The sequence below is a fragment of the Streptomyces sp. NPDC006711 genome (assembly GCF_042869775.1).
GTDB lineage: Bacteria > Actinomycetota > Actinomycetes > Streptomycetales > Streptomycetaceae > Streptomyces.
In genome coordinates this window covers 168,911-226,581 of record NZ_JBIAGO010000007.1, presented here as the reverse complement: position 1 = coordinate 226,581, position 57,671 = coordinate 168,911, and the positions used below count along the sequence as shown (strand labels likewise).

46 protein-coding genes and 1 tRNA gene (1 of these 47 cut by a window edge) are annotated in these 57,671 nt (G+C 70.6%); 26 read left to right on the top strand and 21 right to left on the bottom strand.

Features of this window, described 5'->3' with window-relative positions:
• Window positions 1-63: 63 nt before the first annotated feature.
• The 4 genes from ACFYM2_RS17285 (at window position 64) to ACFYM2_RS17270 (ending at window position 6,459) form a co-directional block, all read left to right on the top strand.
• On the top strand, window positions 64-375 hold the full coding sequence (locus ACFYM2_RS17285; RefSeq protein ID WP_359004662.1) for a type II toxin-antitoxin system prevent-host-death family antitoxin: 312 nt from the start codon (window positions 64-66) through the stop codon (window positions 373-375).
• A 494-nt stretch (window positions 376-869) separates the two neighbouring features.
• A complete protein-coding gene (pepN, locus tag ACFYM2_RS17280; protein WP_388837011.1) occupies window positions 870-3,359 on the top strand; it encodes an aminopeptidase N in 2,490 nt (829 codons plus the stop codon).
• 197 nt (window positions 3,360-3,556) lie between these two features.
• Window positions 3,557-4,999, top strand: a complete 1,443-nt coding sequence (locus ACFYM2_RS17275) for a pyridoxal phosphate-dependent decarboxylase family protein (RefSeq protein WP_388837008.1) — start codon at window positions 3,557-3,559, stop codon at window positions 4,997-4,999.
• Window positions 4,996-6,459: a lysine N(6)-hydroxylase/L-ornithine N(5)-oxygenase family protein gene (locus ACFYM2_RS17270; protein WP_388837005.1), complete on the top strand. Its 1,464-nt coding sequence runs from the start codon at window positions 4,996-4,998 to the stop codon at window positions 6,457-6,459. The genes ACFYM2_RS17275 and ACFYM2_RS17270 overlap by 4 nt, the downstream gene beginning before the upstream one ends.
• Window positions 6,460-6,479: 20 nt before the next feature.
• Here ACFYM2_RS17270 and ACFYM2_RS17265 read toward each other — a convergent pair whose 3' ends face one another.
• Complete coding sequence (locus tag ACFYM2_RS17265; RefSeq protein ID WP_388837002.1) at window positions 6,480-8,300, bottom strand: bifunctional metallophosphatase/5'-nucleotidase; 1,821 nt, start codon at window positions 8,298-8,300, stop codon at window positions 6,480-6,482.
• A gap of 179 nt (window positions 8,301-8,479) precedes the next feature.
• Between ACFYM2_RS17265 and ACFYM2_RS17260 the strand changes: the two genes are divergently transcribed.
• Together ACFYM2_RS17260 and pyk are read left to right on the top strand one after the other, a co-directional pair.
• Window positions 8,480-9,175, top strand: coding sequence for an SIMPL domain-containing protein (locus ACFYM2_RS17260; RefSeq protein ID WP_388836999.1), 696 nt, complete (start codon window positions 8,480-8,482; stop codon window positions 9,173-9,175).
• Window positions 9,176-9,364: 189 nt separating this feature from the next.
• Window positions 9,365-10,801 (top strand): pyruvate kinase, encoded by a 1,437-nt coding sequence (gene pyk / locus ACFYM2_RS17255; protein ID WP_388836996.1) that lies wholly within the window; start codon window positions 9,365-9,367, stop codon window positions 10,799-10,801.
• 54 nt (window positions 10,802-10,855) lie between these two features.
• Here the strand turns inward: pyk and ACFYM2_RS17250 are convergent, their stop codons facing one another.
• Both ACFYM2_RS17250 and ACFYM2_RS17245 read right to left on the bottom strand, forming a co-directional pair.
• Window positions 10,856-11,647 carry a helix-turn-helix domain-containing protein gene (locus tag ACFYM2_RS17250; protein ID WP_388836992.1) on the bottom strand — a complete coding sequence of 264 codons (792 nt, stop codon included), beginning with the start codon at window positions 11,645-11,647 and terminating at the stop codon, window positions 10,856-10,858.
• A gap of 107 nt (window positions 11,648-11,754) precedes the next feature.
• A tRNA-Leu gene (locus ACFYM2_RS17245) sits at window positions 11,755-11,829 on the bottom strand.
• 100 nt (window positions 11,830-11,929) lie between these two features.
• On the opposite strand from ACFYM2_RS17245, the gene ACFYM2_RS17240 reads away from it, so the two are divergent.
• Window positions 11,930-12,583, top strand: coding sequence for a response regulator (locus tag ACFYM2_RS17240; RefSeq protein WP_350229736.1), 654 nt, complete (start codon window positions 11,930-11,932; stop codon window positions 12,581-12,583).
• Between the two features lie 78 nt (window positions 12,584-12,661).
• Here ACFYM2_RS17240 and ACFYM2_RS17235 read toward each other — a convergent pair whose 3' ends face one another.
• From ACFYM2_RS17235 to ACFYM2_RS17200, 8 genes are all read right to left on the bottom strand, one after another.
• Window positions 12,662-13,378, bottom strand: coding sequence for an ABC transporter ATP-binding protein (locus ACFYM2_RS17235; RefSeq protein ID WP_359004639.1), 717 nt, complete (start codon window positions 13,376-13,378; stop codon window positions 12,662-12,664).
• Window positions 13,375-14,238, bottom strand: coding sequence for an ABC transporter ATP-binding protein (locus tag ACFYM2_RS17230; RefSeq protein ID WP_388457480.1), 864 nt, complete (start codon window positions 14,236-14,238; stop codon window positions 13,375-13,377). The genes ACFYM2_RS17235 and ACFYM2_RS17230 overlap by 4 nt, the downstream gene beginning before the upstream one ends.
• A gap of 5 nt (window positions 14,239-14,243) precedes the next feature.
• A complete protein-coding gene (locus ACFYM2_RS17225) occupies window positions 14,244-16,040 on the bottom strand; it encodes a branched-chain amino acid ABC transporter permease (RefSeq protein ID WP_388836989.1) in 1,797 nt (598 codons plus the stop codon).
• Window positions 16,041-16,045: 5 nt separating this feature from the next.
• On the bottom strand, window positions 16,046-16,975 hold the full coding sequence (locus tag ACFYM2_RS17220) for a branched-chain amino acid ABC transporter permease (protein WP_350229733.1): 930 nt from the start codon (window positions 16,973-16,975) through the stop codon (window positions 16,046-16,048).
• 109 nt (window positions 16,976-17,084) lie between these two features.
• A complete protein-coding gene (locus ACFYM2_RS17215) occupies window positions 17,085-18,299 on the bottom strand; it encodes a branched-chain amino acid ABC transporter substrate-binding protein (protein ID WP_359004677.1) in 1,215 nt (404 codons plus the stop codon).
• 412 nt (window positions 18,300-18,711) lie between these two features.
• The gene (locus tag ACFYM2_RS17210) at window positions 18,712-19,164 is read right to left on the bottom strand and encodes a hypothetical protein (protein WP_388457278.1); all 453 of its coding nucleotides are present in this window, start codon (window positions 19,162-19,164) and stop codon (window positions 18,712-18,714) included.
• 214 nt (window positions 19,165-19,378) lie between these two features.
• Window positions 19,379-19,846: a hotdog fold thioesterase gene (locus ACFYM2_RS17205; RefSeq protein ID WP_350229731.1), complete on the bottom strand. Its 468-nt coding sequence runs from the start codon at window positions 19,844-19,846 to the stop codon at window positions 19,379-19,381.
• Window positions 19,847-19,930: 84 nt separating this feature from the next.
• Window positions 19,931-22,225: an FdhF/YdeP family oxidoreductase gene (locus tag ACFYM2_RS17200; RefSeq protein WP_388457280.1), complete on the bottom strand. Its 2,295-nt coding sequence runs from the start codon at window positions 22,223-22,225 to the stop codon at window positions 19,931-19,933.
• A gap of 132 nt (window positions 22,226-22,357) precedes the next feature.
• On the opposite strand from ACFYM2_RS17200, the gene polA reads away from it, so the two are divergent.
• From polA to ACFYM2_RS17180, 4 genes are all read left to right on the top strand, one after another.
• Entirely contained in the window at window positions 22,358-25,069 is a 2,712-nt protein-coding gene (polA, locus tag ACFYM2_RS17195) for a DNA polymerase I (protein WP_388836986.1), read from the top strand.
• Window positions 25,070-25,353: 284 nt separating this feature from the next.
• Entirely contained in the window at window positions 25,354-27,060 is a 1,707-nt protein-coding gene (locus ACFYM2_RS17190; RefSeq protein ID WP_388836983.1) for a lytic transglycosylase domain-containing protein, read from the top strand.
• 150 nt (window positions 27,061-27,210) lie between these two features.
• Entirely contained in the window at window positions 27,211-27,366 is a 156-nt protein-coding gene (locus tag ACFYM2_RS17185; RefSeq protein WP_107090671.1) for an SPW_0924 family protein, read from the top strand.
• Window positions 27,367-27,381: 15 nt separating this feature from the next.
• Complete coding sequence (locus ACFYM2_RS17180) at window positions 27,382-28,377, top strand: DUF3068 domain-containing protein (protein WP_359004620.1); 996 nt, start codon at window positions 27,382-27,384, stop codon at window positions 28,375-28,377.
• Here the strand turns inward: ACFYM2_RS17180 and hrpB are convergent.
• Together hrpB and ACFYM2_RS17170 are read right to left on the bottom strand one after the other, a co-directional pair.
• Window positions 28,367-30,859, bottom strand: a complete 2,493-nt coding sequence (hrpB, locus tag ACFYM2_RS17175; RefSeq protein WP_388836980.1) for an ATP-dependent helicase HrpB — start codon at window positions 30,857-30,859, stop codon at window positions 28,367-28,369. The genes ACFYM2_RS17180 and hrpB overlap by 11 nt on opposite strands.
• A gap of 150 nt (window positions 30,860-31,009) precedes the next feature.
• Window positions 31,010-31,855, bottom strand: coding sequence for a class I SAM-dependent methyltransferase (locus ACFYM2_RS17170; RefSeq protein WP_388836977.1), 846 nt, complete (start codon window positions 31,853-31,855; stop codon window positions 31,010-31,012).
• Window positions 31,856-32,230: 375 nt separating this feature from the next.
• Here ACFYM2_RS17170 and rpsA point away from each other — a divergent pair, with 375 nt between their 5' ends.
• The 5 genes from rpsA (at window position 32,231) to ACFYM2_RS17145 (ending at window position 36,461) form a co-directional block, all read left to right on the top strand.
• A complete protein-coding gene (gene rpsA, locus ACFYM2_RS17165; protein ID WP_053729297.1) occupies window positions 32,231-33,730 on the top strand; it encodes a 30S ribosomal protein S1 in 1,500 nt (499 codons plus the stop codon).
• Window positions 33,731-33,966: 236 nt separating this feature from the next.
• Entirely contained in the window at window positions 33,967-34,848 is an 882-nt protein-coding gene (locus ACFYM2_RS17160; protein WP_388457482.1) for a PAC2 family protein, read from the top strand.
• Between the two features lie 22 nt (window positions 34,849-34,870).
• A complete protein-coding gene (gene coaE / locus ACFYM2_RS17155; protein ID WP_388457289.1) occupies window positions 34,871-35,470 on the top strand; it encodes a dephospho-CoA kinase in 600 nt (199 codons plus the stop codon).
• 138 nt (window positions 35,471-35,608) lie between these two features.
• Entirely contained in the window at window positions 35,609-35,995 is a 387-nt protein-coding gene (locus ACFYM2_RS17150; protein WP_359004608.1) for a DUF3592 domain-containing protein, read from the top strand.
• 94 nt (window positions 35,996-36,089) lie between these two features.
• Window positions 36,090-36,461: a tetratricopeptide repeat protein gene (locus ACFYM2_RS17145; protein ID WP_388836973.1), complete on the top strand. Its 372-nt coding sequence runs from the start codon at window positions 36,090-36,092 to the stop codon at window positions 36,459-36,461.
• 82 nt (window positions 36,462-36,543) lie between these two features.
• Here ACFYM2_RS17145 and ACFYM2_RS17140 read toward each other — a convergent pair whose 3' ends face one another.
• Window positions 36,544-36,807: a DUF6343 family protein gene (locus ACFYM2_RS17140; RefSeq protein WP_388836970.1), complete on the bottom strand. Its 264-nt coding sequence runs from the start codon at window positions 36,805-36,807 to the stop codon at window positions 36,544-36,546.
• A gap of 169 nt (window positions 36,808-36,976) precedes the next feature.
• Between ACFYM2_RS17140 and ACFYM2_RS17135 the strand changes: the two genes are divergently transcribed.
• Window positions 36,977-37,873, top strand: coding sequence for an acyltransferase domain-containing protein (locus tag ACFYM2_RS17135; protein WP_388836967.1), 897 nt, complete (start codon window positions 36,977-36,979; stop codon window positions 37,871-37,873).
• A 60-nt stretch (window positions 37,874-37,933) separates the two neighbouring features.
• Here the strand turns inward: ACFYM2_RS17135 and ACFYM2_RS17130 are convergent, their stop codons facing one another.
• A complete protein-coding gene (locus tag ACFYM2_RS17130) occupies window positions 37,934-38,302 on the bottom strand; it encodes a hypothetical protein (protein WP_359004597.1) in 369 nt (122 codons plus the stop codon).
• Window positions 38,303-38,688: 386 nt separating this feature from the next.
• Here ACFYM2_RS17130 and ACFYM2_RS17125 point away from each other — a divergent pair, with 386 nt between their 5' ends.
• From ACFYM2_RS17125 to ACFYM2_RS17115, 3 genes are all read left to right on the top strand, one after another.
• The gene (locus tag ACFYM2_RS17125) at window positions 38,689-40,143 is read left to right on the top strand and encodes a carboxylesterase/lipase family protein (protein ID WP_388836964.1); all 1,455 of its coding nucleotides are present in this window, start codon (window positions 38,689-38,691) and stop codon (window positions 40,141-40,143) included.
• Between the two features lie 100 nt (window positions 40,144-40,243).
• Window positions 40,244-43,357 carry a DEAD/DEAH box helicase gene (locus ACFYM2_RS17120; RefSeq protein ID WP_388836961.1) on the top strand — a complete coding sequence of 1,038 codons (3,114 nt, stop codon included), beginning with the start codon at window positions 40,244-40,246 and terminating at the stop codon, window positions 43,355-43,357.
• Entirely contained in the window at window positions 43,354-44,598 is a 1,245-nt protein-coding gene (locus ACFYM2_RS17115; RefSeq protein ID WP_388836958.1) for an SWIM zinc finger family protein, read from the top strand. Before ACFYM2_RS17120 ends, ACFYM2_RS17115 begins: the two co-directional genes overlap by 4 nt.
• Window positions 44,599-44,649: 51 nt before the next feature.
• On the opposite strand, the gene ACFYM2_RS17110 is transcribed toward ACFYM2_RS17115, so the two are convergent.
• The 3 genes from ACFYM2_RS17110 to ACFYM2_RS17100 form a co-directional block, all read right to left on the bottom strand.
• Window positions 44,650-46,842, bottom strand: a complete 2,193-nt coding sequence (locus ACFYM2_RS17110) for a TerD family protein (RefSeq protein WP_388836955.1) — start codon at window positions 46,840-46,842, stop codon at window positions 44,650-44,652.
• A gap of 234 nt (window positions 46,843-47,076) precedes the next feature.
• A complete protein-coding gene (locus tag ACFYM2_RS17105; protein WP_388836952.1) occupies window positions 47,077-47,823 on the bottom strand; it encodes a DUF2293 domain-containing protein in 747 nt (248 codons plus the stop codon).
• Between the two features lie 163 nt (window positions 47,824-47,986).
• Window positions 47,987-49,153 carry an IMP dehydrogenase gene (locus tag ACFYM2_RS17100; protein ID WP_388836949.1) on the bottom strand — a complete coding sequence of 389 codons (1,167 nt, stop codon included), beginning with the start codon at window positions 49,151-49,153 and terminating at the stop codon, window positions 47,987-47,989.
• A gap of 312 nt (window positions 49,154-49,465) precedes the next feature.
• Here ACFYM2_RS17100 and ACFYM2_RS17095 point away from each other — a divergent pair, with 312 nt between their 5' ends.
• Window positions 49,466-50,128: a uridine kinase gene (locus ACFYM2_RS17095; RefSeq protein WP_388836947.1), complete on the top strand. Its 663-nt coding sequence runs from the start codon at window positions 49,466-49,468 to the stop codon at window positions 50,126-50,128.
• Window positions 50,129-50,221: 93 nt separating this feature from the next.
• On the opposite strand, the gene ACFYM2_RS17090 is transcribed toward ACFYM2_RS17095, so the two are convergent.
• Both ACFYM2_RS17090 and ACFYM2_RS17085 read right to left on the bottom strand, forming a co-directional pair.
• Window positions 50,222-51,166, bottom strand: coding sequence for a carbohydrate kinase family protein (locus tag ACFYM2_RS17090; RefSeq protein WP_388836944.1), 945 nt, complete (start codon window positions 51,164-51,166; stop codon window positions 50,222-50,224).
• Window positions 51,163-52,077: a pseudouridine-5'-phosphate glycosidase gene (locus ACFYM2_RS17085; RefSeq protein ID WP_359004578.1), complete on the bottom strand. Its 915-nt coding sequence runs from the start codon at window positions 52,075-52,077 to the stop codon at window positions 51,163-51,165. Before ACFYM2_RS17085 ends, ACFYM2_RS17090 begins: the two co-directional genes overlap by 4 nt.
• 162 nt (window positions 52,078-52,239) lie before the next feature.
• On the opposite strand from ACFYM2_RS17085, the gene ACFYM2_RS17080 reads away from it, so the two are divergent.
• Window positions 52,240-52,680 carry a cupin domain-containing protein gene (locus tag ACFYM2_RS17080; RefSeq protein WP_388836941.1) on the top strand — a complete coding sequence of 147 codons (441 nt, stop codon included), beginning with the start codon at window positions 52,240-52,242 and terminating at the stop codon, window positions 52,678-52,680.
• A 72-nt stretch (window positions 52,681-52,752) separates the two neighbouring features.
• Here the strand turns inward: ACFYM2_RS17080 and ACFYM2_RS17075 are convergent, their stop codons facing one another.
• Complete coding sequence (locus ACFYM2_RS17075) at window positions 52,753-53,304, bottom strand: methylated-DNA--[protein]-cysteine S-methyltransferase (protein ID WP_388836938.1); 552 nt, start codon at window positions 53,302-53,304, stop codon at window positions 52,753-52,755.
• 214 nt (window positions 53,305-53,518) lie between these two features.
• On the opposite strand from ACFYM2_RS17075, the gene ACFYM2_RS17070 reads away from it, so the two are divergent.
• From ACFYM2_RS17070 to ACFYM2_RS17055, 4 genes are all read left to right on the top strand, one after another.
• Window positions 53,519-54,388, top strand: coding sequence for an MHYT domain-containing protein (locus ACFYM2_RS17070; RefSeq protein WP_388836935.1), 870 nt, complete (start codon window positions 53,519-53,521; stop codon window positions 54,386-54,388).
• A 51-nt stretch (window positions 54,389-54,439) separates the two neighbouring features.
• Entirely contained in the window at window positions 54,440-56,572 is a 2,133-nt protein-coding gene (gene uvrB, locus ACFYM2_RS17065; RefSeq protein ID WP_388836932.1) for an excinuclease ABC subunit UvrB, read from the top strand.
• A 166-nt stretch (window positions 56,573-56,738) separates the two neighbouring features.
• Window positions 56,739-57,317, top strand: coding sequence for a TerD family protein (locus ACFYM2_RS17060; RefSeq protein ID WP_350229707.1), 579 nt, complete (start codon window positions 56,739-56,741; stop codon window positions 57,315-57,317).
• Window positions 57,318-57,423: 106 nt separating this feature from the next.
• On the top strand, window positions 57,424-57,671 hold the start of the coding sequence (locus ACFYM2_RS17055) for a TerD family protein (RefSeq protein ID WP_388836929.1). It continues 1,723 nt past the right edge of the window; the window shows 248 of its 1,971 coding nt (coding positions 1-248); it begins with the start codon at window positions 57,424-57,426; its stop codon lies off the right edge, out of view.

Below are 57,671 nucleotides of genomic sequence, written 5' to 3'. Positions count from 1 at the left end.
TCATACGAGCGAACCGAAGCCCACCCAGCGGCCGCGCCGCACCCTCGCCGCTAGCGTGGAAGCATGACCACCAGAGTCCCCATTCGCCGGCTCCAGCAGGACGCGAGCGAACTCATCGAGCGCGTCGCCGCCGGCGAACGAGTCGAGATCACGCGCAACGGCCGGCTCGTCGCGGTCCTCGGCCCGCCGGACCCGGAACAACGGGTCATGGAAGACCTCGAACGCACCGGCACCGTGGACCCCGACAACGCGGCTTCAGCGCGCGGCCTCGCCGACTGGCAACCCCTGCCCGCCCGCCCCGGCCAGCACATCCCACTCTCCGAAGTGCTGCGCTCCCTGTGCGAGGCCGCGCCGAACACCCCGAACAGGCACTGACCGCCTTCGTCACGTACGACAAGCGACTCGCGACGGCCGCCGCCGAACGGGACCTCCCCGTCCGGTCTCCCGGCGCCTGACGGCCGCGACGCCGCGCCCCCGGCCCCACCGGCACGGGCCAGCCGCCCGCACACGGGACCCCGAGCGGGCCGCCCCCGCCCGCACACCGGACCCCAAGCCCCGCCGCGGCCCGGGCACACCTTGCACGCCCCCGGCCCGGGCCCGCACACACCCTGGCCGCCCCCGCCCCGGCCCGCGCACACCCTGTGCGCCCCGCCCGCACACCGGACCCCAAGCCCCGCCGCAGCCCGGCCGCACTATGCACGCCCCCGCCCCCGGCCCGCGCACACCCTGCCGCCCCCGCCGCAGCCCGGGCACACCTTGCACGCCCCCGGCCCGGGCCCGCGCACACCCTGGCCACCCCCGCCCCGGCTGCCCCGCCCCCGCCCGCCCACACCCTGGGCGCCCCCGCCCCCATCGGGCAGCATGGCCCCATGCCCGTACTGACGCGCGACGAAGCGCAGACCCGAGCCCACTTCCTCGACGTACAGCGTTACGCGATCGAACTCGACCTGACCACCGGCGGCGAGGACACCTTCACCTCCCACACCGCCATCCACTTCACCACCCGCCGCGCGGGGGACACCTTCGTCGAGGTCAGGTGCGCCACCTTGCGCTCGGTCACCCTCGACGGCACCCCGCTCGACCCCGAAACCCTCCTCGACAACCGGCTCCCGCTCACCGCCCTCACCGAGGGCCCCCACGAGCTGCGCGTCGACGCCGTCATGCGCTACTCCCGCACCGGCGAGGGACTGCACCGCTTCACCGACCCCGCCGACGGCGAGACCTACGTCTACACCCAGCTCTTCATGGACGACGTCCAGCGCGTCTTCGCCGCCTTCGACCAGCCCGACCTCAAAGCCGCCTTCGACCTCACCGTCACCGCCCCCGACACCTGGACGGTCCTAGCCAACGGCATCACCACGCGCCACGACGACGGTCGCTGGAGGGCCGCCACCACCCCCCTCATCTCCACCTACCTCCTCGCCGTCGCCGCAGGCCCCTGGCACTCGGTGACCACCGAACACGCCGGCCTCCCCTTCGGCCTGCACTGCCGCCGCTCGCTCGCCCCCCACCTCGACGCCGACGCCGACGAACTCTTCGAGATCACCCGGCAGTGCTTCGACCGCTACCACGAGAAGTTCGACGAGCCCTACCCCTTCGACTCCTACGATCAGGCGTTCGTCCCCGAATTCAACGCCGGCGCCATGGAGAACCCGGGCCTGGTCACCTTCCGCGACGCATTCGTCCACCGCTCGGCCGTCACCGACACCCAGCGCCAGACCCGCGCGATGGTCGTCGCCCACGAGATGGCCCACATGTGGTTCGGCGACCTCGTCACCCTCCAGTGGTGGGACGACATCTGGCTGAACGAGTCCTTCGCCGAGTACATGGGCTACCAGACCCTCACCGAAGCCACCCGCTTCACCGACACCTGGGTCGACTTCGCCATCGCCCGCAAGGCCTGGGGCTACGACGCCGACCAGCGCCCCTCCACCCACCCCGTCGCCCCCGCGCCCGAAGCCGTCCCCGACACCGCGTCCGCGCTGCTCAACTTCGACGGCATCTCCTACGCCAAAGGCGCCTCCGCACTGCGCCAACTCGTGGCCTGGCTCGGCGAGAAGGACTTCCTCGCGGGCATCAACACCCACTTCGCCCGCCACAAGTTCGCCAACGCCACCCTCGCCGACTTCATCGACTCCCTCGCCGGCGCCACCGACCGCGACGTCCACACCTGGGCACAGCAGTGGCTCTCCACCACCGGCGCCGACACCCTCACCCCCACCGTCGCCGAACACGACGGACAGTGGCACCTCACCGTCACCCGCCAAGGACAACGCCCCCACCGCCTCACCGTCGGCGCCTACGACCGCGACCCCCTCGACGGCCGTACCCTCGTCCCGCGCGACCGGTTCGACATCGATGTCCCGCACACCGCCCCCCTCACCCGGCCCGGCCCGCGCCCCGCCCTGATCGTCCTCAACGACCAGGACCTCACCTACGCCAAGGTCCGCCTCGACGAAACCTCCACCGAAGCCGCCCTGCGCTCCCTGTCCGGCGTCCCCGACGCCCTCACCCGCGCCGTCCTGTGGAACACCCTGCGCGACATGGTCCGCGACGGCGAACTCGCACCCACCGACTACCTGGAAACCGCCCGCGCCCACCTCTGCGAAGAGAGCGACCTGGCCGTCGTCGAAGGCGTCCTCGCCTTCGCCGCCACCCATATCGGCGACCGCTACCTCACCCCCGCCGAGCGCCCGGCCGCGCTCGGCCTGCTCAGCGACCTCACCCGCGACCTGATCCGCCGCACCGAGGACGCCACCCACCCCGGCCTGCGCCTCATCGCCGTACGCCACTTCATCGACGCCGCCACCCAGCCCGACACCCTGCGCGCCTGGCTCCAGGACGGCCATGTCCCCGGCGGCCCCGAACTCGACCCCGAACTGCGCTGGCGCATCCTCACGCGCCTGGCCGTACTGGGCGCGAGCGACCCGGCGGAGATCGCCGCCCACCTCGCCGGCGACCCCAGCGCCACCGGAGAGGAAGGCGCCGCCCGCTGCCGCGCCGCGCTGCCCACCCCCGCCGCCAAGGAAGCCGCCTGGAACGCCCTGTTCCACAGCGACACCCTGTCCAACTACCTCTTCACCGCCACCGCGCAAGGCTTCTGGCAGCCCGAACAGGCGGACCTCCTCGCTCCCTACGTCGCCCGCTACTACGAGGACGCCGTGCCCTTCGCCGCCCGCCGGGGCCCCGCCATGGCCAAGGCCGCGGGCCGGTACGCCTTCCCCATGTCCGCCGTCGAACAGGAGAACCTGCGCCTGGGCGAGGCCTGCCTGACCCGCGCCGACCTCACACCCGCCCTGCGCCGCGGCCTCACCGACCAGCTCGACGACCTGCGCCGAGCCCTGCGCGTACGCGGCTGACACAAGGACCCACAAGGGGCGGGCCGCGACCACCAAGGGGCGGGCGGCGACCCGCCATACCAGCAACCACCCGCCCCAACTCGCCCCCACCGCAAGGCAGTACCACTTTCGGGTTGAGATCGTTGTGCACAGCGGCTCCACCGGCCCCCACGGGACCACGCTGGTGAAGTCGCTGCCCGCACCCCCGAAGGAACCCGATGCACAGCCCGCCGCTCGCCGGAGGCGCCGCAGGACCCGCCGCGCTGCGCCCCCTCCTCGACGTCGTACTCGACGCCCTGCACCAGGGGGCGAAGACCCGGGGCGGCCCGCTGCCCAAGGGCGGCCCCGACGCCGTCGCCCAGCGCGTCCACGCCGCCACCCACGACGTCCTGCCCGCCCGGGGCACCGGCGCCGAAGAAGCCCTCACCACCCTCGTACGCGCCCTGGCCGAAGGCTCCGCCGACCCCGCCGAACCCCTGTGCGCCGCCCACCTCCACACCCCGCCGCTCGCCCTCGCAGCGGCCGCCGACCTCGCCGCGTCCGCCCTCAACCCCTCCCTGGACTCCTGGGACCAGGCCCCCGCCGCCTCGGCGCTCGAAGCCCGCCTCACCCGGGCCCTCGCCCAGGAGATCTGGCCCCACGGCGACGCCCTCATCACCACCGGCGGCACCGAATCCAACCAGCTCGCCCTGCTCCTCGCCCGCGAACACCACGGCCCCGTCCAGATCGTGTGCGGCGCCCACACCCACCACTCCATCCACCGCGCCGCCTGGCTCCTCGGCCTGCCCCGCCCCGTCACCGTGCCCGCCCCCGCCGGCACCACCGACCTCGCCGCACTCGACGTCGCCCTCACCCGCCTGCGCCACCCCGCGCTCGTCGTCGCCACCGCCGGCACCACCGACACCGGCGCCATCGACCACCTCGGCGCCATCGCCGACCTGTGCGCCCGCCACCACGCCCGCCTCCACGTCGACGCCGCTTACGGCGGGCCCCTCCTGTTCAGCGAACGCCACCGCCCCAAGCTCACCGGCCTCCACCACGCCGACACCGTCACCCTCGACCTGCACAAACTCGGCTGGCAACCCGTGGCCGCAGGCGTCGTCGCCGTCGCCGACCCCGCCCACCTCACCCCCCTCGCCCACACCGCCGACTACCTCAACGCCGACGACGACACCCACCACGGCCTGCCCGACCTCCTCGGCCGCTCCCCGCGCACCACCCGCCGTCCCGACGCCCTCAAAATCGCCGTCACCCTGCGCGCCCTGGGCCGCGACGGCCTCGGGGACCTCATCGACCGCGTCTGCGACCACGCCGTACACCTGGCCCAACTCGTCGAAGAACACTCGGAGTTGGAGCTCTACGAGCACCCCACCATCTCCACCGTCCTGTTCCGCCCCCGCGGCGCCACCGACTCCGCCGTCGCCGGCATCCGCCGCACCCTGCTCACCCGCGGCGCCGCCGTCCTCGGCCGCGCCCACGCCGACGGCCGCCTCTGGCTCAAAGCCACCCTCCTCAACCCCCACCTCACCCCCCACGACCTGGACACCCTGCTCGCCGCCACCCTGAGCGCCCGCACCGCCCCCGTCCCGGCCGCCCCCGGCGAGGCCCCAGCCGCTCCACCCCTCGCCACCACACCCCCCACGGAAGGCACCCCCCGATGACGCCCCAACCGAAACCCGAACCCGAACCCCAGCCCCAACAGCAACCAGAACACCCAGAACAACCCGAACAACCCGGACAACCCCGCGACCTCGTCGGCATCGGCATCGGCCCCTGCAACCTCTCCCTCGCCGCCCTCGCCCACGGCGTACCCGGCGGGCTCCGCGCCGCCTTCTACGAACAGCGCCCCGCCTTCCACTGGCACCCCGGCCTGCTCATCGAAGGCACCACCCTCCAAGTCCCCTTCCTCGCCGACCTCGTCACCCTCGCCGACCCCGCGAGCCCCTGGAGCTTCCTCAACTACCTCAGGCGCCGAGGACGCCTCTTCCCGTTCTACTTCGCCGAGAAGTTCCACATCCAGCGCACCGAATACGACGCCTACTGCCGCTGGGTCAGCGAAAACCTCCCCGAGCTCCACTTCTCCCACCAGGTCGACGCCGTCCGCTGGAACGCCGAACGCGCCCTGTTCGAAATCGACTACACCCACCTCGACGCCAACGGCGAAGCCCAGGCACTCGGCCGCGCCCACGCCCGCCACCTCGCCCTCGGCGTCGGCACCCAGCCCCACGTACCCGAACCCCTCCAACCCCTCGTCGACGCCCCCACCGTCCCCGTCCTGCACTCCGCCGACTACCTCGACCACCGCGAACGCCTGCTCGCCGCGGGCCACGTCACCGTCATCGGCTCCGGCCAGTCGGGCGCCGAAGTCTTCCTCGACCTGCTGCGCCACCGCCCCCAGGGCGCCGAAAAACTCACCTGGCTCACCCGCACCGAAGCGTTCGCCCCCATGGAGTACTCCAAACTGGGCCTGGAACACTTCACCCCCGACTACACCCACTACTTCCACGCCCTGCCCGAAGCCGTACGCGACCAGCTCCTGCCCCGCCAATGGCAGCTCCACAAGGGCATCGACGCCGACACCATGGCCGCCATCCACGACGAGCTCTACCGCCGCACCCAGCACGGCGGCTGGCCCGACCTCACCATGACCCCCGGCGTGACCGTACGCACCGCCGGACGCGTCGCCACCACCAAGGTCGAGCTCCACCTCGAACACACCCAGCAAGCCACCCGCTCCCGCCTCACCACCGACGCCGTCGTCCTCGCCACCGGCTACCGCGAACGCCCCCTCGGCCGCCTGCTCGCCGGACTCGACCCCTACATGCGCTACGACAGCTCCCAACGCCCGCGCGTGGCAGCCGACTTCACCCTCGTCCTCGACCCCTCCGTCGCCGGACGCGTCTACGTCCAGAACGCCGAAGCGCACACCCACGGCGTCGGCGCACCCGACCTCGGCCTCGCCGCCTGGCGCAGCGCCACCATCCTCAACTCCCTCACCGGCGCCGAGCCCTACCCCCTGCCGGCGCGCACCGCCTTCACCACCTTCGGCCTGGAACACACCAACCAGGCCCGCCCGGCGCGCCGGCCGGGGGGCCTGGTCCCCCTCGTCGAACAGAGGTGACGTTTCGCCTGGCCGGCGGCTCAGAACACCGGCACACCGTTCTGCGTCAGCTTCCAGTCCACCGAAGCGAACTCCGCCTGATCGATGACACCCTTCGCCTTCACCCACGCGATCATCGTGTTACGGATCTCGTCGGAGTTCGCCCACAGCTGCTTGGCGGTAGCCACCCCGGGGAAGTTGCCGCCACCATTGGCCCGGTAGTTGTTCACCGCGAGAACGAACTGCGCCGCGTCATCCAGCGGCTTCCCGCCGAACATCACCTTCGACACGCGCGAGCCCGCCGGCTTGGCGATGTCCACCTCGTAGGACACACCGCTCACCACGTCATAGTTGTAATCCGGTGTGCTGTTCGCGTTGGTGATCTTCGCCGGGTCCACCGCGCCCGTCGTCTGCACGTAATAGTTCGCCGAGAACTCCAGGTACGCCTTGACCTGAGCACCCGTCAGAAATCGTGCCTCCAGGGTGTTCTCGTACACATACAGACCCGCGACGTCCTTGATCGTCACCTTGCCCGCAGGGATGACGGCCGTCCGGGAGAAACACGCCGCCTGCGACAGCACCGGCAGCGCGGCGTACGCCGTCGACGCGAGCGCCGCCTTCACCGTCTCCGCCTGGATGTGGTTGATCAGATCGATGATCGGCACATCCTTGAACGGCGCCTGGTCCGAACGCATCTCCGCCGCGTTGGTGCCCACCACCTGGTTCACATACGCCACGACCTTGTCGTGCTCCGCCTTCACCAGACGCCTCACCACCGGGTCCTCGGCCACCGTGTTGGCGTTGCGCACGCCCGCCGTCACCGACGTCACATGCCAGCGGCCCCGCGAGAACTCCAGCGCGAAGTCGAAGACGCTCAGCCGCATGCCCCACATGTACGGCTCGGACAGCACCACGGACTTGCCGGTCTCCTTGTTGACCACCGTCCGCGACGCCACCTCCTTGTGGGTGTGACCCACCAAAATCGCGTCGATCCCCGGCACCTGCTCCGCCACCAGCGAGGAGGCGTTCTCCGGATAGGGCAGCGCGTCCCCGTACGACGTGGAACCGTCAAGGCCCGAGTGATCCGTGCAGATCACCACGTCACAGCCCAGCGCCCGCAGCTTCGGCACATAGATCTTCGCCTGCTCCACCAGACCGGGGAACGTCATCTTCCCCTGCACGTTCGCCTTGTCCCAGATCGCGATCCCGGGGTTGGTGAGCCCGAGGATGCCCACCTTCACATCCGGCCCGTGCGGCACCTTGAGCCGCCGCACCGTGTACGGAGGGAACGCCGGCTTCAGCGTCTTCGCGTCCAGCGCGTTGGCGCCGAGGAGAGGGAAGTCGAGCTGGTCCTGGAAGGCGCGCAGGGTCGGAATGCCGTAGTTGAACTCGTGGTTGCCGAGCGCCGCGGCGTCATAGCCCATCCGGTTCATCGCGAGCGCCATCGGGTGCTTGGGGCCCCGCTTGCCGGGCGAGCCCGTGATCGGCTCGACCCGCGCGTAGTAGTACGACAGCTGCGTGCCCTGGATGATGTCACCCGCGTCGATCAGCAGCGTGTTGTGCCGGCCCTTCTCCTCGCGGACCTGCTCCACCAGCGTCGCTATCTTCGCCAGACCGACGTCGTTGTGCGCCGCGTCGTCGTACTCCTTGTCCGTGAAGTAGTCCCAGTTGAAGACGTGGCCGTGCAGATCCGTCGTGCCCATCACCGAGAACGCGTACCGCTTCGGCTCACGCCCGTGCCCATGGCCCAGCTCCTCGTGGCGGCCCTCGGCCTCGGCGGGCGCGGCGATCCCCCCGGCCACGGCCACCCCGGCGCCGGCGGCGGCCGTGGTGCCAAGGAACGTCCTGCGGTTCAGCGGCATGCTCTCTCCCTGAAGTCGTGTGACGCGCGTAGAAGTTGAGCGGACGCCGACGCGCGTAGACCCACGGATTCTGACGCACAACCACCGCCCGCGACACCCCCGGCAGGTTGCGATCTGATGACCGGCCCCTGACGAGACACCCACCACCAAAAAACCGGGCACGGTGCCACAGTGGACCCATGACCGACACCCAGCCCTACGGAACCCCCGACCAGCCACGGCTCGCCGTCACCGGCGAAGCCCACCTCGAAGTCGACCCCGAACTCGCCGGCATCGCCATCACCATCGTCACCCGAGGAACCGACCGCCGCGCCACCCTCGACGACCTCACCCGACGCAACGCCCACGTCATCGACCTCATCAAGTCCTACGGCCCGGCCGTCGAAGCACTCGAAACCGGCGCCCTCACCCTCACCCCCCAACTCTCCCGGCACGGCCGGGGCGAACGCGTCCGCACCTACCACGCCACCGTCCGCGTCACCACCGAACTCACCGACTTCACCGCGCTCGGCGAACTCACCACCCGCCTCGCCGACCTCGAACTCACCCGGGTCGAGGGCCCCTGGTGGTCCCTGCGCCCCGACTCACCCGCCTACGGCGACGTACGCCGCCGCGCCGTCCAGCAAGCCGTCGCACGTGCCCGCGAATACGCCGACGCCCTCGGCACCACCCTCGCCGCCCTGGTCGAACTCTCCGACCCCGGCGCCGACAGCCCCGCCCCCGGCTACGGCGGCCCCGCCGGCGGCGGCATGGCCTTCCGCGCGGCCGCCCCCGCGGCCGCCGAACCCGCCGCCGCCCTCGACCTCGAACCCCAACGCCAGTGTGTCCGCGCCCGCGTCAACGCCCGCTTCATCATGGCCCCGCCCACCCTGTAGCACCCGTACGCACCCTGCACGCGCCCCCTGCGCACCCCCGCCGCGCGAACCCCACCGGGCGCCCCGACCCGCTCATCGGAGCGCCCCCGCGCACACGTCAACCCTTGTCAACCACCCTTCACACAAAGGTCGTTGAGCAGTAACCCCGGACGAAATACCTACCCATGGGTAAGCCCCTAGGCTCGCACCATGCGCCGAGCCAAAATCGTCTGCACCCTAGGGCCAGCCACCGACACATACGACCAGATCAAAACCCTGGTCGAAGCCGGAATGGACGTGGCCCGCTTCAACCTCAGCCACGGCACCTACGCCGAACACGAAGCGCGCTACCGCCACGTCCGCGACGCCGCCGAGGAAACCGGCCGCAGCGTCGGCGTCCTCGCCGACCTTCAAGGCCCGAAGATCCGCCTCGGACAATTCCGCGAAGGCCCCGTACTCCTTGAACGCGGCGACGAGTTCACCATCACCACCGAACCGCGCACACCCGGCGACCGCCACCTGTGCGCCACCACCTACGCGGGCCTGGCAGGCGACGTCACCACCGGCGAACGCATCCTCGTCGACGACGGCAAAGTCGCCCTCCAGGTCACCGCCGTCGACGGACCCCGCGTCCACACCCTCGTCATCGAGGGCGGCATGGTCTCCGACCACAAGGGCCTCAACCTGCCCGGAGTGGCCGTCTCCGTCCCCGCCCTGTCCGACAAGGACGAGGAAGACCTGCGCTGGGCCCTGCGCACCGGAGCCGACATCATCGCCCTGTCCTTCGTCCGCAGCGGCCACGACATCACCGACGTCCACCGCATCATGGACGAAGAAGGCCGGCGCCTGCCCGTCATCGCCAAAATCGAAAAGCCCCAGGCCGTCGACAACATCGACGACATCGTGGCCGCTTTCGACGGCATCATGATCGCGCGCGGCGACCTCGGCGTCGAAATGCCCCTGGAACTCGTGCCCATCGTGCAAAAGCGCGCCATCAAACTGGCCAAGCGCAACGCCAAACCCGTCATCGTCGCCACCCAGATGCTCGACTCGATGATCGACAACTCCCGCCCCACCCGCGCCGAAGCGAGCGACGTCGCCAACGCGGTCATCGACGGCACCGACGCGGTGATGCTCTCCGGCGAGACCAGCATCGGCAAACACCCCGTCGAAACGGTCAAGACGATGAGCCGCATCGTCGAAGCGGCCGAGGAAGACGTCCTCGCCAAGGGCCTGCCACCCCTCACCGACCGCAACAAGCCCCGCACCCAGGGCGGCGCGGTGGCCCGGGCGGCCGCCGAAATGGGCGACTTCCTCGGCGCCAAATTCCTCGTCGCCTTCACCCAGTCCGGCGACACGGTCAAACGCCTGTCCCGCTACCGCTCCCCGATCCCCCTCCTGGCCTTCACCCCCGTCCCCGCCACCCGCTCCCAGCTCAACCTCACGTGGGGTGTGGAGACGTTCCTCGGCCCGCACGTCGAATCCACCGACGAGATGGTGGCGCAGGTCGACGAGATGCTCCTCAAGGTCGGCCGCTGCCAGAAGGGCGACGTGGTGGTCATCACCGCCGGCTCCCCACCCGGCGTCCCCGGCTCGACCAACCTGGTCCGAGTCCACCACATCGGCGAGGACGACAGCCCCAAGTAGCCCGGGGCCGTGGCCCCTTGCCGTACCCCTCGCGGGGGGCCGCCCCGCCGTGCGTCAGTACTTGGGGCCTATGTGCTGGTCCATGAGGGCGACGGAGTTCCGCTTGGCGACGGATATGTTCTGCACCGCTCGACTCTGGTTGGACGGCCGCCACTCCACGCCGACGCTGTCGAGCGACGCCGTGAAGAGCCCGAGAATGTCGGCGGAGGCGTTGGAAAAGAAGTATCTGGCGTACTCGTATCGTTTTCGCTCGCCGTCGATGGTCTTCTCGGTCCAGTTGATGATGCGACAGCCATCGGAGTGGATCAAGCCCCGTATGAACGGCCAAGGAGACTCATCGACGACTTGCTGCTGCCACTCCGCGAGCACAATTTTTCGCTGGTGCTTCTTGCCCGGTCTGTGTTGAGGGAACAGACACGGCAGGTGTTTGAAGTACACCTTGATGTTGTGAGCGCCCTTTGCGCGTACGCGGCAGGTGGCGTTGTGCGGGAAGACCGCACGCATGGCGTATTCGGCCTCCGTCTGAATGCCCGGCCATGCGTCGTCCAGCGTGACGATGAAGCTGAGAACGCGGTGCCCCGCATAGTGGCTGATGTGTCCGTCGCCAAGGTAGAGCCCCAGCAAGTAGGCGTAGGCGGGCCTGTCCAGTGGCCTTTTGTCGCACAACGGACAGAGCAAGGAGGCCCGAACAGATACCGGTTCGCCCCGCTTCACGCGGTCGACGTGCTTCCAGTAGCTGACCGTGCCGAGCGGGACTGCGAGCCGCCGTGCCACATCTGCGTTCTTGGCTCCGTTGCGAAGCATGGTGAGCGCGGTCTGTCGCATCTGAGTGCCATGAAAGGTCATGTGGCTACCCTGAGTGGCTGGCCATTGCACCGCGTAGCGAAAAGCAGAGGTCCACGCGAACGTGATCCTCCGCTTTCCGAGATCCGGCCTTCGAAACGAAGGAAAAGTGCCCCGGGTGGGACTCGAACCCACACTGTATGCTGTTTGAGAGCATCGCCTGCTGCCGATTGGGCTACCGGGGCCCATTGGATCGAAGGTTTGCCTCGACCCGCTTGGCGACCACCATACCGCAGCTAGGTACGCTCATGGGGAGCAGTATCTGCCCCGCACCGAGGAGCCCCCGTGACCGCCCCCGAGTCGCCCCAGCCCGTCGCAGACGACGACGCGTCGCACGTCCCCCCGCTGACCACCCGCGTGGTGATCGCCGAGGACGAGGCCCTGATCCGGCTCGATCTCAAAGAGATGCTGGAAGAAGAGGGCTACGCGGTCGTCGGTGAGGCCGGGGACGGGCAGAAGGCCGTCGAGCTGGCCCGGGAGCACCGGCCGGATCTGGTGATCCTGGATGTGAAGATGCCGGTCCTGGACGGGATCTCGGCGGCGGAGCTGATCGCGAAGGAGTCGATCGCGCCGGTGCTGATGCTGACCGCGTTCAGTCAGCGGGACCTGGTGGAGCGGGCGCGGGACGCCGGAGCGATGGCGTATCTCGTGAAGCCGTTCTCCAAGAGCGATGTGGTGCCGGCCATCGAGATGGCGGTGTCGCGGTTCACGGAGCTGAAGGCGCTGGAGCGGGAGGTCGCGGACCTTTCGCAGCGTCTGGAGACGCGCAAGCTCGTGGACCGGGCGAAGTCGGTGTTGCAGACGCAGTACGGGTTGTCGGAGCCGGCGGCGTTCCGGTGGATTCAGAAGACGTCGATGGACCGGCGGATGTCGATGCAGCAGGTGGCCGAGGCGGTCATTGAGGACGCCGAGGAGAAGAAGGCGGCGAAGGGGGAATAGTCCCCGCCGTCAGTACGCGTACGGGTGTGGCCCGCGTCCGGAGTGCCGGACGCGGGCCACTGTCTTAGGGGACGGGGCTCAGTCCTCGCCGAGGTAGGCCTTGCGGACGGATTCGTCGTGGAGGAGGTCCTGGCCGGTTCCGGAGAGGACTATGGTGCCGATTTCCATGACGTGGCCGTGGTCGGCGAGGGAGAGCGCGGCTTGGGCGTTCTGTTCGACGAGCAGGATCGTGGTGCCCTGGGCTTTGAGTTCGGTAATGGTGGCCATGATTTTCTGCATCATGATCGGCGAGAGTCCCATGGACGGCTCGTCGAGCATGAGGAGTTTCGGCTGGGACATCAGTGCGCGGCCCATGGCGAGCATTTGCTGTTCGCCGCCGGAGAGGGTGCCGGCTGCTTGTTTGCGGCGTTCTCCGAGGATGGGGAAGAGGTCGTAGGCGCGCTGGATGTCTTTTTCTATGCCGGGTTTGTCGTCGCGGAGGTAGGCGCCGAGGCGCAGGTTGTCCTCGATGGTCATGCGGGGGAAGATGTGGCGGCCTTCGGGGGAGTGGGCCATGCCGAGGGCGACGATTTTGTGCGCGGGTACGTTGGCGAGGGGTTTGCCGTCGAAGGTGATTTTTCCGGCGAGGGGTTCAAGGAGGCCGGAGAGGGTGCGCAGGGTGGTGGTTTTTCCGGCGCCGTTGGTGCCGATGAGAGTGACGACTTCTCCTGCTTCGACGCTGAAGGAGATGCCTTTGACGGCTTCGATCTTGCCGTAGGCGACCCGGAGGTCCTCGACTTCGAGGAGTGCGGTCACGGGGTGTCTCCTTCGGTGGCGGTGGTGCTGCGCGCCGTTTCGGCCGCTTCGACTTCGGCGTTCTCCTCGTCGCCCGGTGCGCCTTCGAAGGGTGTGCCGAGGTAGGCGGCGATGACGCGTTCGTCGGCCTGGACGGTTTCGGGGGTGCCTTCGAGGAGTTTCTGGCCCTGGACGAGGACGGACACGCGGTCGCAGAGGTTCATGATGAACCGCATGTCGTGTTCGATGACGAGGACGGCGATGCCCTGGTCGCGGATGGCGAAGATGAGTTCTTCGGCGGCGCGGGTTTCTTGGGGGTTCATGCCGGCGGTGGGCTCGTCGAGGAGGAGGAGTCCGGGTTCGCTGGCGAGTGCGCGGGCGATTTCGAGCTTTCGTTGTTCGCCGTAGGGGAGGTTGCGTGAGAGGTGGTCGGCTTTCGCGGCGAGTCCGGTGAATTCGAGGAGTTCCATGGCTCGTTCGCGGGACGCGTTTTCGGCGTTCTTGAAGCCGGGCAGGCGCAGAAGTGCGGACCAGAGGCCTTCTTTGGTGCGGGTGTGGCGGCCGACGAGGACGTTTTCCAGGACGGTCATGTTGGGGAAGAGCCGGATGTTCTGGAAGGTGCGGGCGACGCCGGCCTGGGTGACGAGGTGGGGTTTGGGGGGAAGGACGGTGCCTTTGTAGGTGACTTTTCCTTCGGTGGGGACGTACAGGCCGGTGAGGCAGTTGAAGAAGGTGGTTTTGCCCGCTCCGTTGGGTCCGATGAGGCCGATGATTTCGCCGCTGTTGACGGTGAGGTCGACGTCTCGTACGGCGGTGAGTCCGCCGAAGCGCATGGTGACGCCGCTGGCGTGGAGGACGGTGTCGGTCGTGGTGGTGGTCATGCTGGTCACGCCCCCGCCTTGGTGACGCCGACGGGTGTGTCGGTGAGGCTGGTTTCTGGTGTGTCGAGTTGGCCGGTCTCGTGGAATTCGAGCTTTTTGCGGCGGTCGGCGATGATGCCTTCGGGGCGCAGGCGCATGAGGACGATGAGGGCGACTCCGAACAGGAGCAGCTGGTAGTCCTGCATGAATTGGAGTTTGGCCGGGATGAGGTAGAGCAGGGCCGCGCCGATGAGGGGGCCGCTCATGGTGCCCATGCCGCCGAGGATGACGGCGGCGAGCAGGAAGGCGGAGTTGGGGGGTACGGAGCCGGCGAATTGGTACTGCTCGGGGGTGACGGTGCTGGTGAGGTGGCCCTGTACGGTGCCGGCGAGTCCGGCGAGGGTGGCGCCGAGTGCGAAGGCGATGAGTTTGACGCGGAAGCCGTTGATGCCCATGGCGGTGGCGGCGGTTTCGTCTTCGCGGATGGCGACCCAGGCGCGGCCGATGCGGCTGTCGGCGCTGCGGCGGAAGACGGTGACGACGACGAGGGTGATGAGGAGCATCAGGAGGTAGTAGTTGCCGGGTTTGCCGAGGGTGAAGCCGGCGACGTCGTGGCTGATGCCGAGGTCGTATCCGAAGATGGTGATGTCGGGGATGGCGGGGATGCCGCGGGAGCCGTTGGTGACGTTGGGTCCGCTGTTCCCGTTGAGGTTGTTCATGGTGATGCGGAAGATCTCACCGAAGCCGAGGGTGACGATGGCGAGGTAGTCGCCGCGCAGGCGCAGGGTGGGGGCGCCGATGAGGACGCCGAAGACGAGGGAGGCGCCGGCGCCGACGAGGATGGCGGCCCAGAAGGGGAAGTGGACGCCGATGCTGGAGGTGCTCGCGCCGGAGACGAGGGCGGCCGCGTAGGCGCCGACGCCGAGGAAGGCGACGTAGCCGAGGTCGAGGAGGCCGGCGAGGCCGACGACGACGTTGAGGCCGAGAGCGACGGTGGCGAAGATCAGGATGTTGGCGCCGATGAGGGAGTATTCGTCGCTGGATTGGGTGAAGGGGAAGCAGATCGCGGCGACGAAGGCGGCGCTGAGGGTGATGGTGCGGTGGTGCGCGGTGAGCGCGGACAGGCGGGCGAGCAGGCCTGCTTGGGTGAGGGCGGCGAAGGTGAACACGGCGGTGATGAGGAAGCCGATGAACAGTTCGGTGTAGGCGGTGTCGATGCCGTACGCGAAGACGTAGAGGCCGATGGCGAAGGCGGCGACGATGATGAGGATGCCGGCCCAGTCGGGGATGGCGCGGGCGGGGCGGGGGGCGGGGGCGGCCAGGGTGTGGCGCAGGCGCTGCCAGGGGCTGTCGCCGGTGGTGTCGGTGCCGGGGACGTCGCCGGGCAGGGCGAAGGCGCCGATGAGGGCGATGAGGGAGCCGGCGCCGGAGACGTAGGCCCCGGGTTCGAGGTTGACGATGCCGCCGAGGTCGCCGGAGATGGCGCCCAGTGTGTAGGCGGTGGTGGCGAAGGTGGCGAGGGCGAGCAGGCGCAGGGGGGCGCCGGTGCCGCCGGGGGTCAGCCAGCGCAGTCCCTTGATGCCGTACGCGGAGAGCGCGAACAGCAGGGTGAGCAGTGCGCCGGTGAGGGTGAGGAGCTGGAGGCCGCCGGGGTAGCCGGTGACGGTGAGGTCGCCGGGGAAGTCGCTGGTCCAGGTCCAGGCCAGGAAGGTGCCGATGAGGGCGAGGGCGGCGCCGGCGGTGACGGCGTGGCGGGCCGGGGTCTGGGGGAGCGGGATGAGCGGGGTCGCGCTGTCGTGGGCGCGGGTGGTGTTGGTGGTCATGGTGATCACGCCCTGTCCGCGACGCGTTCGCCGAGCAGGCCCTGGGGCCGTATGAGGAGGACGAGGATGAGCAGCACGAAGGCCCATACGTCCTTCCAGGCGCCGCCGCCGAACAGTTCCATGCTGGGGATGTTGCCGACGTAGCCGACGGCGAGCGCTTCGGCCAGTCCGAGGACGATGCCGCCGAGCATGGCTCCGTAGATGTTGCCGATGCCGCCGAGTACGGCCGCGGTGAAGGCCTTGAGGCCCATGATGAAGCCCATGCGGAAGCCGACTTGGCCGTTGTGGAGGCCGTAGCCGACTGCGGCGATCGCGGCGAACGCGGCGCCGATGGCGAAGGCCATGACGATGATGCGGTCGGTGTTGATGCCCATGAGTTTGGCGGTGTCGGGGTCCTGGGCGGTGGCCTGCATGCCGCGGCCGGTGCGGGTCTTGGTGACGTAGAACCCGAGGGCGATCATGCAGAGGGGGGCGGCGATGAGGATGAAGAGGTCGCCGCGCTGGACGCTGGCGCCCAGCACGTGGAAGGCGCCGCCGTCGAACTGGGGGAAGGAACGATCCTTCTTGGCGTCCGGGTACCACTTCCACACGGCCTGTTGCAGGGCGAGGGAGAGGCCGATCGCGGTGATGAGGGGGGCGAGACGGGGGGCGCCGCGCAGGGGCCGGTAGGCGAAGCGCTCGGCCGCGGTGGCCACCAGGACGGAGACGATGACGCCGCCGATGATCATGAGGGGGATGGCGGCGAGGAGGGAGAAGCCTGAGGGGAGCGCGAGGAAGACGGTGAGAGCCCCGAAGCCCCCGACCATGAATATCTCGCCGTGGGCGAAGTTGATGAGCTGGACAATGCCGTAGACCATCGTGTACCCGATCGCGATCAGTCCGTACATCGCGCCGAGGATGAGTCCGTTGGCCAGCTGTTGCGGCAGTTCGTGCACCGCGGGGCCTCCGTGAAGTGATCGGATATGGCACCGCGCGGGGGCGCTCGTGGCGCTCCCGCGCGGTCCTTGGTGTGCGGGTGTGCGAGATGGCGCGGTGGCGCCGGGGTTACGGCTTGTAGGCCTCGCTGAGCTCGGGCTTCCAGGCCCCGTCGGTGACCTTGTAGGCGGTCATCATGGTGTTGGTGGTGTCGCCGTACTGGTCGAAGGAGACGGGGCCGGTGACGCCGTCGAACGTGACCTTGCCGACGGCGTCGAGGACCTTGGCGCGCAGGTCGCCGCTGGGGAGCTTGCCGTTGTTGGCGGCGACGACGTCCTTGACGGCCTCGATGATGGCCCAGGTCGCGTCGTAGGTGCCGCCCCCGTAGGCCTCGTAGGCGTCCTTGTAGCCGGCCGCCTTGTAGTTGGCGATGAAGGTCTTGGCGGAGTCGAGCTGTTCGACGGGCTTGCCGACGGAGGTGGCGAGGTCGCCGTTGGCCTTCTTGTTGAGCTTGATGAAGTCGGCGCTGTAGATGCCGTCGCCGCCCATCAGCGGGATGGCGGTGCCGCTGTCCTTAAGCTGCTGGGACAGCGGTCCCGCGGCCGGGTATTCGCCGCCGTAGTACAGGGCCTTGGCGCCGGTGGCCTTGACCTTGGCGACGATCGCGTTGAAGTCGCGGTCGTCGGGGTTGATGTGGTCGCTGCCGACGATCTTGCCGCCGAGCTTGGTGAAGGTGTCCTTGAAGGAGGCCGCGAGCCCCGCGCCGTAGGTCTTCTGGTCGTCGATGAGGTAGACCGAGTCGATCTTGGCGTTGTTGAACAGGTACTTGGCGGCGAAGGCGCCCTGGACCTGGTCGGTGGTGGCGGTGCGGAAGAAGGTCTTGTACGGGCGGACCTTGTCGCCGGTCTTCCAGCCGTTGCCCTGGGTCAGCTCGGTGCCCGTGTTGGCGGGGGATATCTGGGTGAGCCCGGCGTCGTTCAGCGGCTTCTGCATGGACTGCGAGACGCTGGAATTGAGCGGGCCCACGACGCCGACGACGCTCTTGTCGCCGATGAACTTGGTGGCGTTCTGCTGGCCGACGGAGGGCTGCGCCTGGTCGTCGAGCGGCTGGGTCTTGAACTGGACGCCGGGGACGAGGTTCTGCTTGTTGGCCGTCTGGGCGGCGAGGTCGGCGGAGTTCTTGATGCCGAGGCCGAGGGCGGACAGGTCACCCGTGAGGGGTGCGTCTACGCCGATGACGACGGTCTGCTTCTTGCCGCTGCTGTCGTCGCCGCCTTTGTCGCGCGATCCGCAGGCGGTGAGGGTGAGTGCGCCTGAAGTGAGCACTGTGGTGAGGATGAGCAAGGAACGGTGTCGCACGATGGGTCCTTTCCCTGGCGCGGCCTTCCCCGTGAGTGAGGTGCCGTGTCGGTCGCCGGGCCGTACTGATCGGTAAGGGCCGTGCAGCAGTCGCACCCGGCGGCGCGGTGACTGGCCGTGACTCTAAGCGCAGCCGGGGAGGGTGGGGAGCGGCCGGGACAGGATGTGACTTTCTTGTTATGCCAAGGCCAAACCGTGGTGGCACAGGGCGGACCTTTCCGGCATGTCCGTACACAGGGATTTCTCGCATGATGAGAACGCCCAGTTCCGCTAAGGGGCTTGAGGGGATCATGGTCCTGACGGGCCTCGGGACGTCCGTAAGCCGGGCGGTGGCCGGGAAGGGGGTCGCCGGCGGCCGGATGGCGTCCCCGGCACCCCGCCCGCCCATTACGCAGCGTTACCGTGACGCGGAGGGGAGGGGCGGCTGCGTCTGCGCCCAAGGGCCGCCCGAGGGGGCGCCGTTGCGATAGCGCTCATCGCAACCTTCGCGTGCGCGCCGCTCGACGACCCGGTCGCCCGCGGCCGCGCCGTGAGCCGCGCGCTCCGGCCGGGCGGCGGCCAGCGCGGCCAGCAGGATCTCGTTCTGCCCGTCCGACAGGCCCTTCTCCTGATAGTCCAGGCCAGAGCCCTTGCCCTGGTCGAGTTCCTGCCGCGCCCAGTAGGTGATCAGGCGGACGCAGAGGTCCTGGGGCGAAGTGGCCCCGGGGGATGGCGAGTTGGCCTCGACGCCGCTGCGGGTGGCGGCTCGGGAGGGGCCCGCGGGCTGGGCGGTGCAGCCCGCCAGGGCCGCCACCGCGAGGAACGCGCCCGGCAGGATGAGTCGTACCCTCGACCGCTGCTTGGGCCTCATGGCACGAAGTTAGGGCGCGGAGCGTGATGTGACAATGGCCGACGAGTCGTCAACTCATCGGCCACGAAACGGACTTGACCCCTCCGTAGGGAGGGGGTCGATCCCCTGCGCCGGGAGGGGGCGGCCGGGGGAGGGGCCTGACCCCTTCGCCGGGGGAGAGGTGGCGCTGGGAGGGGCTTGCCCCCCATGCCGGGAGAGGAGCGCTGCGGCGGGTTCAGTCCTTCTGGCCGGGCGCGTCACGCAGCAGACACGTCAGACGGGCCGTGCAGACCCGCTTGTCCTGCTCATCAGTGATCACGATCTCGTACGTGGCCGTCGAGCGCCCCCGGTGCACGGGCGTGGCGACCCCGGTGACCAGACCGCTGCGCACCCCCCGGTGGTGGGTGCAGTTCAGGTCCACCCCCACCGCGATCTTGGTGTGGCCGCCGTGCAGCATCGAGCCGACCGAACCGATCGTCTCGGCCAGGACCGCCGAGGCGCCGCCGTGCAGCAGACCGTAGGGCTGGGTGTTGCCCTCGACGGGCATGGTCGCCACGACCCGCTCGGCCGACGCCTCGATGATCCGCACGCCCATGCGGGTGCCCAGGTGCCCGGCGGAGAACATCGCGGGCAGGTCGACACCGAGGGACGCGTACTCGTCGACGACTTCCTGCGGGAACTTCACGCTGCTCTGCTCGCCCATGGGCTCCGGCTCCGTTCATCTGCGGTTGCTGCGCTGTCGCCACCGTCATACCAGATGACTGAGCAGACGCTTAGGGCGCAGCTCTCATTGCCCGGCCCCGCCCTCCTGCCCGGGCCTCTCCAGACGCACCACCACCGACTTGCTGGCCGGGGTGTTGCTGACATCGGCCGTCGAGCCCAGCGGCACCAGGACATTGGTCTCGGGATAGTAGGCGGCGGCGCAGCCACGCGCGGTCGGGTAGTGCACGACGCGGAAACCCGGCGCGCGCCGCTCCACACCGTCCTTCCACTCGCTGACCAGATCCACATACGCCCCGTCCGCCAGGCCCAGTCCGGCCGCGTCGGCCGGGTTGACCAGGACCACACGCCGGCCGCCCTTGATGCCGCGGTAGCGGTCGTCGAGACCGTAAATGGTGGTGTTGTACTGATCGTGGGAGCGCAACGTCTGCAACAGCAGCCGGCCCTGGGGAAGCTCGGGGAACTCCACCGGGGCGGCCGTGAAGTTGGCCTTGCCGGTGGCGGTGGGAAAACGCCGCTCATCGCGCGGCGCGTGCGGCAGCTGGAACCCGCCGGGGCGCGCGACCTTCGCGTTGAAGTCCTCGAAGCCCGGCACCACGCGCGCGATGCGGTCGCGGATCGTGGCGTAGTCCCGCTCGAACTCCGCCCAGTCCACCACCGAGGACGCGCCGAGCGTGGCCCGGGCCATACGGGCCACGATCGCCGGCTCGGACAGCAGATGACGGCTCGCGGGAGCCAGGTTGCCGCGCGAGGCGTGCACCAGGCCCATCGAATCCTCCACGGTCACGAACTGCCGCCCGCTTGCCTGCACGTCCTTGTCGGTACGCCCCAGGGTCGGCAGGATCAACGCGCGCCGGCCCGTCACGGCATGCGAGCGGTTGAGCTTGGTGGAGACATGGACGGTCAGCGAGGCCCGGCGCATGGCGGCCTCCGTCACCTCCGTGTCGGGAGTGGCGCTCACGAAGTTGCCACCCATGGCGAAGAACACCTTCGCCCTGCCGTCGCGCAACGCCTCGATGGACCGTACGACGTCATAGCCGTGGTGGCGCGGCGGGGCGAAACCGAACTCCTTCTCCAGCGCGTCGAGCAGCGCGGGAGCGGGCCGCTCGAAGATGCCCATCGTGCGGTCGCCCTGCACATTGGAGTGGCCGCGCACCGGACAGACACCGGCGCCCGGGCGGCCGATGTTGCCGCGCAGCAGCAGGAAATTGACCACTTCGCGGATGGTCGGCACGGAGTGCTTGTGCTGGGTCAGACCCATCGCCCAGCACACGATGGTGCGCTTGGAGGCGAGCACCATCGCCAGCGCCTGCTCGATCTCGGCCCGGCTCAGACCGGTCGCCGCCAGCGTCCGATCCCAGTCCGCCGCGCGCGCCGCGGCCTTGAACTCCTCGAAACCATGGGTGTGTTCGCGCACGAACAGCTCATCGACGGCGCCCGGCGTCTCGACGATCAGCTTGTTCAGGAGACGGAACAGCGCCTGGTCACCGCCGATGCGGATCTGCAGGAAAAGATCGGTGAGAGAGGCGCCCTTGAGCATGCCCTGCGGGGTCTGCGGGTTCTTGAACTTCTCCAGGCCCGCCTCCGGCAGCGGATTCACCGAGATGATCCTGGCGCCGGCGTTCTTCGCCTTCTCCAGAGCGGACAGCATCCGGGGATGGTTGGTGCCCGGATTCTGCCCCGCGATCACAATCAGGTCGGCCTGGTGCAGATCATCGAGCGAGACGCTGCCCTTGCCGACACCGATCGTCTCCGTCAGCGCCGAACCCGACGACTCATGACACATGTTGGAACAGTCCGGCAGATTGTTGGTGCCGAACTCGCGGGCGAAGAGCTGAAGCAGGAAAGCCGCCTCGTTGCTGGTGCGCCCCGAGGTGTAGAACAGCGCCTCGTCGGGGGAGGCAAGCGCGTTCAGCTCCTGCGCGATGATCTCAAAAGCCCGCTCCCAGGTGATCGCCTCGTACCGCTCGGCGCCCTCGGGCAGATACATCGGCTGGGTGATGCGGCCCTGCTGGCCCAGCCAGTACCCACTGCGGGTGGCGAGATCGGCGACAGGATGGGCGGCGAAGAAATCCGGCGTGACCCGGCGCAGCGTCGCCTCCTCGGCGACCGCCTTCGCGCCGTTCTCACAGAACTCCGCCGTGTGCCGCTTGTCGCCCTCGGGCCAGGCGCAGCCCGGACAGTCGAAACCGTCCTTCTGATTGACCTTGAGCAGGGTTCGCGCCGTGCGGCGCACGCCCATCTGCTGCTGCGCCATGAGCAGGGTGTGACCGATGGCGGGGAGACCTGCGGCGGCATGCTTGGGCGCGGCGACCTGCGGCGCGTCCTGGACCGGATCACCTGCGGGCGGCTTGCTGACCATGGCGCTGATCCCCTTCGAGCGAACACGAGATGCGTACGTCTTCGATCCTGTCACGCGCCACTGACAGCCGCGCCAGGGGCGGCCGGACGGGACTGGCCAGGATTGTCAGTGGGGCGTGGCAGGATCGGGGGCATGGCTGAGACGGCATCGAAGAAGACCCCGGAAACCCGACCGCGCCTGCTCCTCATGGACGGCCACTCCCTGGCGTACCGGGCGTTCTTCGCGCTGCCCGCGGAGAACTTCACGACCGCGACGGGCCAGCCCACCAACGCGGTCTACGGCTTCATGTCCATGCTCGCGAACACACTGCGTGACGAGGCACCCACCCACTTCGCGGTGGCGTTCGACGTGTCCCGCAAGACGTGGCGCGCCACGGAGTTCCCCGAGTACAAGGCGAACCGCTCCAAGACCCCCGACGAATTCAAGGGCCAGGTCGAGCTGATCGGCGAACTGCTCGACGCGATGCACGTCGACCGGTTCGCCACCGACGGCTTCGAGGCCGACGACATCATCGCCACCCTCGCCACCCAGGCCGAGGCGGCCGGCTTCGACGTCCTGATCGTCACCGGCGACCGCGACTCCTTCCAGCTGGTCTCCGACCACGTCACCGTCCTCTACCCCACCAAGGGCGTCTCCGAGCTGACCCGGTTCACGCCCGCCAAGGTCGAGGAGAAGTACGGCCTGACCCCGCGGCAGTATGCGGACTTCGCGGCGCTGCGCGGCGACCCGTCGGACAACCTGCCGGGCATCCCGGGCGTCGGTGAGAAGACGGCCGCGAAGTGGATCAACCAGTTCGGTTCGTTCGCGGAGCTCGCCGAGCGCGCCGACGAAGTCAAGGGCAAAGCCGGACAGAACCTCCGCGACCACCTGGAATCGGTCAAGCTCAACCGCCGCCTGACCGAGATGGTCAAGGACGTCGAACTCCCCAAGGGCCCCGCCGAACTGGAACGCGCCCCCTACGACCGCGCCAAGGTCACCGGCGTCCTGGACGTCCTGGAGATCCGCAACCCCTCACTGCGCGAACGCCTCCTCGCCGTCGACCCCGGCGCCGCGGAGGCACAGGCGCCCCAGCCCGCCGCCGGAGTCGACATCGACGGCACGGTCCTGGGCGCGGGCGAACTCGCTCCGTGGCTGGCCGGACACAGCGGGCAGCCGCTGGGCGTGGCCACCGTCGACGCCTGGGCGCTGGGCACCGGCAGCGTCAGCGAGGTCGCGCTGGCCGCCGCCGACGGCACCGCCGGCTGGTTCGACCCCGCCCAGCTCGACGAGAACGACGAGCGGGCCTTCGCCGCCTGGATCGCCGACGCCGCCCAGCCCAAGATCATGCACAACGCCAAGGCCGCGATGCGGGTCTTCCCCGAACACGGCTGGAACGTCGCAGGCGTCACCATGGACACCGCGCTCGCCGCCTACCTCGTCAAGCCCGGCCGCCGCTCCTTCGCCCTGGACGCCCTGTCGGTGGAGTACCTCGGCCGCGAACTCGCCCCGGCAGGCGCCGCCGACGGACAGCTTGCCTTCGGCGCGGACGACGAAGCCGAAGCCGCCGCCCTCATGACCCAGGCACGAGCCGTCCTCGACCTGGGCGACGCGTTCACCGAACGCCTCAAGGAAGTCGGCGCCACCGACCTGCTGCACGACGTGGAGCTGCCCACCTCCCTCCTCCTGGCCCGCATGGAGCGCTACGGCATCGCCGCCGACCGCGCCCACCTGGAAGCCATGGAGCAGCAGTTCGCCGGCGCGGTGCAACAAGCCGTGAAGGAGGCGCACGCCTCCGTCGGCCACGAGTTCAACCTGGGCTCGCCCAAGCAGCTCCAAGAAGTCCTCTTCGGTGAACTGGCCCTGCCCAAGACCAAGAAGACCAAGACCGGCTACACCACCGACGCCGACGCACTGGCCTGGCTCGCCGCCCAGACCGAGCACGAACTGCCCGTCGTCATGCTCCGCCACCGCGAGCAGGCCAAGCTGCGCGTCACCGTCGAAGGCCTGGTCAAGACGATCGCGGCGGACGGCCGCATCCACACCACCTTCAACCAGACCGTCGCCGCCACCGGCCGCCTCTCCTCCACCGACCCCAACCTCCAGAACATCCCCGTACGCACCGACGAGGGCCGCGCGATCAGGCGGGGCTTCGTGGTCGGCGAAGGCTATGAGTCGCTGCTCACCGCCGACTACAGCCAGATCGAACTGCGCGTGATGGCCCACCTGTCCGAGGACGCGGGCCTCATCGAAGCCTTCGCCACCGGCGAGGACCTGCACACCACGGTCGCCTCCCAGGTCTTCGGCGTGGCCAAGACCCAGGTCGACCCGGAGATGCGCCGCAAGATCAAGGCCATGTCCTACGGCCTGGCCTACGGACTGTCCGCCTTCGGCCTCTCGCAGCAGCTGAACATCGAGGCCGGCGAGGCACGCGGCCTGATGGACACGTTCTTCGAGCGCTTCGGCGGCGTACGGGACTACCTGCAACGCGCCGTCGAGGAAGCCCGCGCCACGGGCTACACGCAGACGATGCTGGGCCGGCGCCGCTACCTGCCCGACCTCAACAGCGACAACCGCCAGCGCCGCGAGATGGCCGAACGGATGGCACTCAACGCCCCGATCCAGGGCACGGCGGCCGACATCGTCAAGGTGGCGATGCTGAACGTGGACCGCGCCCTGACCGAAGCGGGCCTCGCCTCCCGCCTCCTGCTCCAGGTCCACGACGAAATCGTCCTGGAAGTCGCACCGGGCGAGCGGGAGCGGGTCGAGGCGCTGGTACGCCGCGAGATGGCGGGCGCGGTGCAGCTCCGCGCCCCGCTGGACGTGTCGGTGGGCTCGGGCAACGACTGGGAGTCGGCGGCGCACTGAGGGGGGCTGGGGGGATGTGCAGGGTGGCGGGTGGGGGGCCGGCAGGTGACGGATGACGGATGACCGTTTTCTATCATCGGCTGACAGATTTCAGTTCCTGTCAGTGACCAGCGGTGTTCGGTATGCGGAGCAGGCTCCCCTGTCGACCCCCGGCACATCTCACGTGGCGAATCAGTGAAATCCGGTCAGGCGGCGCTGTCATGGCGCCGCCGGTTGCCGTAGTGTCACCTGAGTCCTCGCGCTGGGGAGCGCGAACGGCCGAGTACCGGGGAGGGACTTGACGTATGGCACCGCACATGGGCCGACGACTGCGTAAGGGAGCGGGGACCACGGCGGTCGCCGCGCTCGCGGTGGCGGCGCTTTCCGCGTCGCAGGCACCCGCAGTAGTGCACGCGAGCAGTCCGGCCGACCAGTCGGCGTCGGACGCGACACCGACGCCCACGCCGGATGCCCCGGCCTCGGGCAACTCGCCGTACTACACCGACCTTCCGCCGCTCACGTCACCGACGCCCCCGGTCGCGCCCACCGCGCCGGTGACGACGATCCCCACCGGCGACCAGCAGGGCATACCCGCCACGGTGCTCGACGCGTACAAGAAGGCGGAAGCGGCGCTCGCGACGAGCCGGCCGGGCTGCCACCTGCCGTGGCAACTGCTCGGCGGCATCGGCAAGGTCGAGTCGGGCCACGCCAACGGCGGCCGGGTCGACGCCAACGGCACGACGCTCACCCCGATCCTCGGCCCGGTGCTCGACGGAGTCGGGTTCGCCAACATCACCGACACCGACGGTGGCGCGTACGACGGTGACAAGGTGCACGACCGGGCGGTGGGGCCCATGCAGTTCATCCCCTCCACCTGGGCGACCGCGGGCCGCGACGGCAACGGCGACGGCGTCAACGACCCCAACAACGTCTACGACGCCGCGCTCGCCACCGGGTACTACCTGTGCGCCAATGGCCGCGACCTCGCGGTCAAGGCCGACCTGGACAAGGCGATCCTGAGCTACAACCAGTCGCAGGAGTACCTGACGACGGTCACGACGTGGTTCGACTTCTACCGGCGCGGCACTCGCGAGGTTCCCGACGGCGCCGGCTCGCTGCCCGGGCGCCGCAGTGACCAGACCACCACCAAGCAGCCGCCGGCGACGCCGAAGGCGCCGCCCAAGGGGCATGCCTCCCAGCCGAGTTCGCCGCCCGCCTCCAAGCCGTCCACCAAGCCCGACCCGGCGCCCACCACGCCCGCGCGGCCCACGCCCCCGCCGGCCAAGCCCGGCGGCGACACCAAGCCGACCCCGGTGCCGTTCCCCAAGACGCTGGAGGACGCCGGCACCAAGGAGCTGACGGCGCCCGCCGGCGCCGGCTTCGCCGCTCACCCCACGGCGCTCGTGAAGGACGCGTCCGGCAAGGCGATGGCGGGCGTGAGCGTGCGGTTCGAGATCGCCGGGGACACCGACACCCGCTTCGCCGGCGGTGCCACCACCGCCACCGTGGCCACCGAGGCGGACGGCAGGGCCGTGGCGCCGGTGCTCGAGGCCGGCGAGAAGACCGGCACGTTCACGGTGCGCGCCACGATCGTCACGTCCGCGCCGGCCGCCGTCGAGTGGAAGGCCACGGTCCTGGCCCGCCAGGCCGACGACCTCACCCAGGGCGACGCCAAGGCGCTGACGGCCGTGCCCAGTGGCGAGTTCGCCAACGCCGTGTCGCTCAAGGCCACCTATAAGGGCGCCGCGGCGGCCCATGTCGCGGCATCCGCCACCATGGTCGCGGGCGCCGACCCGAAGGCCGCGCCCAAGGTCAACGACAAGGGCCCGTACTTCAAGGACGCCAAGGGCAACCCGGTCCGTGAGCTCAAGGACCTCACGACCGACGCCAACGGTCTCCTGGTCCTGCCGAAGATGTACGCGGACGGGCAGAGCGGCACGTTCCTGCTCCGGGTCACCACCGAGGGCGGCGCCACGATCACGCTCAAGCTGACGGTGGCCGCCGCCTCCTGAGGGGCGCCCCCGGTCTCCTCCTTTCCCAGCAGCCCCTCCGCCGCCCGACGGCAGAGGGGCTGTTCGACGTGTTCTCATCTCGGCCGGGCGTTGCTACGGTGCCCATCCCATCCCGTTTCTGACGCCCCATCAGCTGTACGGAGGCCGGGCATGCGCGCCCTCATAGCTGCCGCGATCGGGCTTGCCGCCGCCCTCGCCCTCGTCCTGACCGTGTCGGCCATCGGCGCCCCCGAAGGAAAGACCTCGCCGAAACCGCTGCTCACCACGGTCCCCAGCGCGCCAGGGAAGATCACCCAGACCAAGTAGAGGAAGAGCGGGTCCATGCGACGCAAAGCCAGTCTCGTCCTGCTCGCCCTCGCCGTGTTCTTCGCCGCCCTGTCACCCCTGCTGCGCTGGTACGCCTTCCCCCGCCTCGCCAAGATCCCGCCCAGCCAGTACCAGGAGGCGGTCCTCGAAGCGAAGAACGCCACCCTCATCGACTACGCCACGATGCGGTCAAGGACGGTCCCCAAGGTGACCGTCGTCCAGACGCTGAAGGGCAACGTCGAGGCCGCCAAGGAGATCGAGAAGAGCGCCGGCGACGACGTCGTGGTGTGGGACACCCTCTCCTACATCCAGGGACCCGACGGCAAGATGGTCTCCCAGATACCCGAGCGCTACATCTTCGACGCACACAGCCAGGCGCCCGTCCACGCCACCGGCGAGATGGTCGACGGCGACGCCGTGCAGCGCAAGGGCATCGAGTTCAAGTGGCCCTTCCTGACCGAGAAACGGGACTACGAGTACTTCGACTTCCAGGCCCGCACCTCCGCGCCCATCCACTACAAGGGCACCAGGAAGTTCCACGGACTCGACGTCTACTACTTCGAGCAGACCATCCCTTGGACCAAGGTGCCCTACCCGAAGAAGATGCCGCTGCCCGGCATCGACTCCAGCACCTTGGAGCAGACCACCGGCACCTCCCTCTGGTACACCACCACCCGCAAGTTCTGGGTCGACCCCGTCACCGGTGCCCCGGTCAACGGTGAGGAGCTGAACCAGGAAGAGATGCGCGGCGGCACCCTCCTCGGTGGCCGCGACAAGGTCACCGTGTTCGCCGGCGACGTCAAGATGCGGGACGACTACGTCAAGTACACCGTCGACCTGGTCAAGAAGAACCGCGCCCTGGTCCTGATGCTCACCTCCTACCTCCCGTGGGGATTTCTCGGTCTCGCCCTGGCCCTGCTCGCCCTCGCCCTGTGGCTGGAGGCACGCGGCCGCCGCCCCGACGACCCGCCCCCGGCCGTGACCGAGCCACTGGAACCCGTCACCGCTTGAGCCGCGCCGTGGTGAACCGCGTCGCCGGCACCGCCGTCGGGTCCTCCGGCCAGGGGTGCTTGGGGTAGCGGCCGCGCAGTTCGGCCCGCACGGCGCGGTACCCCTGGCGCCAGAAGTTCGCCAGGTCGGCGGTGACGGCGGCCGGCCGGCCCGCGGGGGAGAGCAGATGGACAAGGACCGGCACCCCCGCCACTTCCGGCGTGCCGTCCAGGCCGAACATCTCCTGCAACTTGACGGCCAGTACCGGCTGTTCACCCCCGTACTCCACCCGTATCCGTGATCCGCTGGGCACCTGGATCCGCTCGGGGGCCAGCTCGTCGAGCCGGGCCGCCTCCCCGCAGGCCCACGGCAGCAGCCGGCTGAGAGCCGCGCCCGCCTCGATCCTCCCGAGGTCGGCCCGGCGCCGGGCCCGTGAGAGCTCCGGCTCGAGCCACTGCTCGGCCCGGGCGAGCAGGGCGGCGTCGGACACGTCGGGCCAGGGCTCCCCACGCACCCGGTGCAGGAACGCCAGCCGTTCCCGCAGGCCGAGCGCGTCACGGGTCCACCGCAGAAGACCGAGCCCTTCCCGCGCCAGGCCGTCGAGCAGCGCGTCCCGCACGAGCGCCGGGTCGGGGTTTTTGAGCGGACGTATGGCCAAGTCGACCGCGCCGAGCCGGGACGCCCGGCGGGCCACCACGTCCCCGTCCTCCCAGCGCACCTCCTCGCCCTCGGCCACAAGGTGCCCCGCCGCCGTCCGGGCCGTCGCCTCGTCGATGACGGCGGCCAGACGGATCCTGGCGGACGCGGCCTGGACGGGACGGTCGGCGACGGCCACCGCCAGCCAGTCCGCCGTGCTGAGCCCGGAGCCCCGCCCGGCCTCGGCGCCGGTGCCCGACACCATCAGGAACGCGCCGCCCCCGCGTGCCCGCGCCACCCGTTCGGGGAACGCCAGGGCCGCGATCAGCCCTGCGGCGCCCTCGGCGGAACCCCTGTCCGTGTGGGTCCCCGCGGCGGCGGTCAGGCGCCGCACCTCCTGCTGCCAGCGCGCCGCGTACCCGTCCCCGCCCCGGCGCGCCGTGCGCCAGGCCGCCGCCAGATCATCGCCGTACTCCCGTGGAGGCTCCTCGCTCAGCAGCGCCACCACTTCGGCGGCCCGTCGGCCACCGACCTCCGAAGCGCCGTCGAGCAGGGCGCGGGCCAGACGCGGGTGCAGCCCGAGCCGGGACATCCGGGCGCCCCGGTCGGTGGCGCGGCCCTGTTCGTCCACCGCCCCGATCGCCGTCAGCACGGCACGGGCCGCAGCCATCGCTCCGGCGGGCGGCGCGTCCAGCAGGGCGAGGCCTTCGGCCGACGGATCGCCCCAGCAGGCCGCCTGCAGAGCAAACGCGGCGAGGTCGGCGACCTTGATCTCCGGGGCCGGGAAGCTGGGCAGCCGCCCGTGCTCCGCCTCGGTCCAGCAGCGGTAGACCGCGCCCGGCGCCTCACGCCCGGCCCGGCCGGCACGCTGGCGGGAGGCGGCCCGCGAGGCCCGCACGGTCGTCAGGGCGCCGAGGCCACGGGCATGATCCACCCTCGGCTCGCGGGCCAGACCGCAGTCCACGACCACCCGCACCCCGGGCACCGTCAAAGAGGACTCGGCGACCGAAGTGGCCAGGACCACCCGCCGCCCCGGCGATCCGGCCAGCACCGCGTCCTGCACCCGGGCCGGGGCCCGGCCATGCACCTCAAGCACCTCGATGCCGGGAAGGTCGCCCAACTGCCGTGCCACGCGCCCGATTTCACCCACGCCCGGCAGGAAGCAGAGCACATCGCCCTCCCGCTCGGCCAGGGCGCGCCGCACTGTGGACGCCACGTGCGTCAGCAGCGCCGGATCCACCCGCATGCCGTGCGGTGGGCGGACCGGCTGGGCGGGCGGTGCCCACACCACCTCCACCGGGTGCGACACCCCGGCCGCCTCGACGATGGGAGCGTCCCCGAGCAGCCGGGCCCAGCCCTCGGCGTCCGTCGTCGCGGACGCCGCCACCAGGCGCAGCTCCGGGCGCAAGGCGGTGCGCACGTCCAGGAGGAAGGCGGCCGCGGTGTCCGCGTCGAGGTGGCGCTCGTGGCACTCGTCGATGACGACGACGTCGACGCCCGCCAACTCCTGGTCGCGTTGCAGGCGTTGGAGGAGTACGCCGGTGGTGACGACCTCGACGACGGTGGCGGGCCCCACGCGCCGCTCGCCGCGCACGGTGAAGCCGATCCGGCCGCCCGGCTGCTCGCCCAGCAGCCAGGCCATCCGGCGCGCGGCGGCGCGGGCCGCTATGCGACGCGGCTCGGCCACCACGACCCGTCGCACCGGGCCGCCGCCGGTCAGCCCCGCGAGCACCAGCGGCACGAGCGTGGTCTTGCCCGTGCCGGGCGGGGCGCACAGCACGGCCGTCCCGTGCCCGTCGAGTGCGGCAAGCAGCTCGGGCACGGCCTCGCGTACGGGGAGAGCGTCGAGAGCGTCGGTTCGGATCATGCGCTCAGTGTCGTACGTCGCGGCGGACCGTGCGGTGCTCTGTCCACAGGGGCGGTGGGCTTGTATGACTAACCCCGGCCGGCCCCGGATTCCAGTCGGCCCCGGACTCCAGCCGGCCCCCGGAAGTCAACCCCGTACGCACGCGAAGACTCAATCCCGTACGCACACGAAGATCGCCGTCCCGGGGATCAGATTGCCCCGCAGCGGCGACCAGCCACCCCACTCCTGCGCGTTCCAGGCCGGCCACTCCGGCTCGACCAGGTCCTCCAGGCGGAAACCGCCGGCGACCACGTCCCGAACCCGGTCACCCAGGGTGCGGTGGTGCTCGACATAGACCGCGCGGCCGCTCTCGTCCTGCTCGACGTACGGCGTCCGGTCGAAGTAGGAGGCGGCGACCGACAGGCCGTCGGGCCCCGGCTCGTCGGGGAAGGCCCAGCGGATGGGGTGGGTGACCGAGAAGACCCAGCGGCCGCCGGGACGCAGCACCCGACGCACCTCGCGGAAGACCTTCACCGGCTCCGCGACGAAGGGGACCGCGCCGTAGGCCGAGCACGCCAGGTCGAAGGAGCCGTCCGCGAAGGGCAGCGCGCCCGCGTCCGCCTCGACCAGCGCGAAGGCGCCGGCGCCGCCGTCGATGCGCAGGGCGTGCTGGAGCTGGCGGTGGGAGAGGTCGAGGGCCACCGGCCGGGCGCCCTGGGTGGCCAGCCAGCGCGAACACTGTGCGGCGCCGGCCCCGATCTCCAGGACGTCCAATCCCCGCAGCAAGTCCGGCGGACCGAGGAGCCGGGCGTCCGCCTCGTCCAGGCCCTCGGGCCCCCAGATGAAGCGGTCATCACCGAGGAACGCGCCGTGATCTGTCTGATACTCGTCGGCGTTGCGGTCCCACCAGCTCCGGCTGGCCCGGCTGCTCTCCGTGTCCCCGGCGGTACGCCGTGTCGCCTCCGGCTCGGAAACGGACCCGTCATCGGACTCGTACGCTGGGATCTCTTGGCTCATCGTGCCCGTCGTTGTAGTTTGCGCGGAACGCGACCTCGTCTTCGCGGAACCTCCCGCGAGAGGCCGTCGGGGCCCATCGTGGCCTCGGGGAACCTTAGTTGTGCCGGGATTGCGGGGATCCGCCCCGGGTGTGCGCCTTCGCGCATTGACCCTGTCCGGCTGCCCCCGTATGCTACAAGTTGCGCTGCGAGCCTGCGCACCTCAGACCTAGCAGGCGCGCTTCCATCTGTTGTATGTCCCCTCGGTTTGTCGAGGCGCCATCCGGACCGACCCGGAGAGGCGCTTCCCTGGCTGTCCGGCTTCTGCAGAGGCGATACGGGCTCTCGGCGTGGCAGTACCTACGACTTTCTGTCCGTAACCGGAGCCCTTTCCCACATGACGAGCAGCACCGAGACCACCTCTACCACTCCGCAGGTAGCGGTCAACGACATCGGTAACGAGGAAGCCTTCCTCGCCGCGATCGACGAGACGATCAAGTACTTCAACGACGGCGACATCGTCGACGGCGTCATCGTGAAGGTCGACCGGGACGAGGTCCTGCTCGACATCGGTTACAAGACCGAAGGCGTGATCCCGAGCCGTGAGCTCTCGATCAAGCACGACGTCGACCCGAACGAGGTCGTCAAGGTCGGCGACGAGATCGAGGCCCTGGTTCTCCAGAAGGAGGACAAGGAAGGCCGTCTGATCCTGTCCAAGAAGCGCGCTCAGTACGAGCGTGCATGGGGCACGATCGAGAAGATCAAGGAAGAAGACGGCATCGTCACCGGTACCGTCATCGAGGTCGTCAAGGGTGGTCTCATCCTCGACATCGGCCTCCGCGGCTTCCTGCCGGCCTCCCTCGTCGAGATGCGTCGTGTCCGCGACCTCCAGCCCTACGTGGGCAAGGAGCTCGAGGCGAAGATCATCGAGCTGGACAAGAACCGCAACAACGTGGTCCTGTCCCGCCGCGCCTGGCTCGAGCAGACCCAGTCCGAGGTTCGCCAGACGTTCCTCACCACCCTGCAGAAGGGTCAGGTCCGCTCCGGCGTCGTCTCCTCGATCGTCAACTTCGGTGCCTTCGTGGACCTGGGTGGCGTCGACGGTCTCGTCCACGTCTCCGAGCTGTCCTGGAAGCACATCGACCACCCCTCCGAGGTTGTCGAGGTCGGCCAGGAAGTCACCGTCGAGGTCCTGGACGTCGACATGGACCGCGAGCGTGTCTCCCTGTCGCTGAAGGCGACGCAGGAAGACCCGTGGCAGCAGTTCGCCCGTACGCACCAGATCGGGCAGGTCGTCCCCGGTAAGGTCACCAAGCTCGTTCCGTTCGGCGCGTTCGTCCGCGTCGACGAGGGCATCGAGGGCCTGGTCCACATCTCCGAGCTGGCCGAGCGCCACGTGGAGATCCCGGAGCAGGTCGTCCAGGTCAACGACGAGATCTTCGTCAAGGTCATCGACATCGACCTCGAGCGTCGCCGGATCTCGCTGTCCCTGAAGCAGGCCAACGAGTCCTTCGGTGCCGACCCGGCGTCGGTCGAGTTCGACCCGACCCTGTACGGCATGGCCGCGTCCTACGACGACCAGGGCAACTACATCTACCCCGAGGGCTTCGACCCCGAGACCAACGACTGGCTCGAGGGCTACGAGACCCAGCGCGAGGCGTGGGAGGGCCAGTACGCCGAGGCGCAGTCGCGCTTCGAGCAGCACCAGGCCCAGGTCATCAAGTCCCGCGAGGCCGACGAGGCCGCCGCTGCCGAGGGCGCTGCCGCTCCGGCCGGTGCCCCGGCGGGCGTCTCCGGCGGTTCGTACTCCTCGGAGTCGGACGACAACTCCGGCGCCCTGGCGTCGGACGAGGCGCTGGCCGCGCTGCGCGAGAAGCTGGCGGGCGGCCAGAGCTGACGCTCTGCCCCAGCTGGTAGATAGCTGAAAGTAAGGCCCGTTCCCCATGGGGGACGGGCCTTACTCATGTCCCGTCAACTCGCCCCGCCTGTCGCCCGTTTCGGCGAAAGCGGCCGACGCGGGAATGCGCCGGTCCCGGTAGTCGTTCTTCCTGTTGAACACGAGGAGGAGCGGTAATCGTGCTTGATCCGCAGGATTTGTACGAATGGGAGCCGAAGGGCCTCGCCGTCGTCGACATGGCGCTCGCGCAGGAGTCGGCCGGCTTGGTCATGCTGTACCACTTCGACGGCTACATCGACGCGGGTGAGACCGGCGAGCAGATCGTCGAGAAGCTGCTGGACACACTGCCCCACCAGGCGGTGGCCCGCTTCGACCACGACCGGCTCGTGGACTACCGCGCCCGTCGCCCGCTGCTGACGTTCCGGCGCGACCGCTGGACGGACTTCGAGGTGCCCGCACTCGAAGTGCGCCTCGTGCAGGACGCCACGGGCGCGCCCTTCTTGCTGATGTCGGGCCCCGAGCCGGACGTCGAGTGGGAGCGCTTCGCGCTCGCCGTGCGCCAGATCGTCGAGCGTCTCGGTGTGCGCCTGTCCGTCAACTTCCACGGCATCCCGATGGGCGTGCCGCACACCCGCCCCGTGGGCCTCACCCCGCACGGCAACCGCACGGACCTCATGCCCGGTCACCGCTCACCGTTCGACGAGGCGCAGGTCCCCGGCAGTGCCGAATCGCTGATCGAGTACCGCCTGATGGAGTCCGGCCACGACGTCCTGGGTGTCGCCGCGCACGTCCCGCACTATGTGGCGCGTTCGTCCTACCCGGACGCCGCGCTGACCGCCCTGGAGGCGGTCACGGCCGCGACGGGCCTGGTCCTGCCGAGCGTCGCGCACGGCCTGCGTACCGAGGCGCAGCGCACGCAGACCGAGATCGAGCGGCAGATCGGCGAGGGCGACGAGGAACTGGTCAGCCTGGTCCAGGGACTTGAGCACCAGTACGACGCGGTGGCGGGCGCCGAAGCGCGCGGCAACCTGGTCGCAGAACCGGCGGACCTGCCGTCGGCGGAGGAACTTGGCCGGGAGTTCGAACGTTTTCTCGCCGAGCGTGAGGGCGACGTCTGAGGAGGCGCTTAAGCTTCGGCTCATGCTGAAGGTGGGCCTGACCGGCGGTATCGGCGCCGGCAAGAGCGAAGTGTCACGGCTCCTCGTCTCCTACGGAGCCGTACTGATCGACGCGGACAGGATCGCGCGCGAGGTCGTCGAGCCCGCAACCGCGGGCCTGGCGGCGGTGGTTGAGGCGTTCGGCCCCGCGATCCTGACCGAGGACGGCGCACTGGACCGCCCCCGCCTGGGCGCCATCGTCTTCTCGGACCCTCAGAAGCTGGCGGCGCTGAACGCGATCGTGCACCCGCTGGTCGGAGCGCGCTCGGCCGCGCTGGAGGCGGAAGCCGGACCCGAAGCGGTGGTCGTGCATGACGTGCCGCTGCTGACGGAGAACGGCCTGGCGCCGCTGTACGACCTGGTCGTCGTCGTCGACGCCGCGCCCGAGACCCAGCTCGACCGCCTGGTACGGCTGCGCGGCATGACGGCGGACGAGGCCCGCGCCCGCATGGCCGCCCAGGCCGACCGGGCCCAGCGGCTCGCCATCGCCGATCTGGTCATCGACAACAACGGCGCCCTGGAGGCGCTGGAGCCGCAGGTGCGCGAGGTCTGGGCGGAGTTGGTGAAGCGCGCCGGGCGCTAACGGGCGCGGGGCCGCTCGGGGCGTACGCGGGGCGCGCTCATGAGCCGGCGCGTATCGAAACCGTAGGGATTCCCTCATCATGCTGGGTTTCCCCGGCCCACGCCGCCAAGCGGGGCCGAGGCGCCCTACGATCTCGCTGTGCTCTTCGTACTGGCGGGTTTCACCGTCCTCGGCGGTCTCGTGGCACTGCTCGCCGGAGCCTACGGGCTGCGCGAGACCCGGCGCGCCGAGCGGGCGGGCGCCTTCGCGTGGGCGCTGGTGAAGCCCGCGCCGCAGGGGGCGACGCGGCCCCTGTTGCAGTTCGAGACGGTCGACGGCGACGTCTTCGAACTCCCCTCGCCCATCTCGCCCAGCCGCCGTGAGCCCCTGCCGCCGGGCGCCTGCGTGCGGGTGTCCTACGACCCGGAGGACCCGCGCACCGTCGTGCTCCTGGGCCGTCAACGTACCGTCGTCGACCGGGCGTTCGTGGCGGCGGGCGCGGTCATCGTGCTGCTCGGGCTGACCTTGGCCACGGCCGCGCTCTGAGCCGCGCGCCCGGACCTTTGCCGTCGGCACGCGTACGGAATACCCGAGCCGGGCATGGCGTTGACATCGCGCAGCAGAGGGAAAGGACAGGCACGTGGGCGAGAGCACCCCCGAGACGCACGTCATCGACTTCCGCGCCGCCGAGCAACTGCTGGCTGCCAGGGATCCACGTGGTGCCGTCAAACTCCTCGACTCGGTGATCGCGGTCCATCCCGAGAACACGGCCGCCCGCCTGCTCAGAGCCCGCGCCTTCTTCGCCTCGGCCCAGCTCCGTTCCGCCGAACTGGAATTCCAGCTGGTCCTGGAACGCGAGCCGGACAACGCCTTCGCGCACTTCGCCCTGGCCCGCACCTATGAACGCCAGGCGCGCCCGGAGCACGCCACCCGCCACTTCCGCCTGGCGGCAGCACTGGATCCCAAGCCGGAGTATGTGGCCGCGGCGCGGTTCGAGGGCGACGCGGAGTAGGAGGCGAGCACCGGCCCGGCGTGACCGTCGGGGGCGCTCCTGGTGGGGTGACGGTCGGCCTGTGCCCGGGCCGGCCGCCGCGTCATCGGCTGCGCGGCGGCTCGTACGGGGGGACGTCACGTCCGGGCTGATAGTGCGGGCCCTGCCGGATATGGCGGACGATCATGACGAGGTCCAAGACGATCACTGCGGCCAGCACCGCGCAGGCCGCCATCCACCCGGGCCGCCCTTCCACGGCGAAGCTGGCCGTACCGCCGAGGGCCCAGATCAGGCCCCAGACGCTCAGCCAGAGCCGCATCCGCAGGGGGCTGCGGGCAGTGATCGGTTCGTTACCCGTGCGCGGCATAGTGATCGCCTCTTCAGGAGGTGTACCCGCTGAGGCGGAGGTGAAAGCCGCAGGGCGCTGGGGATCCCGGGGTCGAGCTCCTTTGACGCCGCCGGCCCCCGTCGCCGTCGCTCAAACCGCGTCCTGAATGCGGCGGTACGGCGTTGAACGGGTGGCTAGGGTGACGCGCATGCCGCTCTCCGACGACCTTCCCCGAACTCTGCTCGACCTCGCCGTACCGCACGAGGACATCAACGAACTCACGGCGGCCGCCGCCCAGTTCACCGCGGATCCCGCGCTCGGCGAGCTCCTGGAGCACGCGGCGCGCGCCCTGGTCGAGAACATCGGCACCTTGGATGTCCATCCCGCCCCGCCCGCCCCGCCCGAGGGCCTGGGCGATCTGGAACGCTGGTTCCCCGTCTGCGCCGTCCTCGCCGCGCTCCCCCGCACCAGGGCCTACCACCAGGAGCGGAACATCCCCGAGGACATCGCCCGCCATACCCTCGCCGACCTAGGACGCCACATCGCACTGCACCGCAGACGGCACGGAAACGGCGGTCTCCTGACGCCCGGCTGGCTGGGGCTGCACGCGCGCGGGGAGATCTACCAGCTCGGGCGGCTCCAGTTCCAGCGCGCGGTGCTCGGCCGGCGCACGAGCCGGGCCGCCCGCGCGGCAGGCCTCGACGTCCAGCCGGGCGATCCGTGCCTGAACCTGCACATTCCTGACTTCCTGGGCCCGTTGACGCCCCAGGCGTGCGCCGATTCGCTCACGCGCGCCAGGGCGTTCTTCGCCCGGCACTTCCCCGAGGAGCGCCACCAGGTGGCCGTCTGCCACTCCTGGCTGCTCGACGAGCAGCTGCGAGACCACCTGGCCGAGGACTCCAACATTGTCCGCTTCCAGGGTTTGTTCCGTATCGCTTACAGAAGCGACGACCCGGCGGACGGCGAACCCGTCGGCTTCGTCTTCGGGGATCCGGATCTGCCCGTGGCGGACCTCCCGCGCCGCACCTCATTGCAGCGCGCCGTCACCGGGCACCTCCTGAACGGCGGGCACTGGTATGTGGGCCACGGCTGGTTCGCGCTCTAGGAGCCGGCCGGCGCGTGCATGTGTGTCGAATTCCAGCCGCCCGACCAGGCCGGGCCGGACTCAGTGCACGAAGCTGTAGCTGCGCCAGGCCGCCGCCCTTGGCGCCACATTGTCGGTGAGCCGGCTGCCGATGTACGTCGTGTCCTTGCCCGTGCAGTCGGGCGTTCTGTACATGACCATGTCGACCAGCGTGTTGTTGAGGACCTGCTTCGTGCCGGCCGGCGGCAGCCGGTGGCAGCCCCGGATCTTCGGGCTGGTCAGCGTGGTGGAGCGGTCCGACCCCGCCGTATAGCTGATGGTGCCGACCGCCGTACGCCCGAGGCTGGAGCAGGCGGTGGTGGCGAGGGCGAGCAGCACGGCCCCGGTGACGATCCGCGTGCGGCGACGGCGGCGTGTGGGGGCGGGGGACTGGGACGCGGTCACGGACATGAGTGGTCCTCGTCTGTACGGCATGGCTGCGGCGGTCAGTGTCGCCAGCCTGCCCCGTGCCGGTGCCCCCGGCATCCGGTGTGCCCCCTGGATAGCCCGCCCGGGCGACGGGCCCGCGCCGCGCCTTCCGGCCCCGCACAACGTCCTGCCCGGCCTCCCGCCCGCCCCCATGCGTCCGCCTTCACGCGTCCGCCTCCACGCCCGCCCGGCGCCGCCCGGTTCCGGACGCGCCCGGTTTCGGAGGCGCCCCGGTTCTTTACGCGCGGCCCCACCTCGGGGTACGAGAGAGATTGCGGAGCCCGCAGCCGGGCACGCGCTCCGTGTCGAACGCTCCGCGCGCTGCGGCGTCGCCCTGCTCAAAACCTGTCGGAAGGCGCACGAAACTGATGGAACCCGTCCGTACGACCCACCAGGGAGCGGTACGAGGACGTCTCGTCGCTGACGACGTGGCCGCCTTCCTCGGCATCCCGTTCGCCGCGCTCCCCTTCGGGGAGGCACGCTTTCGCGCTCCGGCACCCGCTCTCCCCTGGGACGGCGTGCGTGAGGCGTTCGTCCCGGGCGCGAGCATGCCCCGCGCCCCTTACGCGCCTCCCTTCGACACCCTCATCCCCGACGAGGGCGCCCAGGGCCAGGACTGCCTGAACCTCAACGTGTGGACACCGCATCCAACGCCGGGCGGCGGCCTGCCCGTGATGGTGTGGATCCACGGCGGAGCCTTCGCCAACGGCTCGGGCTCGTCGTCCTCCTACGACGGAAGCGCCTTCGCGCGCGACGGCGTGGTCTACGTCAGCGTCAACTACCGGCTCGGCGCCGACGGCTTCCTCAAGCTGCCCGACCGGCCCGACAACCGCGGCCTGCTCGACCAGATCGCCGCCCTGGAATGGGTGCGCGACAACATCGAGGCCTTCGGCGGCGACCCCCACCAAGTGACCGTCTTCGGCGAGTCGGCGGGCGCCATGAGCATCGGGGCCCTGCTCGCCCTGCCGCGCGCCCGTGGCCTCTTTCGACGCGCCATCTTGCAGAGCGGCGCCGCCCACCACTTCCTGCGGCCCGGCTCCGCCGACCTGATCACGGGCCGCCTCGCCGAAAAACTCGGCATCGAGGCGAGTGCCGAGGACTTCGCCGCCGTCCCCCTGGAAGACCTGCTGCGTGCGCAGGCCGAGCTGCGCGGCGAGATCGGGGCGAACCCGGACCCGCGGCTGTGGGGAGAGGCCGCGCTCAACATGATGCCGTTCGAACCCGTCCTCGACGAGCTCCCGCTGCCCTCGGCTGAGTGCGGGGTGGAGTTCCTTGTCGGCAACAACCAGGAGGAGTACCGCCTGTTCCTGGTGCCCACCGAACGCATCGACGTCCTGCCGAGGTCCCGCCTGGAGCTGGCCGCGGCGGCGTACGGGCTCGACCCGGACAAGGCGCTGCCCGTCTACGAGCGGCGCCGCCCCGACGCGGTGCCCGGCGAACTGTTCGACGCCGTCACCACCGACTGGTTCTACCGGATCCCGGCCCTGCGCGTCGCGGAGTCGGTACCCGGCACCCACGTGTACGAATTCGCCCGCCGCTCCCCGGCCCACGGCGGCCGCCTCGGCGCCTGCCACGCCTCCGAGCTCGCCTACGTCTTCGACCGGCTCCACGACCCCGCCTACGCCGCGATGCTCGGCCCCCGCCCCCCACAAGCCCTCGCGGACGCGATGCACGGCGCCTGGGTGGCCTTCGCGAAGACCGGCGACCCCGGCTGGGCGCCCTACGACACCGAGCGCCGCACCACCCGGGTCTTCGGCACCGAACCGGGCCTCGAACACGACCCGCGCGGCGACGAACGTGCCTTGTGGGAGGGGGTGCGCTGAGGCCGTGAGGCCCATTGTCAGACCCCGCCCGTAAGGTCGTAGATCAGTCGCGGACCACGCGACGGACCACGACCGCGCGGACGAAGGGAGGTGAGCGGCGATGGACCGGCCGACACCGATGCGCCACGCCGAGCAGCCGCCGGCGACCTCAGGCGAAGGCGCGCCCGCGCCGAGCGAGCAGTCCTTGCGCCCGCCCGCGCGCGACCAGCGGTCCACCACGCCCTACCGCGCCCCCGCCGCCAGGGCCGTGAGCGACGGCGCCGCGCCCGCGGCCCGCGCCTGGCCCGGCGTGACGGCGGCCGCCGTGTTCCTGCCCGCGGGGCTGCCCCGCGCAGGCAAGGTCGCCTTCTGGGACCCGGACCAGGGTCCGCCGCCGCACGGACCGTCCGGGCCGGACGCGGAAGTGGCCGAGCTGACCGTGGTGCGCCGCCACGGCTCGGGCGCCCGCAGCCGCAAGGTCGCCGCCCTCCTCGTCCCCGTCGCCGAGGCCCTGCCCCTGCTGATCCAGGCCCGGCACCATCCCGCCGCCCACCCGGCCGCCGCCTGCTGGGGCGCGGCCGCACTGCACGCCCTGCACCTCGTCGCACGCGGCAGGCTGCTGCCCGGCCTCACCCCCACCAGCCACGACGCCTGGCGGGCCGGCCCGCTGGACGCGGACGACATCGCCCAGCTACGGGCCATCGCCGCCGCCATGCCCTATGAGGCGTACGCGGTGCCCGTCCCCGGCCGGGGCGCGCTCCAGTTGCCCGAGCCCGAAGCCCTGGTACGCGCCTTCCTCGACGCCGTGGCCGACACCCTGCCCCGCACCCCGGCCGCCGCCCACGCCGCCGGCGCGCCCTTCGCCGCGACCACCGCCCAGCACCTGCCCGGCGCACACGCCTGGGCGGCGGAGGCGGCCGCCGGCATGGATGCGGGCGTCCGGGTCTCCCTGCGCCTAGACCTCAGCGCCTACGACCTGTTCGACACGGCGTCCCAAGAACGTGCGCAACCCGCAGCCCCTGCACCGACCGGGACGGCCGAGGCGCCGGAGGCGCCCGAGGCGTCCGAAGAAGAGGAACGCGAGGCCCGGCGCGCGGGCTCGGCGATCGTCCAGGTGCACAGCCTCGCCGACCCGACCCTGGTCGTCGACGCCGCCCGCCTCTGGGCGAACGACCTCCCCGACAGCACGACCACCCCAGGGCGCACGAGGTCAACAGTCGGCACGGGCAGCGCAGTTGAGGCGTTCGGACCGCGCGCCCGGGTCGACGCGCTGCTCGCCCTGCGCCGCGCCGCCCGCGTCTGGCCCCCGCTCGGACTCCTCCTCGAACGCGGCGTCCCGGACGTCCTGCCGCTCACCGAGACCGAGCTGTACGAACTGCTGGGCGAGGCATCGGCGCGGCTGGCCGCAGCCGGCGTCACCGTCCACTGGCCGCGTGAACTGGCCCGCACCCTCAGCGCCACCGCCGTCGTACGCCCCGCGCCCGGCTCCGCCACCGACGGCACCTCCTTCTTCGACGCCGAACAACTCCTCGCCTTCAACTGGCAGCTGGCGCTCGGCGGTGAGCCGCTGACCGAAGCCGAAATGGACGTGCTCGCCGAAGCCCACCGTCCCATCGTGCGGCTGCGCGACCAATGGGTGGTGGCCGACCCCGAGCTCGTCCGCAAAGCCAGGAAACGCGACCTCGGCCTGCTCGACCCGGTGGACGCGCTGTCCGTCGCCCTCACCGGCACCGCCGACGTCGACGGCGAGAGCGTCCAAGCGGTCCCCACCGGCGCGCTCGCGGTGCTGCGCGACCGCCTCCTGGAAGGCCCCCCGGCGGCCGAACAACCCCCGGCGCTCAACGCGACGCTGCGCGACTACCAACTGCGCGGCCTGGCCTGGCTGGACATGATGACCTCCCTGTGCCTCGGCGGCTGCCTCGCCGACGACATGGGCCTCGGCAAGACGATCACCCTGATCGCCCTGCATCTGCGCCGCGCCCGCCCCGAACCCACCCTGGTGATCTGCCCGGCCTCCCTGCTCGGCAACTGGCAGCGCGAGATCACCCGCTTCGCCCCCGGCGTGCCGGTCCGCCGCTTCCACGGCGGCAGCCGCACCCTGGAGGGCGCCGACGGCGGATTCGTCCTCACCACCTACGCCACCATGCGCACCAGCGCGCCCCAACTGGCCGCCCGCGCCTGGAACATGGTCGTCGCCGACGAGGCACAACACGTCAAGAACCCGTTCTCGGCGACCGCCAAAGCACTGCGCACCATCCCCGCCCCGGCCCGGGTCGCGCTCACCGGCACCCCCGTGGAGAACAACCTCTCCGAACTGTGGGCCCTGCTCGACTGGACCACGCCGGGCCTGCTCGGCCCCCTCAAGGCGTTCCGTGCCCGCCACGCCCGCCTGGTGGAGAACGGCGAGGACGACGACGCCGCCGACCGCCTCGCCCGCCTGGTCCGCCCCTTCCTGCTGCGCAGGAAGAAGTCCGACCCGGGCATCGTGCCCGAGCTGCCCCCCAAGACCCAGACCGACCACCTCGTCCCGCTCACCCGCGAACAAGCCGCCCTGTACGAGGCGGTGGTCCGCGAAGTGATGGCCGCCGTCGAAGCGGCCGAAGGCATCGCCCGCCGCGCCCAGGTCATGAAACTGCTCACCGCGCTCAAGCAGATCTGCAACCACCCCGCGCAGTACCTCAAGGAGCAGGCCCCCCGCCTCGCAGCCCGCTCGGGCAAGCTGGCCCTGCTCGACGAACTCCTCGACACCATCCTCAGCGAAGACGGCGCGGTCCTGGTCTTCACCCAGTACGTCTCGATGGCCCGGCTGCTCACCCACCACCTCACCGCACGCGGCGTGCCCTGCCAACTGCTCCACGGAGGAACACCGGTGGCCGAACGCGAGCGTCTGGTCGACGCCTTCCAGGGCGGCGAAGTCCCCGTGTTCATCCTGTCCCTCAAAGCCGCCGGAACCGGCCTCAACCTCACCCGCGCCGGCCACGTCATCCACTACGACCGCTGGTGGAACCCGGCCGTGGAGGAACAGGCCACCGACCGCGCCTACCGCATCGGCCAGACCCAGCCCGTCCAGGTCCACCGCCTGATCACCGAAGGCACCGTCGAGGAAAGCATCGCGCGGATGCTGGAAGAAAAACGCCGCCTCGCCGACGCCGTCCTCGGCTCGGGAGAGAGCGCCCTGACCGAACTCACCGACCGCGAACTGGCCGACCTGATCTCCCTGCGGAGAGCGCCATGACCCCACGCCCCCCGATCCGCGCCCCCCGCCACGACGACCGCCGCCGCACCTACCCCGCACTGGGCGCCCGCTCCGAACGGACCGGCACCTGGTGGGGCGACGCCTGGGTGCGGGCCCTGGAAGAACTGGCCCTGGACCCCGCCCGCCTGGCCCGCGGGGCCGCCTACGCGCAGGCCGGCCACGTGGACGCGATCACCGTCACCCCCGGCCGCATCACCGCCTACGTACACGGCTCACGCCCCCGCCCCTACCGTACGGAACTACGCCTGCGCACCCTGCCCGACCCGGCGTGGGAACAATTCCTCGACACCGCGGCGCGCACGCCCGCGCACATCGCCGCGCTCCTCGACAAGGACCTGCCGCACGACCTGGCCGACGAGGCCGAACTGCTGCCCGCTTCCGGCGACCTCATCCCCGACTGCTCCTGCCCCGACGACGGCTACCCCTGCAAACACGCGGCGGCCCTGTGCTACCAGACCGCCCGCCTCCTGGACGAAGACCCGTTCGTGCTGCTGCTCATGCGCGGACGCGGTGAGCAGGAGGTCCTGGCCGCACTCACCCGGCGCAACGCCGCCCGCATGGCAGTGGAGAGAGTCCCGCCCCGGCCCCAACTCCCCACCGTCCAGGCCCGCTCGGCCCTCGCCCCCCGCACCCGGCCGCCCCTGCCGCCCCCCTTCCCGACACCCGCGAGACCCGGCCACCCGCCCGCCTTCCCCGACGTAAACGGCGGCCCCGACCCGCTGTCCCTCGACCTCCTCGCCACCGAAGCGGCCCTTCGCGCCCACACCCTGCTCACCACCGGACAGGACCCCATCGCCCCCCTGACCACCTGGCAGGACGCGGTGCGCCTCGCCGCGGCCCACCCCGGATCCGGACTCACCTCCACCACCCGCGCCCTGTACACCGCATTGGCCCGGGCCACCGACCGCACCCCCACCGACCTCGCGCGCGCCGTGGCCGCCTGGCGGCAGGGCGGCATCGAGGCGCTGAGCGTCCTGGAGACGCCCTGGGACCCGCCGGCCGGCCCCTTCGACCGGGCCCGGCCGGCCCTGAGCACCGCCGGATTCCCCGGCTTCCGCCCCAGCCGCAACCGGCTGTCCACCCCCACGACCCAACTCCGCTACGGCCGCGACGGACTCTGGTACGGATACGAATCGGACCCCGACAGAGAGGACTGGTGGCCCCGGGGCGCCCCGGACGCGGACCCGGTGGGGGCGCTCACCGCCCGGCTCGGCGCCTGACACCCCGCTCCGGGGCCCGGCACCGGACAGGTGTGCCGCCCGGCACCGACGTCAGCCCGCCACCTCGGGCGTGGCCGCCCTGCGCTGGACCGGACGCGGCCGCTCAAGCCGCGTCACCACACGGGAGTGGAACAGATCGACGGCCGCGTCCACCCCACGGATGAACCCGGTCTCCGCGTTGCCGCGCGCACCGCCCACGCTCTTGGCCAGCGAAAGCCGGAACCCCGTGATCTTCTCCGACCCCTTCGGCAACAGATCTCCCGGCTCGGGACGCAACTTCTCCAGAGTGCCGCGCGGGCCCACCGCGTCCCCTTCGAGCAGCGTCTGCACATGCAGGTCGGCCGGCGCCTCGGCGAGCTGCCGCATCAGCCGCTTCACCCAGGACAGCGGATAGCCCTGCTCGGGCGCCGCGATCTCGATGGACGTCCGCAGCCGCCCCACCCGCAGATCCGCGACGACGCCCAGAATGCCGGGCGCCCCCTCCACCCGGATCTCCGCGCTCAACTGCCCGTCCACACACAGCCGGTGCGCCAACTCCGCCCGGCGCGAAACCGGATCGGTGCCACGCCTGGCCCGCTGCACGGGCACCACCTTCGTGCCGAGCTCCCCACCCAGCCGCAGACACACCTGGCGGATCAGCCGCTCCCAGCTCTCGACGACCTGGACCGAACGCGGATCGCCCGGCGTCAACGTCTCCTCATCGATGCCGTTGCGCACCGGAACCCAGGCGGGCCCCATGTTCTGGAAACCGTGGCACCCGGAGTTGTCATGCTGGAGATAGTGCAGCAGCTCCTGGAGCAGCCAGGCGTGCGCCTCATTGCGTACGCCCTCATGACGGATCAGCAGCTGCGCCTGGTGGGTGACTTCGGCCCAGGACAGATGCCACAGCGCGACCTTGTGCTTGCGCCGACCGTCGGTTTTCACCTCGACCAGGGAACTTCCCTCCAGGGCAACGTCGTTGGAGAGAGTGATGACCGCTTCATACCCCCGGTGAGCGGCGATGTTCACGTAGTCCTGGATCTGTTCACTCTTGAGGGAGTTGCCGTTGGTCTTGGTCTCGACGAGAGCCGTCCACAGCTTCCCCGCGCGCTCCACCCGGATGACGCCGTCGGGCCGCTTGGGACTGTCGCCGTGCGGAAGCGTCACCTCGGTGAAAGCCTCCATCCGCCCGGAAGGCGCACCGAAAGCGGCGGTGAGGCGGCGCCCGAACTCAGGAACCTGACTCATCACGGCCAGCAGCACGGATGTGGCCCGCATCTCGCGCTCACGGTCGCTCTTCAAAGAGGACGCGGGGAACAACCGGGCGCCGCGCCACGTGTCGTTGTCGGCGAGCGAAGGCTTCGGCGCCTTCGGCAGCGTCACCTTCTTCTTGGCCGTACGCAACCGCCGTGCCGGCGCCGGTGCCGCGTCCGCGTCGGGGGCGGCGCCGGGCGCGGGGGCGGCCGCGGGTGGCTCGGATCCACCCGGTTCGGTGGCGCGCGGCGCGGGCACGGCCGCCAACGCGGCGGCGCGGGCGACGGCCCGGTCGTCGGCCTGGTCGTGGGCCCGGTCATCGGTCGGCGCGCCGGGCCGCGTGTCGAGAGGCCCGGCCGCGTCGGCGTCGGGGACCACCCTCTCGATGGCGGGGCCGGCGGTGCCGTCGTCGACCACGACCTCGTGGAAGCCCGACGACTCATCCTGCTCGCCGTCCTGGTCGTCGTCCTCGTCGATCTCGATGCCGTAATCGGTGGCGAGCCCGGCGAGCCCGGAGTCGTACCCCTGCCCGATGGCCCGGAACTTCCACGCCTCCGCGCGCCGGTAGACCTCGCCGAAGACGAACGCGCTCTCGGTGCCGGCGTCAGCGATGGAGAACCCGAGCATGGCCTCGCCGGAAGCGTCCGTCACGACCAGTCGGATGTTCTCCAACTCGCCGAAATGCGCGCGCCGGTACCGGCTGGCCGCGATGATCACCCGGTCGATGTCCTGCGGGAGCGCCGCCAGGTCGAGCCGGATCCTGTCCTCGCTGCCGTTCTCCGTCACAGCCGCACCCAGGAGCTGCACGCTGCCGTCGGTCGCGGCCGGGTTGTTGTAGTAGAAGAAGTCGGCGTTGCCGCGCACCTTGCCGTCCGCGCCGAGCAGCAGCACCGAGACATCCGCGTCGCCCTCGCCGCTCGGGCTGCTCCAGCTCAGACTGACGATGACGGAGTCGGCGTTCTCACTGAGCGCCGCGAGGCCCACGTTGGCACCCTTGACCATTTCGTGCATGAAGATCCCCCCACGGGACGGAGGGCCGTACGGGCATGGCCGAACTGCCCTCTGTTCACGGAAAAGTTGTTGCCCTCCCCAAGAGCGCTCACGAAGCCTACTGGTCGAGAAGTCGGGCCCCTCGCGGATGGCCGAAAAGAGAGGGCACGGCTCAACGGGTAGCCGCCCACCAAGTCCCGTCGCGCGCGGCCGACACTCGTGACCCGCAGCTCGGATGGATATGGCGAATCGATATCAGGCCGAAGCCGCAGACGCAGGAGGTCGTCGTTCCGGATCGCCGGGAGGTGGCTCTCGCGGTAGGCCGGCGGACGCCGCATCCGCCGCGCCGGGCGGTGTCGGCTCCCGTGCCCATGCGGCCAGTACCGCGTCGATCGCCGCGGCGACCCCGGCCCGGGCGCGGTTGTGCGGCACGCGGGCCATGAGCAGCGCGTCGTACTCCGTGTCCAGATGCCGGACGGAGGCACGGACGGCCGCCGTCACCGCCGCCGCGTCCAGCGCCCGCCCCGCCGCCGACCTGCCCACCCTCCCGCTGCCCCGCACCGAAGCGTGCTCGGCGATGTCGCGCGCGCGGTCGGGCGGGCAGCTCGGAAAGAGCCGCAGGATCGCGTCGGTCATGGCGGCCGTGAACCGCACGTCCTGCGCGGCCCGCCGCTCGGCGTCCCGGGCGCGCCGACGGGCCCGGGCCTCCCCGTCGGCAAGGCAGGCGGCCTCCGCGGCGGCCAGCGCCCGCTCCTCGACGAACACCCCCTGACGTTCGTAACGCCGCCGGCGCCGGTTGAAGCGGACCACGACGGCGCAGAGCGAACTGCCCGCGCGGGCACGGCGGGTGAGCGCCGTGTCCCCACGCGGCAGGAAGACCAGATGGCACAGATCCGAACAGTCCAGACAGCACGGCGAGCCGGAGGCCAGCACCACATACTCCAGCGGTCCGCGACCGCACACCGCGCAGCGGTGACGGCGCCGGGGTTCGATGACGAGCATGGCAGCACCCCTCACACACCCGCACCGCCACCCGACTCGACAACCAATCCGCCGAGCAGTGGGACGCACGGGCCGGCCCGGACACTCTCCCTTCTCTGATTCCCCGACCAACGGTGGCTGGAACAACGGGAGTTGGAATCAGGCCGGAGGGCCGGTGTGCCCGTCAGTGGACCGCCGGTGAAGCGGCCCGCAGCGCCACATTGGCGTGGCTCCCCTGGAAACTTTGATCCGAAACGAGCGTCAGCCGGGCGGAGGACCGGAACTCCTCCAGCGTGGCCGAACCGCAGGAGACCATCGTCGTCCTTAGCTTGGCGACGGTCAGCGCCAGCCCCTCACCGAGATCGCCCGCATAGGGAACGTAACCGTCCACTCCCTCCTCGAACAGCAGACCCTGGCCGCCCTGCCCGTAGCGCTGCCAGTTACGCGCACGGTTCGAGCCCTCGCCCCAGTACTCCTTCACGAAGCCGTCGCGGGTGGCGAGTTTGGCGCCCGCAGCCTGGTCGAAACCCGCGAAGTAGCGTCCCATCATCACGAAGTCCGCCCCCATCGCGAGCGCCAGGGCCACGTGGTAGTCGTGCACAAGGCCTCCGTCGGAGCAGACCGGCACGTGGACGCCGGTACGCTCGCGATAGGCGTCCCGTGCTGCCGCGACATCCAGCACCGCGCTCGCCTGACCGCGGCCGATCCCCTTCTGGTCCCGGGTGATGCAGATCGAGCCGCCGCCCACTCCCACCTTGACGAAGTCCGCTCCAGCCTCGGCGAGGAAAACGAACGCGTCGCCGTCGACCACATTGCCCCCACCCGCAGGGATCTCGGGATAGTGCTTCTTCACCCAGGCCAGCGCCTCTGCCTGCCAGTCGCTGTAGCCGTCGGACGAGTCGAAGCACAGGGCGTCCACGCCCGCGTCCGCCAGGGCCGGGACGCGCTCCCGGTAGTCATGGGTGTTGACGCCCGCGCCCACCAACGGACGCGTCATGTCATCGGGACGGGCGTCGCTGTGAGGCGTCGCGGCACCAGTGACAGCGCCGGCCTCGACGTTCTTCACCTGGCCGACCGCCGCGACCTGGTCCTGGATCGACCGGTTGTGGTGCAGGAAGCTGAGGCCGCCGTTGCGCGCGAGGGCGATGGCGAGTTCCGGCGTGCTGACGGCCTGCATGATCGCGGACGTGAACGGCACCCGCAGCTCGACGGCCGGCCGCTCACCCACGGCATGCCGGGATAGGGGCGTGCGCAGGTCCACCGTCGCGGGCGAACAATCGGTGCGCGTGCGATTGGGCAGAAGAAGGAACTCGTTGAACGTCCGCGAGACTTCGGTGATGATCTGTGCCACTTGTTCCTCCTGGCCCGTCGGCGGGGGCCCGGCCGCCCCGCCAAGAAGACCGACCCGGCCGTCCCGGTGCCGGCGGAAGCAGAGGTCGGCACGACAGCCGTGGAGGTGCCACAGCCGCGGCAGAGCCCTGACCGGCCCGTGGATCGAACGGGGTGCGGTCGTGACCAGGCACTCTACCGATCACGTCGCCACCGCACGAATCGACTTCGTTGCCGTCAACCACTGCGCCTGGTCGCCCACTTGAGCTCGTGGCGGGGCAGCGGGGCCACGGCGGCGCCGCCCGGGTGTATGGGGACCGCGCATGATGGGGGTGTGCGATTCGAAGCGATCACCTGGGAGCGGCTGACCGGCGCCCTGGCCGAACGGGCCGCCCACGCCAAGGCCGCCGACGGCGGTTCCTGGCTGCGTCTGGGCATCGATGGCGCCACCGCGGCCCGCACCGACGAACTCGCGCGCCGTCTCGCGGAAGCGCTCCGGCTGCGCGGCAGGCCCGTCCTCGTTCTCTCCACCGAAGGGTTTCTGCGGCCCGCCTCGCTGCGCTACGAGTACGGCCGCCAGGACCCGGACACGTACTACGACGGCTGGTTCGACACCGGCGCGCTGTGGCGGGAGGTGTTCGGGCCGCTTGATCCGGGCGGCACAGGGCTCGTACTGCCCGACCTGTGGGACCCGGTGACCGACCGGGCGACCCGGAGTCCTTATCAACTCCTGCCGGACGGCGGGGTGTTGATCGTGCACGGGCCCATGCTCCTGGGGCGCCGGTTCCCCTTCGATCTCACCGTGCACCTGCGACTTTCACCGTCCGCGCTGCGGCGCCGGACTGAGGAGGCCGACCGCTGGACGCTCACCGCTCTCGAACGGTACGCATCCGAGGTGCGCCCGGCGGAGGTGGCCGACGTCGTGGTGCGGGTGGATGATCCTCGTCATCCGGCGTGGGGTGGGGGAGTGGGAGGAGCGGCGGCGGGGCCGGGGTGACGAGTGACAGGTGACAGCTGTCGGTCGTCGGCTGACAGAGTCTGATGCCTGATATCGGTTACCCGTTACCCGTCGTCTGCCATTTGCTGTCTGTCACTCGTCATCCGTCGCCCCTCCACCCACAACCGGCGGCCGTCCCCCCACCACACCCACCGCCATCGCCCCCGCCCGGCACCCCGCCTCCGCGGCCTCCCTCGATGACGCACCCATCAGATGGGCCGCGAGGAAGCCCCCTGTGAACGCGTCGCCCGCGCCTGTCGAATCCACGGCGTCGACCGTCGGTGCCCGTACCGTCGCGATGATCTTGCCTGCCGCGGCCACCAGCGCCCCGGCCGGCCCGAGTGTGACCGCCACCAGAGGGAATTGTCGGCTCAACTCCACCGCCGCGTCAGCCGGTTCCGGTAATCCGGTCAGAAGGCGCGCCTCGTCCGCGTTGGGGAGCAGGATGTCCGTGCCCTCGGTCAGGGTGAGGAAGCGGCGGGTGCCCAGGTCGGCCAGGAAGCCGGCCGACGCCGGGTCCAGGCTCACGGTGACGCCTGCCCGGCGGGCCGATTCGCTTGCTCGTAGCGCCAGTTGGCGGCTGCTGTCCGCGAACAGCAGGTAGCCCGAGAGGTGGAGGTGGGTGATGCCGTCGAGGAGGGCGGGGGACCAGCCGGCGGGGCTCATGCGGTTGACGGCGCCGCTGTCCGTCAGGAACGTACGCTCGGCCGTCACCGCGTCGACCAGGGCTATCACGGTCGCGGTCGGCGCGTCGGTGTCCGGGACGAGCAGGGAGCGTACGCCGGAGCGGCGCAGCCAGAGGTTGTGCCAGGCGGCGGAGTCCTGACCGGCGCGGGCGAGCAGCCGTACGTCCGTGCAGCCCGAATGGGCCGCCCAGCAGGCGGCGTTGGCGCCGGCGCCGCCCGGCACCGTCCGGATCTCGGCCATGGTGTCGGTGGCGGGCGCGAGTGGGCCGTGGTGGCGGGCGACCACGTCGGTGACCACGTCCCCGACGACGAGGAGACCGCCCGGCGTCCGGCCGGTCCCGGCTCCGTTCACAGCGCCGCGGCGATGTCCGCGGCCAGCCGGACGTTGCCGCGTACGGCCGCCACGTTGGCTTCCAGGGACGCGCCGTCCGTGTGCTCGACCAGATAGGTGAGAAGGAAGGGAGTGACCGCCTGGCCGGTGATGTTCGCGGCGCGGCAGGCGGCGAGACCGGCGGCCAGCACGTCGTCGTGCAGCCGGGGATCGAGCTGTTCGGCCTGGGGTACGGGGTTGGCCACGATCACCGCCGAGCGCAGGGCGAGCGCGCGGTGGGCCCGCAGGACGTCCGCCGCCTCCTGTGGCGTGCGTACCGTCCAGTCGACCGGCTCGCCCGAACTGGACAGGTAGAAACCCGGGAAGTGGTCCGTGCCGTAGCCGACCACGGGGACGCCGAGTGTTTCCAGGCGTTGGAGCGTGGCCGGTACGTCGAGGATCGACTTCACGCCCGCGCACACCACCGCGATCGGTGTCGTGGCGAGCAGTCGCAGGTCCGCCGACTCGTCCTGCGTGCGGTCCCATTCGCGGTGGACGCCGCCGAGGCCGCCGGTCGCGAAGACGCGTAGCCCGGCACGCTCGGCCAGGTACGCGGTGGCGGATACCGTGGTCGCCCCGCTGGTTCCGGTCGCCAGCGCCATCGGCAGGTCGCGGTGGCCGAGTTTGCGCAGGTCGTCGTTGGCCACGCGTTCCAACTGGTCCTTGTCCAGGCCTACTCGGGGGTGTCCGTCGAGTACGGCGATGGTCGCGGGAACGGCCCCCGAGGCTCGTACCAGGTGCTCGAGTTCGAGGGCGACCCGGAGGTTGCGCGGCCGGGGCAGGCCGTGCGAGATGATCGTCGACTCCAGGGCCACGACGGGCCGGCCCTCCTCCAGAGCGGTGCGTACTTCTTCCGAGAGGTGGACCGCTTCGGGTGCGTCGTCACGGGGCATGCCCCCATTCCTGGCGCGGCCGGGCGGCGGATAAACGCGTGGGGTGGGCGGGGCGAGCCGTTCAGGACAGGGGGCGGCTGGACAGGCTGTCGGGTCGGGGGGCGCGGATCCGGCCGCTCTGTCGGTCACCCGGCGCGAGCGGCGCGGCTAGATTGACCGGCCATGAGCACCCTGGACGAAGCCTCTGTCGCCGCCCCCGCCGCCTCCCCTGCCTCCGCCGCCTCCCCTGCCTCCGCTGTCGCCGACCCGGGCCCCGGCGGACCCGCGTCCTTCGCCGTGCGGGTGTCCGACGTGGAACTGGAGCCGGAACCGCTCGACCCCGACCAGATCGTCTCCGGCGCCCCTGAGGTGACGGGGAAGGTGCTGTGGGAGTCGGCCGACGGCAAGCAGATCCGGGGTATCTGGCAGATCACTCCGGGCGTGGTGACCGACACCGAGGCCGACGAGCTCTTCGTGGTCGTCAGCGGGCGCGCGAGGGTCGAGGTGGCGGGCGGCGAGGCGCTGGAGATCGGGCCGGGTGACGCGTGCGTGCTGCGGGCGGGTGACCGCACCACCTGGACCGTCCACGAGACGCTGCGCAAGGCCTACCACATCAGCTTGTAGGGCCCCGCTCGCCGTTGTCGGCGCGGGCCGCCGCCACCGCGGCGCCGTCCGGAGCGCCGCCGGCGGGTGGGCTCAGAACAGTGGCTGCGGCAGGACCCCTTCGAGCGCGAGCAGCTGCCGTTTGGTCTCCAGGCCGCCGCCGAATCCGCCGAGGCCGCCGCCGCTCTCCACCACGCGGTGGCAGGGCACCACCACGGGCAGCGGGTTCGCGCCCATGGCCGCGCCGACGGCCTGGGCCGCCCCGGGCTGGCCGACCCGGCCCGCCAGGTCGCCGTAGCCCACCACCGTGCCGTACGGCACGGTGGCCGCCAGCTCGCGCAGCACCTGCCGGTTGAATCCGGCGGCGAGCGACCAGTCGAGCGGCAGGGTGAACGCGCGCAGCCGGCCGTCGAAGTACGCCGCGATCTGGCGTATCGGCTCCTCCAGGAGGCCACCGTGCCCGGGCGTGGCCGGGGTGGGCTCGGTGGCGAAGCGGGTGGCCAGGGCCCGGACGGCCCGGTCCCGTACCGCCTCGTCGGCGTGGAAGACCACGTTCACCAGGCCCTGGCCGGTCGCGGCCAGGAGCAGCGGGCCGATGGCGCTGTCGGCCACGGTCCATTCGACGAACTGCGTGTCGCTGTCCATGCCGACCACGGTACGGCCGCCCACTGACAACGCCCGGAACGGGATGCCAAAGCATCCCGGATCCGCTCAAACCGGAGCGTTCCTAGGGTCGGAGTCGATAAATTGCCCGGAAAATGTTTGCCTGTCGCGCGGCGAGCCCTAGTGTCGCCCCGAAACCAGGGCCGCGACAGGAGCAGGGCCTCTTCAGTCAGTACGGGGTGAAGGGCACAGGGGTATGCACGGGACGGTCGACGGATTCAGGTATGGCCTGGTGACGCCGGTGGCGGCGTTCATCATGGCTTGTCTCGGCGGGGCGCTCGGGCTGCGCTGCACCGCCCGGTCGGTGCTGAGCGGGCGCTCTTTCAAGGCGGCCTGGCTGGCGCTCGGCGCCACGTCCATCGGTTCGGGCATCTGGACCATGCACTTCATCGCGATGATGGGCTTCAGCGTCCACGAGGTGCCGCTGGGCTACGACCGGGGCATCACGTTCGCCAGCCTCGTCGTCGCGATCGTGATGGTCGGCATCGGCATCTTCATCGTCGGTTACCGGGGCGCCACTCCCATGGCCCTCGTCACGGGTGGCACGATCACCGGTCTCGGCGTGGCCACCATGCACTATCTGGGCATGGCCGGGATCAGGATGAACGGGGAGTTCGAGTACAACACCCTCGTCGTCAGCGCGTCCGTGGTGATCGCGGTGGTGGCCGCGACCGCGGCGCTGTGGGCGGCCGTGTCCGTGCACGGGTTCCTGGCGAGTCTGGTGGCCAGTTTGGTCATGGGTGTCGCGGTCAGCGGCATGCACTACACGGGGATGGCCGCGCTCAGTGTTCACCTGCACGGCGGGGTCTCGGGGGCGGCGGCGAGCGGCGGGGAGTCGCCGGCGGCGCTGCTCGCGCCGATGCTGATCGGGCCCGTCGCCTTTTTGATCCTGGCCGGTGTGGTGGTGATGTTCGATCCCCTGGTGGTGATGGGCAAGCCGGACTGGGAGAAGCGTCCGCCGCGCCAGATCCCGGCGCCCAGGCACCGCCCGTCCTTTCCCGAGCGCACCAGCTGGGCGGCGTCCGAGCCGCCGCGCGAGGGTTCGGCGTCCCCGCACGACTGGTGACCGGGGCGCGACGGGGCGCCGGTTGTCAGTGGTGGGTCGTACGGTGGTTGCATGCGGCCCGTTTCCAAGATCGAACGTACGGTGGCGCCCTTCGAGGTCGTCAGTAACTACCAGCCAAGCGGTGACCAGCCGGCGGCCATCGCCGAGCTGGAGAAGCGCATTCGCGCAGGTGAGAAGGATGTCGTCCTGCTCGGCGCCACCGGCACGGGCAAGTCGGCGACGACTGCCTGGATGATCGAGAAGTTTCAGCGCCCCACGCTCGTGATGGCGCCGAACAAGACGCTGGCCGCGCAGCTGGCGAACGAGTTCCGTGAGCTGCTGCCCAACAACGCGGTCGAGTACTTCGTGTCGTACTACGACTACTACCAGCCCGAGGCGTACGTCCCGCAGTCGGACACCTACATCGAGAAGGACTCCTCGATCAACGAGGAGGTCGAGCGGCTGCGCCACTCGGCGACCAACTCGCTGCTGACCCGGCGTGACGTGGTCGTGGTCGCGTCCGTCTCCTGCATCTACGGTCTGGGCACCCCGCAGGAGTACGTCGACCGGATGGTGCGGCTGCAGGTCGGGGAGGAGATCGACCGCGACCAGCTGCTGCGCCGCTTCGTCGACATCCAGTACACCCGCAACGACCTGGCGTTCACGCGCGGCACCTTCCGCGTGCGCGGCGACACCATCGAGATCTTCCCGGTTTATGAGGAACTGGCCGTCCGGATCGAGATGTTCGGGGACGAGATCGAGGCGCTGTCCACCCTCCATCCGATCACCGGCGAGATCATCAGCGAGGACCAGTCGCTCTACGTCTTTCCCGCCAGCCACTACGTGGCGGGTCCCGAGCGCATGGAAAAGGCCATCACCGGCATCGAGAAGGAGCTGGAGCAGCGCCTGGCGGAGCTGGAGAAGCAGGGCAAGCTCCTGGAGGCGCAGCGGCTGCGCATGCGCACCACCTACGACCTAGAGATGCTGCGACAGATCGGCAGCTGTTCGGGCATCGAGAACTACTCGATGCATTTCGACGACCGCGCCCCGGGGACCGCGCCCAACACCCTGATCGACTACTTCCCCGAGGACTTCCTGCTGGTCCTCGACGAGTCGCATGTCACGGTCCCGCAGATCGGTGCGATGTACGAGGGTGACGCCTCGCGCAAGCGCACCCTGGTCGATCACGGTTTCCGCCTTCCTTCGGCGCTGGACAACCGGCCGCTGAAGTGGGAGGAGTTTCTGGGCCGCATCGGGCAGACGGTCTATCTGTCGGCGACGCCGGGCACCTATGAGCTGTCGCGCGGTGACGGCTTCGTGGAGCAGATCATCCGGCCGACCGGCCTGGTCGACCCGGAGGTCGTCGTCAAGCCCACGGAGGGCCAGATCGACGACCTGGTGCACGAGATCCGCAAGCGCACCGAGAAGGACGAGCGGGTCCTGGTCACGACCTTGACCAAGAAGATGGCCGAGGACCTGACGGACTACTTCCTCGAACTGGGCATCCAGGTGCGGTACTTGCACAGCGATGTCGACACCCTGCGCCGCATCGAGCTGCTGCGCGAGCTGCGGGCCGGCGAGTACGACGTGCTGGTCGGCATCAACCTGCTGCGTGAGGGCCTTGACCTGCCCGAGGTGTCCCTGGTGGCGATCCTGGACGCCGACAAGGAGGGCTTCCTGCGGTCGGGCACCTCCTTGATCCAGACCATCGGCCGCGCGGCCCGCAACGTCTCCGGCCAGGTCCACATGTACGCCGACCGTGTCACCCCCGCGATGGAGAAGGCCATCGAGGAGACCAACCGGCGCCGTGAGAAGCAGATCGCGTACAACAAGGAGCGGGGGATCGATCCCCAGCCGCTGCGCAAGAAGATCAACGACATCGTCGCGACGATCGCGCGCGAGGAGGTCGACACCGAGCAGCTGCTCGGCACGGGGTATCGCCAGGGCAAGGACGGAAAGGCCGGCAAGGCGCCGGTGCCCTCGCTCGGCGGCAGGGCGGGCAAGGAGGGGAAGCCGGCCAAGGGCGGCAAGAAGGAGCTCACCGACCGGCCGGCGGCCGAACTGGCGGGAATCATCGAGGAGATGACCGACCGGATGCGGGCGGCGGCCGCGGACTTGCAGTTCGAGGTGGCGGCCCGGCTGCGCGACGAGGTCGGCGAGCTGAAGAAGGAGCTGCGTCAGATGCGGGAGGCGGGTCTGGCCTGAGCGGCCGGCGGCGGGGGCCGGCGCCGCGGGTGGCGGTGTGTTGCAACACCGCCACAAAAAGCGTCCGCGTAGTGGCGTGCGGTGCGCCACTGCGTAGGGTCGGGCCCGAGAACGTACAACAGCGCAAAGCATGTCAAGAACGACACATGGGGAGAGGGGACAGCGCGTGACGGTCAATCTGTCCAAGGGTCAGGCCATCAGCCTGGAGAAGCAGGGCGGCGGCGCCCTGACCGCGGTGCGGATGGGGCTCGGCTGGCAGGCGGCTCCGCGCCGGGGCCTGTTCGGCAAGCGGACGCAGGAGATCGACCTGGACGCCTCGGCGGTGCTCTTCGCCGACAAGCAGCCCGTGGACGTGGTCTTCTTCCGCCACCTGGTCAGCGACGACGGCTCGGTCCGGCACACCGGCGACAACCTGGTGGGCGGCGCGGGACAGGGCGGTGACGACGAGGCGATCCTGGTCGATCTCGCGCGCGTGCCGGTCCACATCGACCAGATCGTCTTCACGGTGAACTCTTTCACCGGCCAGACGTTCCAGGAGGTGCAGAACGCGTTCTGCCGGCTCGTCGACGAGACCAACGGCCAGGAACTGGCCCGCTACACGCTGGACGGCGGCGGCCAGTACACCGCGCAGATCATGGCCAAGGTGCACCGCTCGGGCGCCGGGTGGCAGATGACCGCCATCGGCAACCCGGCCAACGGCCGCACCTTCCAGGACCTGATGCCGGCGATCCTGCCCCATCTCTGACCACGCCGGATCACCGGCACCGCAGCTCCCGGAGGCATCAGGCCGCCGGGAGCTGTCGTACAACCGCACACCGCACCACCATCAACTCGACGAGGGGACAGAGGCGATGACGGCCGAGCTGGTACGGGGGCAGAACCACCCCCTGCCCCGGACCCGACTGGAGATCAGGGTGTCGGCCGGCGCGGCGGTGGTGGCGGGTGCCACGCTCGGCGACGAGCGGGGCAGGGTGGCGGACGCGCGGTGCGTGGCGCATCCCGGCGCGCCGGCGCTGCCCGGCGTCGAGGTCTCCCGGCGGGCCGCCGCCGAACACCGTCTCGCCGTGGACCTGGAGGCCGTGGGGGAGGCGGTGCACCG

Excerpts from the sequence above, each read along its gene's own strand:
- ACFYM2_RS17285 (WP_359004662.1), top strand. The coding sequence starts at position 64 with ATGACCACCAGAGTCCCCATTCGCCGGCTCCAGCAGGACGCGAGCGAA.
- pepN (WP_388837011.1), top strand. The coding sequence starts at position 870 with ATGCCCGTACTGACGCGCGACGAAGCGCAGACCCGAGCCCACTTCCTC.
- ACFYM2_RS17275 (WP_388837008.1), top strand. The coding sequence starts at position 3,557 with ATGCACAGCCCGCCGCTCGCCGGAGGCGCCGCAGGACCCGCCGCGCTG.
- ACFYM2_RS17270 (WP_388837005.1), top strand. The coding sequence starts at position 4,996 with ATGACGCCCCAACCGAAACCCGAACCCGAACCCCAGCCCCAACAGCAA.
- ACFYM2_RS17265 (WP_388837002.1), bottom strand. The coding sequence starts at position 8,300 with ATGCCGCTGAACCGCAGGACGTTCCTTGGCACCACGGCCGCCGCCGGC.
- ACFYM2_RS17260 (WP_388836999.1), top strand. The coding sequence starts at position 8,480 with ATGACCGACACCCAGCCCTACGGAACCCCCGACCAGCCACGGCTCGCC.
- pyk (WP_388836996.1), top strand. The coding sequence starts at position 9,365 with ATGCGCCGAGCCAAAATCGTCTGCACCCTAGGGCCAGCCACCGACACA.
- ACFYM2_RS17250 (WP_388836992.1), bottom strand. The coding sequence starts at position 11,647 with ATGACCTTTCATGGCACTCAGATGCGACAGACCGCGCTCACCATGCTT.
- ACFYM2_RS17230 (WP_388457480.1), bottom strand. The coding sequence starts at position 14,238 with ATGACCACCACCACGACCGACACCGTCCTCCACGCCAGCGGCGTCACC.
- ACFYM2_RS17225 (WP_388836989.1), bottom strand. The coding sequence starts at position 16,040 with ATGACCACCAACACCACCCGCGCCCACGACAGCGCGACCCCGCTCATC.
- ACFYM2_RS17210 (WP_388457278.1), bottom strand. The coding sequence starts at position 19,164 with ATGAGGCCCAAGCAGCGGTCGAGGGTACGACTCATCCTGCCGGGCGCG.
- ACFYM2_RS17205 (WP_350229731.1), bottom strand. The coding sequence starts at position 19,846 with ATGGGCGAGCAGAGCAGCGTGAAGTTCCCGCAGGAAGTCGTCGACGAG.
- ACFYM2_RS17200 (WP_388457280.1), bottom strand. The coding sequence starts at position 22,225 with ATGGTCAGCAAGCCGCCCGCAGGTGATCCGGTCCAGGACGCGCCGCAG.
- polA (WP_388836986.1), top strand. The coding sequence starts at position 22,358 with ATGGCTGAGACGGCATCGAAGAAGACCCCGGAAACCCGACCGCGCCTG.
- ACFYM2_RS17190 (WP_388836983.1), top strand. The coding sequence starts at position 25,354 with ATGGCACCGCACATGGGCCGACGACTGCGTAAGGGAGCGGGGACCACG.
- ACFYM2_RS17185 (WP_107090671.1), top strand. The coding sequence starts at position 27,211 with ATGCGCGCCCTCATAGCTGCCGCGATCGGGCTTGCCGCCGCCCTCGCC.
- ACFYM2_RS17180 (WP_359004620.1), top strand. The coding sequence starts at position 27,382 with ATGCGACGCAAAGCCAGTCTCGTCCTGCTCGCCCTCGCCGTGTTCTTC.
- hrpB (WP_388836980.1), bottom strand. The coding sequence starts at position 30,859 with ATGATCCGAACCGACGCTCTCGACGCTCTCCCCGTACGCGAGGCCGTG.
- ACFYM2_RS17170 (WP_388836977.1), bottom strand. The coding sequence starts at position 31,855 with ATGAGCCAAGAGATCCCAGCGTACGAGTCCGATGACGGGTCCGTTTCC.
- rpsA (WP_053729297.1), top strand. The coding sequence starts at position 32,231 with ATGACGAGCAGCACCGAGACCACCTCTACCACTCCGCAGGTAGCGGTC.
- ACFYM2_RS17160 (WP_388457482.1), top strand. The coding sequence starts at position 33,967 with ATGGCGCTCGCGCAGGAGTCGGCCGGCTTGGTCATGCTGTACCACTTC.
- coaE (WP_388457289.1), top strand. The coding sequence starts at position 34,871 with ATGCTGAAGGTGGGCCTGACCGGCGGTATCGGCGCCGGCAAGAGCGAA.
- ACFYM2_RS17140 (WP_388836970.1), bottom strand. The coding sequence starts at position 36,807 with ATGCCGCGCACGGGTAACGAACCGATCACTGCCCGCAGCCCCCTGCGG.
- ACFYM2_RS17135 (WP_388836967.1), top strand. The coding sequence starts at position 36,977 with ATGCCGCTCTCCGACGACCTTCCCCGAACTCTGCTCGACCTCGCCGTA.
- ACFYM2_RS17130 (WP_359004597.1), bottom strand. The coding sequence starts at position 38,302 with ATGTCCGTGACCGCGTCCCAGTCCCCCGCCCCCACACGCCGCCGTCGC.
- ACFYM2_RS17125 (WP_388836964.1), top strand. The coding sequence starts at position 38,689 with ATGGAACCCGTCCGTACGACCCACCAGGGAGCGGTACGAGGACGTCTC.
- ACFYM2_RS17120 (WP_388836961.1), top strand. The coding sequence starts at position 40,244 with ATGGACCGGCCGACACCGATGCGCCACGCCGAGCAGCCGCCGGCGACC.
- ACFYM2_RS17115 (WP_388836958.1), top strand. The coding sequence starts at position 43,354 with ATGACCCCACGCCCCCCGATCCGCGCCCCCCGCCACGACGACCGCCGC.
- ACFYM2_RS17110 (WP_388836955.1), bottom strand. The coding sequence starts at position 46,842 with ATGCACGAAATGGTCAAGGGTGCCAACGTGGGCCTCGCGGCGCTCAGT.
- ACFYM2_RS17105 (WP_388836952.1), bottom strand. The coding sequence starts at position 47,823 with ATGCTCGTCATCGAACCCCGGCGCCGTCACCGCTGCGCGGTGTGCGGT.
- ACFYM2_RS17085 (WP_359004578.1), bottom strand. The coding sequence starts at position 52,077 with ATGCCCCGTGACGACGCACCCGAAGCGGTCCACCTCTCGGAAGAAGTA.
- ACFYM2_RS17080 (WP_388836941.1), top strand. The coding sequence starts at position 52,240 with ATGAGCACCCTGGACGAAGCCTCTGTCGCCGCCCCCGCCGCCTCCCCT.
- ACFYM2_RS17075 (WP_388836938.1), bottom strand. The coding sequence starts at position 53,304 with ATGGACAGCGACACGCAGTTCGTCGAATGGACCGTGGCCGACAGCGCC.
- ACFYM2_RS17070 (WP_388836935.1), top strand. The coding sequence starts at position 53,519 with ATGCACGGGACGGTCGACGGATTCAGGTATGGCCTGGTGACGCCGGTG.
- uvrB (WP_388836932.1), top strand. The coding sequence starts at position 54,440 with ATGCGGCCCGTTTCCAAGATCGAACGTACGGTGGCGCCCTTCGAGGTC.